55 protein-coding genes are annotated in these 55,551 nt (G+C 60.8%); 24 read left to right on the top strand and 31 right to left on the bottom strand.

The window, feature by feature from the left end; translation table 11 throughout:
- Positions 1 to 35: 35 nt before the first annotated feature.
- A complete protein-coding gene (coxB, locus tag HX812_RS18870) occupies positions 36 to 1,163 on the bottom strand; it encodes a cytochrome c oxidase subunit II (RefSeq protein ID WP_033899206.1) in 1,128 nt (375 codons plus the stop codon).
- 367 nt (positions 1,164 to 1,530) lie between these two features.
- Between coxB and HX812_RS18865 the strand changes: the two genes are divergently transcribed.
- Positions 1,531 to 2,178, top strand: coding sequence for a hypothetical protein (locus HX812_RS18865; RefSeq protein ID WP_033899204.1), 648 nt, complete (start codon positions 1,531 to 1,533; stop codon positions 2,176 to 2,178).
- A 68-nt stretch (positions 2,179 to 2,246) separates the two neighbouring features.
- Here HX812_RS18865 and HX812_RS18860 read toward each other — a convergent pair whose 3' ends face one another.
- The 6 genes from HX812_RS18860 to HX812_RS18835 form a co-directional block, all read right to left on the bottom strand.
- Positions 2,247 to 3,788, bottom strand: a complete 1,542-nt coding sequence (locus HX812_RS18860; RefSeq protein WP_038851105.1) for a SulP family inorganic anion transporter — start codon at positions 3,786 to 3,788, stop codon at positions 2,247 to 2,249.
- Positions 3,789 to 3,873: 85 nt separating this feature from the next.
- Positions 3,874 to 4,605 (bottom strand): carbonic anhydrase, encoded by a 732-nt coding sequence (locus tag HX812_RS18855; RefSeq protein ID WP_033899200.1) that lies wholly within the window; start codon positions 4,603 to 4,605, stop codon positions 3,874 to 3,876.
- Between the two features lie 227 nt (positions 4,606 to 4,832).
- Complete coding sequence (locus tag HX812_RS18850) at positions 4,833 to 5,891, bottom strand: PA0069 family radical SAM protein (protein WP_038851104.1); 1,059 nt, start codon at positions 5,889 to 5,891, stop codon at positions 4,833 to 4,835.
- Positions 5,892 to 5,972: 81 nt separating this feature from the next.
- The gene (locus HX812_RS18845) at positions 5,973 to 7,271 is read right to left on the bottom strand and encodes a cytochrome c (protein WP_038851103.1); all 1,299 of its coding nucleotides are present in this window, start codon (positions 7,269 to 7,271) and stop codon (positions 5,973 to 5,975) included.
- A gap of 12 nt (positions 7,272 to 7,283) precedes the next feature.
- Positions 7,284 to 9,068 (bottom strand): GMC family oxidoreductase, encoded by a 1,785-nt coding sequence (locus HX812_RS18840; protein WP_038851101.1) that lies wholly within the window; start codon positions 9,066 to 9,068, stop codon positions 7,284 to 7,286.
- Positions 9,069 to 9,070: 2 nt separating this feature from the next.
- Positions 9,071 to 9,823, bottom strand: a complete 753-nt coding sequence (locus tag HX812_RS18835; RefSeq protein WP_038851100.1) for a gluconate 2-dehydrogenase subunit 3 family protein — start codon at positions 9,821 to 9,823, stop codon at positions 9,071 to 9,073.
- A 231-nt stretch (positions 9,824 to 10,054) separates the two neighbouring features.
- Here HX812_RS18835 and HX812_RS18830 point away from each other — a divergent pair, with 231 nt between their 5' ends.
- Complete coding sequence (locus HX812_RS18830) at positions 10,055 to 10,702, top strand: tyrosine-protein phosphatase (RefSeq protein WP_038851156.1); 648 nt, start codon at positions 10,055 to 10,057, stop codon at positions 10,700 to 10,702.
- 2 nt (positions 10,703 to 10,704) lie between these two features.
- Here the strand turns inward: HX812_RS18830 and HX812_RS18825 are convergent, their stop codons facing one another.
- From HX812_RS18825 to prlC, 3 genes are all read right to left on the bottom strand, one after another.
- Positions 10,705 to 12,708, bottom strand: coding sequence for a M3 family metallopeptidase (locus HX812_RS18825; RefSeq protein ID WP_038851098.1), 2,004 nt, complete (start codon positions 12,706 to 12,708; stop codon positions 10,705 to 10,707).
- Positions 12,709 to 12,832: 124 nt separating this feature from the next.
- Positions 12,833 to 13,108: a YheV family putative zinc ribbon protein gene (locus tag HX812_RS18820; RefSeq protein WP_038851096.1), complete on the bottom strand. Its 276-nt coding sequence runs from the start codon at positions 13,106 to 13,108 to the stop codon at positions 12,833 to 12,835.
- Complete coding sequence (gene prlC, locus HX812_RS18815; protein WP_177075791.1) at positions 13,105 to 15,204, bottom strand: oligopeptidase A; 2,100 nt, start codon at positions 15,202 to 15,204, stop codon at positions 13,105 to 13,107. Before prlC ends, HX812_RS18820 begins: the two co-directional genes overlap by 4 nt.
- A 54-nt stretch (positions 15,205 to 15,258) precedes the next feature.
- On the opposite strand from prlC, the gene HX812_RS18810 reads away from it, so the two are divergent.
- Both HX812_RS18810 and HX812_RS18805 read left to right on the top strand, forming a co-directional pair.
- Entirely contained in the window at positions 15,259 to 15,801 is a 543-nt protein-coding gene (locus HX812_RS18810; RefSeq protein WP_038851094.1) for a gamma carbonic anhydrase family protein, read from the top strand.
- Positions 15,798 to 16,457, top strand: a complete 660-nt coding sequence (locus HX812_RS18805; RefSeq protein ID WP_033900415.1) for an HAD family hydrolase — start codon at positions 15,798 to 15,800, stop codon at positions 16,455 to 16,457. The genes HX812_RS18810 and HX812_RS18805 overlap by 4 nt, the downstream gene beginning before the upstream one ends.
- 37 nt (positions 16,458 to 16,494) lie before the next feature.
- Here HX812_RS18805 and HX812_RS18800 read toward each other — a convergent pair whose 3' ends face one another.
- A complete protein-coding gene (locus HX812_RS18800; RefSeq protein WP_038851092.1) occupies positions 16,495 to 17,538 on the bottom strand; it encodes an aminopeptidase in 1,044 nt (347 codons plus the stop codon).
- A gap of 142 nt (positions 17,539 to 17,680) precedes the next feature.
- Here HX812_RS18800 and HX812_RS18795 point away from each other — a divergent pair, with 142 nt between their 5' ends.
- Positions 17,681 to 18,103 (top strand): hypothetical protein, encoded by a 423-nt coding sequence (locus HX812_RS18795; RefSeq protein ID WP_038851088.1) that lies wholly within the window; start codon positions 17,681 to 17,683, stop codon positions 18,101 to 18,103.
- Here the strand turns inward: HX812_RS18795 and HX812_RS18790 are convergent, their stop codons facing one another.
- Both HX812_RS18790 and HX812_RS18785 read right to left on the bottom strand, forming a co-directional pair.
- A complete protein-coding gene (locus HX812_RS18790; protein WP_016969660.1) occupies positions 18,104 to 18,343 on the bottom strand; it encodes a DUF1161 domain-containing protein in 240 nt (79 codons plus the stop codon). It abuts the gene before it with no gap.
- Between the two features lie 109 nt (positions 18,344 to 18,452).
- Entirely contained in the window at positions 18,453 to 18,884 is a 432-nt protein-coding gene (locus HX812_RS18785; RefSeq protein WP_038851085.1) for an OsmC family protein, read from the bottom strand.
- A gap of 217 nt (positions 18,885 to 19,101) precedes the next feature.
- On the opposite strand from HX812_RS18785, the gene HX812_RS18780 reads away from it, so the two are divergent.
- Positions 19,102 to 20,103 (top strand): LLM class flavin-dependent oxidoreductase, encoded by a 1,002-nt coding sequence (locus tag HX812_RS18780; RefSeq protein WP_033900424.1) that lies wholly within the window; start codon positions 19,102 to 19,104, stop codon positions 20,101 to 20,103.
- 59 nt (positions 20,104 to 20,162) lie between these two features.
- Here HX812_RS18780 and HX812_RS18775 read toward each other — a convergent pair whose 3' ends face one another.
- Positions 20,163 to 20,390 (bottom strand): DUF1161 domain-containing protein, encoded by a 228-nt coding sequence (locus HX812_RS18775; RefSeq protein WP_028618619.1) that lies wholly within the window; start codon positions 20,388 to 20,390, stop codon positions 20,163 to 20,165.
- A gap of 115 nt (positions 20,391 to 20,505) precedes the next feature.
- Positions 20,506 to 20,721, bottom strand: coding sequence for a dodecin (locus HX812_RS18770; RefSeq protein WP_038851083.1), 216 nt, complete (start codon positions 20,719 to 20,721; stop codon positions 20,506 to 20,508).
- 156 nt (positions 20,722 to 20,877) lie between these two features.
- Between HX812_RS18770 and HX812_RS18765 the strand changes: the two genes are divergently transcribed.
- A complete protein-coding gene (locus HX812_RS18765) occupies positions 20,878 to 21,204 on the top strand; it encodes a YqjD family protein (RefSeq protein WP_003170746.1) in 327 nt (108 codons plus the stop codon).
- Here the strand turns inward: HX812_RS18765 and HX812_RS18760 are convergent.
- Positions 21,201 to 22,097 carry a LysR family transcriptional regulator gene (locus HX812_RS18760; protein ID WP_038851082.1) on the bottom strand — a complete coding sequence of 299 codons (897 nt, stop codon included), beginning with the start codon at positions 22,095 to 22,097 and terminating at the stop codon, positions 21,201 to 21,203. The genes HX812_RS18765 and HX812_RS18760 overlap by 4 nt on opposite strands.
- 109 nt (positions 22,098 to 22,206) lie before the next feature.
- On the opposite strand from HX812_RS18760, the gene trpB reads away from it, so the two are divergent.
- The 3 genes from trpB to HX812_RS18745 all read left to right on the top strand — a co-directional run bounded on the left by trpB (position 22,207) and on the right by HX812_RS18745 (position 24,819).
- On the top strand, positions 22,207 to 23,433 hold the full coding sequence (trpB, locus tag HX812_RS18755) for a tryptophan synthase subunit beta (RefSeq protein WP_016978751.1): 1,227 nt from the start codon (positions 22,207 to 22,209) through the stop codon (positions 23,431 to 23,433).
- Positions 23,433 to 24,242, top strand: a complete 810-nt coding sequence (gene trpA / locus HX812_RS18750) for a tryptophan synthase subunit alpha (protein ID WP_033900432.1) — start codon at positions 23,433 to 23,435, stop codon at positions 24,240 to 24,242. The genes trpB and trpA overlap by 1 nt, the downstream gene beginning before the upstream one ends.
- A gap of 136 nt (positions 24,243 to 24,378) precedes the next feature.
- Complete coding sequence (locus tag HX812_RS18745; RefSeq protein WP_038851079.1) at positions 24,379 to 24,819, top strand: anti-virulence regulator CigR family protein; 441 nt, start codon at positions 24,379 to 24,381, stop codon at positions 24,817 to 24,819.
- A 24-nt stretch (positions 24,820 to 24,843) separates the two neighbouring features.
- On the opposite strand, the gene HX812_RS18740 is transcribed toward HX812_RS18745, so the two are convergent.
- From HX812_RS18740 to HX812_RS18715, 6 genes are all read right to left on the bottom strand, one after another.
- Positions 24,844 to 26,151: an MFS transporter gene (locus tag HX812_RS18740; protein ID WP_038851078.1), complete on the bottom strand. Its 1,308-nt coding sequence runs from the start codon at positions 26,149 to 26,151 to the stop codon at positions 24,844 to 24,846.
- Between the two features lie 177 nt (positions 26,152 to 26,328).
- On the bottom strand, positions 26,329 to 27,477 hold the full coding sequence (dgoD, locus tag HX812_RS18735; RefSeq protein WP_003170741.1) for a galactonate dehydratase: 1,149 nt from the start codon (positions 27,475 to 27,477) through the stop codon (positions 26,329 to 26,331).
- A gap of 47 nt (positions 27,478 to 27,524) precedes the next feature.
- Positions 27,525 to 28,145: a 2-dehydro-3-deoxy-6-phosphogalactonate aldolase gene (locus tag HX812_RS18730; protein WP_016978746.1), complete on the bottom strand. Its 621-nt coding sequence runs from the start codon at positions 28,143 to 28,145 to the stop codon at positions 27,525 to 27,527.
- 1 nt (position 28,146) lies between these two features.
- The gene (locus tag HX812_RS18725) at positions 28,147 to 29,106 is read right to left on the bottom strand and encodes a 2-dehydro-3-deoxygalactonokinase (RefSeq protein WP_038851077.1); all 960 of its coding nucleotides are present in this window, start codon (positions 29,104 to 29,106) and stop codon (positions 28,147 to 28,149) included.
- Positions 29,107 to 29,202: 96 nt separating this feature from the next.
- A complete protein-coding gene (locus HX812_RS18720) occupies positions 29,203 to 29,532 on the bottom strand; it encodes a DOPA 4,5-dioxygenase family protein (protein WP_038851075.1) in 330 nt (109 codons plus the stop codon).
- A 31-nt stretch (positions 29,533 to 29,563) separates the two neighbouring features.
- On the bottom strand, positions 29,564 to 30,514 hold the full coding sequence (locus tag HX812_RS18715; RefSeq protein ID WP_038851072.1) for a LysR family transcriptional regulator: 951 nt from the start codon (positions 30,512 to 30,514) through the stop codon (positions 29,564 to 29,566).
- A gap of 103 nt (positions 30,515 to 30,617) precedes the next feature.
- On the opposite strand from HX812_RS18715, the gene betC reads away from it, so the two are divergent.
- The 3 genes from betC to HX812_RS18700 all read left to right on the top strand — a co-directional run bounded on the left by betC (position 30,618) and on the right by HX812_RS18700 (position 34,791).
- Positions 30,618 to 32,132, top strand: a complete 1,515-nt coding sequence (betC, locus tag HX812_RS18710; protein ID WP_038851070.1) for a choline-sulfatase — start codon at positions 30,618 to 30,620, stop codon at positions 32,130 to 32,132.
- Between the two features lie 15 nt (positions 32,133 to 32,147).
- A complete protein-coding gene (gene choX / locus HX812_RS18705) occupies positions 32,148 to 33,062 on the top strand; it encodes a choline ABC transporter substrate-binding protein (RefSeq protein WP_038851068.1) in 915 nt (304 codons plus the stop codon).
- A gap of 160 nt (positions 33,063 to 33,222) precedes the next feature.
- Entirely contained in the window at positions 33,223 to 34,791 is a 1,569-nt protein-coding gene (locus HX812_RS18700; RefSeq protein WP_038847808.1) for a SulP family inorganic anion transporter, read from the top strand.
- On the opposite strand, the gene aroE is transcribed toward HX812_RS18700, so the two are convergent.
- A complete protein-coding gene (aroE, locus tag HX812_RS18695) occupies positions 34,792 to 35,613 on the bottom strand; it encodes a shikimate dehydrogenase (protein WP_038847809.1) in 822 nt (273 codons plus the stop codon).
- Positions 35,613 to 36,545 (bottom strand): oxygen-dependent coproporphyrinogen oxidase, encoded by a 933-nt coding sequence (hemF, locus tag HX812_RS18690; RefSeq protein ID WP_038847811.1) that lies wholly within the window; start codon positions 36,543 to 36,545, stop codon positions 35,613 to 35,615. Before hemF ends, aroE begins: the two co-directional genes overlap by 1 nt.
- 159 nt (positions 36,546 to 36,704) lie before the next feature.
- Here hemF and HX812_RS18685 point away from each other — a divergent pair, with 159 nt between their 5' ends.
- On the top strand, positions 36,705 to 37,682 hold the full coding sequence (locus HX812_RS18685) for a quinone oxidoreductase (RefSeq protein WP_038847813.1): 978 nt from the start codon (positions 36,705 to 36,707) through the stop codon (positions 37,680 to 37,682).
- Positions 37,683 to 37,845: 163 nt separating this feature from the next.
- Here the strand turns inward: HX812_RS18685 and HX812_RS18680 are convergent, their stop codons facing one another.
- From HX812_RS18680 to HX812_RS18670, 3 genes are all read right to left on the bottom strand, one after another.
- Entirely contained in the window at positions 37,846 to 38,403 is a 558-nt protein-coding gene (locus HX812_RS18680) for an L-threonylcarbamoyladenylate synthase (RefSeq protein WP_003170728.1), read from the bottom strand.
- A 54-nt stretch (positions 38,404 to 38,457) separates the two neighbouring features.
- Positions 38,458 to 39,552: a DNA-processing protein DprA gene (gene dprA / locus HX812_RS18675; RefSeq protein WP_038847365.1), complete on the bottom strand. Its 1,095-nt coding sequence runs from the start codon at positions 39,550 to 39,552 to the stop codon at positions 38,458 to 38,460.
- 63 nt (positions 39,553 to 39,615) lie between these two features.
- Positions 39,616 to 40,392: a hypothetical protein gene (locus HX812_RS18670; RefSeq protein WP_038847367.1), complete on the bottom strand. Its 777-nt coding sequence runs from the start codon at positions 40,390 to 40,392 to the stop codon at positions 39,616 to 39,618.
- 135 nt (positions 40,393 to 40,527) lie between these two features.
- Here HX812_RS18670 and def point away from each other — a divergent pair, with 135 nt between their 5' ends.
- From def to HX812_RS18645, 5 genes are all read left to right on the top strand, one after another.
- On the top strand, positions 40,528 to 41,034 hold the full coding sequence (def, locus tag HX812_RS18665) for a peptide deformylase (RefSeq protein WP_016978734.1): 507 nt from the start codon (positions 40,528 to 40,530) through the stop codon (positions 41,032 to 41,034).
- A 68-nt stretch (positions 41,035 to 41,102) separates the two neighbouring features.
- The gene (gene fmt, locus HX812_RS18660; protein WP_038847368.1) at positions 41,103 to 42,053 is read left to right on the top strand and encodes a methionyl-tRNA formyltransferase; all 951 of its coding nucleotides are present in this window, start codon (positions 41,103 to 41,105) and stop codon (positions 42,051 to 42,053) included.
- A complete protein-coding gene (gene rsmB / locus HX812_RS18655) occupies positions 42,050 to 43,360 on the top strand; it encodes a 16S rRNA (cytosine(967)-C(5))-methyltransferase RsmB (RefSeq protein WP_038847369.1) in 1,311 nt (436 codons plus the stop codon). The genes fmt and rsmB overlap by 4 nt, the downstream gene beginning before the upstream one ends.
- Before the next feature lie 22 nt (positions 43,361 to 43,382).
- On the top strand, positions 43,383 to 44,756 hold the full coding sequence (gene trkA / locus HX812_RS18650; RefSeq protein ID WP_010207735.1) for a Trk system potassium transporter TrkA: 1,374 nt from the start codon (positions 43,383 to 43,385) through the stop codon (positions 44,754 to 44,756).
- Positions 44,757 to 44,775: 19 nt separating this feature from the next.
- Positions 44,776 to 45,084 carry a lipopolysaccharide assembly protein LapB gene (locus HX812_RS18645; protein WP_038847372.1) on the top strand — a complete coding sequence of 103 codons (309 nt, stop codon included), beginning with the start codon at positions 44,776 to 44,778 and terminating at the stop codon, positions 45,082 to 45,084.
- Positions 45,085 to 45,156: 72 nt separating this feature from the next.
- On the opposite strand, the gene HX812_RS18640 is transcribed toward HX812_RS18645, so the two are convergent.
- Complete coding sequence (locus tag HX812_RS18640) at positions 45,157 to 46,044, bottom strand: lysophospholipid acyltransferase (RefSeq protein ID WP_016978730.1); 888 nt, start codon at positions 46,042 to 46,044, stop codon at positions 45,157 to 45,159.
- Between the two features lie 40 nt (positions 46,045 to 46,084).
- Positions 46,085 to 46,642 carry a DNA-3-methyladenine glycosylase I gene (locus tag HX812_RS18635; RefSeq protein WP_038847374.1) on the bottom strand — a complete coding sequence of 186 codons (558 nt, stop codon included), beginning with the start codon at positions 46,640 to 46,642 and terminating at the stop codon, positions 46,085 to 46,087.
- Between the two features lie 81 nt (positions 46,643 to 46,723).
- Between HX812_RS18635 and glyQ the strand changes: the two genes are divergently transcribed.
- The 4 genes from glyQ (at position 46,724) to HX812_RS18615 (ending at position 51,120) form a co-directional block, all read left to right on the top strand.
- A complete protein-coding gene (gene glyQ / locus HX812_RS18630) occupies positions 46,724 to 47,677 on the top strand; it encodes a glycine--tRNA ligase subunit alpha (protein ID WP_003187265.1) in 954 nt (317 codons plus the stop codon).
- Complete coding sequence (gene glyS / locus HX812_RS18625) at positions 47,674 to 49,728, top strand: glycine--tRNA ligase subunit beta (RefSeq protein ID WP_038847378.1); 2,055 nt, start codon at positions 47,674 to 47,676, stop codon at positions 49,726 to 49,728. The genes glyQ and glyS overlap by 4 nt, the downstream gene beginning before the upstream one ends.
- Before the next feature lie 2 nt (positions 49,729 to 49,730).
- Positions 49,731 to 50,267: a D-glycero-beta-D-manno-heptose 1,7-bisphosphate 7-phosphatase gene (gene gmhB, locus HX812_RS18620; protein WP_161630242.1), complete on the top strand. Its 537-nt coding sequence runs from the start codon at positions 49,731 to 49,733 to the stop codon at positions 50,265 to 50,267.
- An 82-nt stretch (positions 50,268 to 50,349) separates the two neighbouring features.
- On the top strand, positions 50,350 to 51,120 hold the full coding sequence (locus HX812_RS18615) for a 1-acyl-sn-glycerol-3-phosphate acyltransferase (protein ID WP_033900474.1): 771 nt from the start codon (positions 50,350 to 50,352) through the stop codon (positions 51,118 to 51,120).
- A 182-nt stretch (positions 51,121 to 51,302) separates the two neighbouring features.
- Here the strand turns inward: HX812_RS18615 and HX812_RS18610 are convergent, their stop codons facing one another.
- Positions 51,303 to 53,582, bottom strand: a complete 2,280-nt coding sequence (locus HX812_RS18610) for a CHASE2 domain-containing protein (RefSeq protein ID WP_038847380.1) — start codon at positions 53,580 to 53,582, stop codon at positions 51,303 to 51,305.
- Between the two features lie 3 nt (positions 53,583 to 53,585).
- Entirely contained in the window at positions 53,586 to 54,503 is a 918-nt protein-coding gene (locus tag HX812_RS18605) for a FecR domain-containing protein (RefSeq protein WP_038847381.1), read from the bottom strand.
- 254 nt (positions 54,504 to 54,757) lie between these two features.
- On the opposite strand from HX812_RS18605, the gene HX812_RS18600 reads away from it, so the two are divergent.
- A complete protein-coding gene (locus HX812_RS18600; RefSeq protein WP_038847382.1) occupies positions 54,758 to 55,480 on the top strand; it encodes a response regulator transcription factor in 723 nt (240 codons plus the stop codon).
- Positions 55,481 to 55,551 lie beyond the last annotated feature (71 nt).

Here is a 55,551-nt window from a genome sequence, read left to right as displayed (position 1 = left end):
GGCGGGGCGGGTCGAGGTAAACGCCTTGAGAGAGGTCATTTGCTTTCCGCCTGCTTGATGGCCAGCACGTCTTTAGGCGTGACCATGTCGCCTTTGTTGTTGCCCCAGGCATTGCGCTCGTAGGTCACCACGGCGGCGATGTCCACTTCCGAGAGCTGCTTGCCGAAGGCCGCCATCGCGGTGCCGGGCTTGCCGTGGTAGACAATACTCAGGTGGTCAGCCGCAGGGCCGGTCGCAATCTTGGAGCCCTTGAGCGCCGGGAACATCGGCGGCAGGCCCTGGCCTTCGGCCTGGTGACAGGCCACGCAGGTGGTGTGGTAGACCTTGTCGCCACGGGCCACCAGCTCTTCGAGCGTCCACTCTTTGGAGGTCAACTCCTTGAGCTTGGCGGCCTCTTCCTTGCGCTCACCCAGCCAGGTTTCGTAGTCGGCCTTGGACTTGACCTCGACCACAATGGGCATGAAGCCGTGGTCCTTGCCGCACAGTTCGGCGCATTGGCCACGGTAGATGCCGGGTTTCTCAACGCGGGTCCAGGCCTCGTTGACGAACCCGGGAATGGCGTCGCGCTTGACCGCAAAGGCCGGCACCCACCAGGAGTGGATCACGTCAGCGGCGGTCACCAGAAAGCGCACCTTGGCGCCCACCGGCAACACCAGCGGCTGGTCGACTTCCAACAGGTAGTGTTCGCCCTTGGTGGCCTGGTTATGGATCTGTTCGGCGGGCGTGGCCAGGTTGCTGAAGAACTCCACGTCCTGGCCAAGGTATTTGTAATGCCACTTCCACTGGTAGCCGGTGACCTGGATATCGATATCCGACTCACTGCTGTCGTAGATATTGATCAGGGTCTTGGTGGCCGGAATGGCCATCGCGATCAGGATCAGCAAGGGCACGACGGTCCAGAGTATTTCCACGGTGGTGCTCTCGTGGAACTTGGCCGCGACCTGGCCCGTGGACCGGCGATGAACGATCATCGACCAGAACATCGCGCCAAACACGATGATGCCGATCACCACACAGATCCAGAAAATGGTCATGTGCAGGTCGAACACAGCGTGACTGACTTCTGTCGCCCCTGGCGCCATATTCGTTGTCCAGGCGGCATGTGCCTGGCCGAATACTGACCACAACAGAAGGCCCATCCAAACGTGTGGATGTCGCATCATTGCGGGTTCCCCTTATCGTTCTTGTTATCCCGCCGGTTTGCACCTGCGTCGAAGGGAGCGGCTTCCATACTGCTTACAACCGCCTGGCCTTGCCTGCTTATGCAGTCTGGCGTCATCAGCTAATCGCGTACAAATCCGAGTATAGACAGGCTCTGCAACCCCGCAATGTGTAGGGGCAAATGAGTAGAAATGGGCGGTCGGGGCTAATAAAACCGGGGGCGGAATCGTTTATCCGACGAACGATGGCAATTCGATATAACGCGGGCGCATAACCATGAAATAATTATGACAAATGCGTCTTAGGCGCTCGTATAAACGAGCTACCTTATCCTCTCCCTTTTCCTACGCCTGCATCACTGGAGCTTTCATGAACACCGCCGCATTGCGCGAGCAGATTTCCCGTGCCCATCAACACGAAGCCAGCACGGGCCAGCTTGCCCAGCAACTGGAAAAACAATTGCCGCACCTGCATTCGGCCATTTCCCTGGCTGACGGTGATCGCAACATTGTCATGACCCGCTTTGTCAGCGCCTACATCGACCTCGTCCCGGATTTGCTGGACGCCGCCAACGACGTGGCCCGCGAAGCCGGAATCGAAAGCCAGATCAAGCCGGTGCTGAAGATTGCCGAGCATTTCTTCCTGCAACCACCCGCGATCTTGGCCGGCCACGAAGGCCTCGACGGCCTGCTGGACGAGGCCTACCTGGCGCATCGATTGGTTGAAGAGGTGAATGATCTGTATATCAAGCACTTTGGCCAGCCGCTGATTCCGGCGGATACCACGGTGGCTAACCTGATCGCCCACCAGTTGATCGGCGAAGCGTTCGCCAACAAGTTGGATGAAGCCGTGCATTTGGCGGTGGATGAAATGCTCAACGAAGACAGCTTTGCGCTGGAGTCGGTAGAAGCCTACCGCGAGACACTCAAGAGTCCAGACACGGAAGCCGCGTGGAAGCGCTGGCCGTGCCTTTCGCGACAGTTGGGGGTTGAGTTGGCGTTGGATCAGCCGGCTTAGTTTCCTGGGTCGCAAACGATCAAATGTGGGAGCCGGGTTTGCCCGGCTCCCACAGGGTTGCTGGGTGGTTAGGCTGGCGCGGAACCTATCCCCGTCGTCATCCTGACCCGACCTTCCAGCCTTCGCTTCAACCCACGCGCCTCGATCACCAGCGTCGAGCCCTTGGCCGCATTGGCCCGCCCCCATTCCTCCAGCAGCTCCAGGCAGGAATGGTCGATGTAGCTCAAGTTGCTCAACGGCACATGCAGGGTGGTTCCCTCAGGCACCGTCGACAGCACCTGGGTGAGCGCCGGCACTTTCAAGAAGGTCGCCGCGCCTGTCAGGCGCAGTTCCATTTCACCCTCTTTAGGCAAATCGATCAGGCTCACTTTCAGGCGTGACGCCTTGAACGCCAACTTGACCAACGTCAATCCGAAACCCACCAGCACACCGGTGAGCAGATCGGTAAAGATGATCGCCAACGCCGTGGCCGCGTAGGTAAACATCGGCATACGCCCATACCGCCCCAGCGCCTTGAACGCCTTGATATCCACCAGCTTGATCCCGGTGTACACCAACACACCCGCCAGGCTTGCCACCGGAATGCTTTGCAGCACACTCGACAGCAACAGCACGAACGCCAGCAGCCACAGGCCGTGGAACATCGCCGACAGACGGGTGGTCGCACCGGCCTGCACATTGGCCGAGCTGCGCACGATCACACCGGTCATCGGCAAGGCACCGACCAGGCCACAGAGCATGTTGCCTACACCTTGGGCGGACAACTCCTTATCGAAATCAGAACGCTGACCACTGTGCATACGATCGACCGCCGCAGCGGAAAGCAGGGTTTCGGCGCTCGCAATAAACGCCACGGCAAAGGCGGCGATCAGCAATTGAGGGTCGGCGAGGTTGAGCAGGTCGCTGGGGCGCAGCCAGTCGATAGCGTCAGCGAGATTTTCCGGGACTTCCACGCGCTTGACCTGCAGCGCCAGTACCAGGCTCACCACAGTGGTCAGGCCCACACCCAACAAGGCGCCCGGCACAAAGCGCAGGCGTTGCGGGCGCAATTTGTCCCAGGCGTACATCACCAGCATGGTCGACAACCCCAGCAATCCCGCCTGCCACCCCAGGCCGCCGCCCAGAGTTGGGATCGCCTCGGCCAACGCCGCCGGGAACCCCGCCAGGTTATCCAGCCCGGAAGGCTTGGGCGCGCCGTCGAGCATCACGTGAATCTGGGACAGCACAATCAGCACGCCAATCCCCGCCAGCATGCCGTACACCACCGCCGGCGCCGTGACGCGGAACCAACAGCCCAGGCGCAAACGCCCGGCCACCAATTGCAGGAAGCCCGCCAACAACAGGATCGGCCCCAGCATCAGCATGCCGTGCTGGCGCACCAGCTCGAACACCAACACCGCCAAGCCTGCGGCCGGGCCACTGACCTGCAGCGGCGAGCCTGCCAGCCAACCCACTACCAGGCCACCAATGATCCCGGTGATCAGACCTTTTGCTGGGGGCATGCCGGAGGCAATCGCGATCCCCATGCACAGCGGCAGGGCAACCAGAAACACAACCACCGAGGCGAGTAGCTCCCGTGGCAATACAGCTTTCAATTGAGCAGCACGCATGATGACTCTCCCGAGGCATTCGCCGGGCGCGGCAAAGCCTGGCTGCGTCCATGGCAGCCACCGCTTTACCCGGCAGGGAAGTGTTTTAGAAGCGCGCTTTAGGCGTCGCGGAAGGAATCGGCCCGTCGCCGCTCAACGAGCGGAACGCTGACTGGTCCGCATCGTAGGCCCGGATTTCACTGGTCTCGATGTTGTAGATCCAGCCATGGATAAACAAATGACCATTGGCCATGCGCGAAGCCACGGAAGGGTGGGTGCGCAAATGTTGCAGCTGGGCGATGACGTTTTCTTCGGTCAGCACCTTCATGCTCTCGCCTTCGTTGGCGCAGTCACAGTTGTCTTCAACCATGGACTTGGCAACTTCGGCATGCCGCAACCAGGCCCTGACTGTTGGCATCTTCTCCAGGCTGGCGGGGTTGAGTACCGCACGCATGGCGCCGCAATCGGAATGCCCGCAGACGATGATGTGCTGCACGCCCAGGGCCAGCACCGCATATTCGATGGCCGTGGACACACCGCCGTTCATCTGGCCGTAAGGCGGCACCACGTTACCGACGTTACGCGTCACGAACAGGTCGCCAGGCGAACTCTGGGTGATCAGCTCGGGCACGATGCGCGAGTCGGCGCACGTGATGAACATCGCCCGCGGGCTCTGGGCCGTGGCGAGTTTCTTGAACAGTTCTTCCTGCTGGGGGAAGACGTCGTGATGGAAATGCAAAAAGCCGTCAACGATATGCTTAAGCGCTGCATCGGCGGTTTCCGCCACCTGAGGGGCTGAAGCCGACGCAGCCAACGGCTGTTTATCCTGGTCACTCATGATTCATCCTCTTGATTAATGCAGGGGAGCTTTCAGGTCAGTTCGACGCCGGGCCAGAAAAACAGTTGCAAACGCTTCAAAACCGGGCAGTCGACTCATCAGTCACTCGCTGAACAAGGTAACCGTCGAAACTTAACTCAAACTGAATGAACCGCTCTAGATCGCGGGTTTCAGTGATGTCAAAGTGAGACCATTCCTACAAGAAAGGCAAACCTTTCCTCTTCAGTCTACAACAAAGCCATCTGCCTGCCCGGCGGGCAAAAGGCCGTGCAGTCCAGATTGAAACCTTCCCGTCGATCGAGCCCCAGGCGCTTGATCGCCTTGCTGAAGCGCTGGGCCAGCAAGTCCGCAAACGGCCCTTCACCGCGCATGCGTACGCCGAAGCGGCTGTCATACACCTCACCGCCACGCACCTGGCGCACCAGACTCATCACATGGGCCGCCCGTTGCGGGTAATGCGCCGCCAGCCACTCCTCGAACAGCGGCGCCACTTCCAGCGGCAGGCGCAGCATCATGTACGCCGCGCTTTGCGCGCCAGCGGCATGGGCCTCGGTCAGCAGGCTCTCCAATTCGCTGTCGTTGATCATCGGGATCATCGGCGAACACAGCACGCCCACCGGGATCCCCGCCTCACGCATCACCCGAATCGCCCGCAACCGTGCCTTGGGCGCCGCCGTGCGGGGCTCCAGGATGCGCTTGAGCTCATCGTCCAGGCTGGTGAGGCTGATCATTACCGCCACCAATCGCTGGCGCGCCAACTCGGTGAGCAGGTCCAGGTCGCGCAGAATCAGCGAGCCCTTGGTGATGATGGTCACCGGATGGCGATAACGCAGCAGCACCTCGAGGGTTTGCCGGGTAATCCTGTACTCGCGCTCGATCGGCTGGTACGGGTCGGTATTGGAACCCAGGTTGATCGGCGCGCACACGTAACCTGGCTTCGAAAGCTGCTGCTCCAACACGTCCGCGGCATTGGTCTTGGCGATCAGTTTGGTTTCGAAATCCAACCCCGGCGACATGTCCCAATAGGCATGGCTGGGCCGTGCGTAGCAGTAGATACAGCCATGCTCGCAGCCACGATAAGGGTTGATGGAGCGATCAAACGGCAAGTCCGGCGAGTTGTTACGGGTGATGATGCTCTTGGCCGTCTCGATACGCACTTCGGTGCCCTGGGTCGGTGGCACTTCCTGAAACCAGCCATCGTCCTCGGCGACGCTCACCGTAGGCGCAAAGCGGTTATGCAGGTTGGTGGCCGTGCCCCGGCCACGGGGCGGCAGCGGAGTAGACATGAAAGCGCCTCGGTACTGTTTTTATATACAGTATCGAGGCGCGAGGGTTCTGACCAGTGCCGTTTGGCGGTCAGGCTAGCCTCAGTGCTTCTGCGTCACTTGCCCCAGGTCATCACCGGAGGTAGTGCGCATGTCGTTGTGGCGCAGGTCCTTCACATCGCTGGCCTTCACCGGCGCGCCCTGATTGCCCCAACTGCCACGGATGAAGCTGACCACATCCGCCACTTCCTGGTCCGACAGACGCCAGGCGAACGCCGGCATGGTGAAGGTCGACGGTGCCGCGTGGGTCGCCGGCAAGGTGCCGCCGTTCAACACAATGTTGATCAACGAGGTGGCATCCGCCGTCTGCAACACCGGGTTGCCCGCCAGCGCCGGGAACACCCGCGTGTAGCCATGGCCATCGGTACGGTGGCAGGCCGCGCAGTTGTCGATATACACCGAGGCGCCGCGCTGGCTGTCGTCGCCTTTCCACAATGCCTCGGCCACTTGCTTGTCGTACTGATGCGGCTGATCCTTGGGATCCACCGCTGGCAGGCTCTTGAGGTAACGGGCGATAGCCGTCAGGTCATTTTCCGACATGTACTGCATGCTGTGGACGACAACGTCGCTCATGCCACCAAACACCGCGCTGCGGTCACTGCGGCCGGTCTTGAGGAACTGCACCAATTGCTCCTCGCTCCAGCTGCCGAGGCCATCCTTGTGGTCACCACGCAAGCTCTTGGCGATCCAACCTTCCAGCGGCGCGCTGCCGGACAAGAAGGCGTTGCCGTCAGCGGCACTCAGGGCTTTTTCCTGCATGGTCAGCGCCCGTGGCGTGTGGCACGCACCGCAATGGCCAAGGCCTTCCACCAGGTAGGCGCCCCGGCTGATCACCGGGTCGGCCGCAACTTGGGCCTGAGGCTCCTCGACTGAAGGCGCAAACATCCAGCGCCATGCCGCCAACGGCCAGCGCATGCTCAGGGGCCACGGAATGTCGCTGGCCTTGTTCTCCTGGGCAACGGGCTCGACACCTTTCATGAAGTACGCATACAACGCCTGCATATCGCTGTCGCTGACGCGTGCGTAAGACGGGTAAGGCATCGCCGGGTAAAGCGTACTACCGCTCTTGGCGACACCGTGGCGCACGGCCTTGTCGAAGTCCTCGAAGCTGTAGTCGCCCAGGCCGGTCTTGTCCGGGGTGATGTTGGTGGAATAGATCACGCCAATCGGGGTTTCCATTGGCAGGCCGCCAGCAAAGGGTTTACCACCTTTGGCAGTGTGGCAAGCCACGCAGTCACCCGCGCGGGCCAGGTATTCACCTTGCTTGATCAAGTCCGTTTCAGCGGCGCTGACAGAGCAGCTGCTGAAAAACGCGAAGGTCGCGATAACAAGTGCTTTCATGGTCATCGCTCCTTATGCCTGAACCAGTGGGCCGGGGTTTTTCAGGTACTGCTCGCGGATGGCCCGCGCCGACCAATAGGTCAACGCCGCCACCAGCCCTGTAGGGTTGTAGCCCAAGCCTTGTGGGAAAGCGGATGCGCCTGGGACAAACACGTTGTGTACATCCCAGCACTGCAGATAGCGATTCAACGCACTGGTTTTCGGATCGGTGCCCATGATCGCGCCACCGTTCAAGTGGGTGGTCTGGTACGACGCCGTGTTGAAGTGCTCGCCGACTTTTTTGCCGAGCACGGCAATGGCCTTGGGGTTCATCGCCTCAGCGACCTTGCCCATTTTCTCGACCATGAAGCGGTTCATCTTGATGTCGTTTTCCTGCCAGTCGAATGTCATCCGCAGCAACGGCTGGCCGTAGGCATCACGGTACACCGGGTCCAGATCCAGGTAGTTACCCCGGTAGGATTGATGGGCGCCGTGGGCATCCATCGACACCTGGTGGGTGTAGTAATCGGCGGTGGCACGCTTCCACGCACTGCCCCAGGCGGGGGTGCCCGGCGGGTTGGACGTACCGGCAATCGGCCGGCTACCGGCCTGGTTGACCCACATCGGCGAACCGCCCACAAAGCCATGGGGCCCGTGGTCGAAGTTGTCGGCGTTGAAGTCATCGATGGCCACGCCATTGCCGCCCGCGCCGATGAAGTTGTTGGTGTGGGTGTCCTTGTCAAAGAACGCCTTGATCGTCGCCATGTTCTGGTAGGCGAAGTTCCTGCCCACCACGCCCTCGTTGGTGATCGGGTCGTAGGGCTTGCCGATACCGGAGAGCAGCATCAAGCGCACGTTATGGAACTGGAACGCGCCGAGAATCACCAGGTCCGCCGGTTGCTCGCATTCCCGGCCCTGGGCGTCGATGTACGTCACACCCGTGGCCTTGCTCTTGGTGCTGTCGAGGTTGACCTTGAGCACGTGGGAATTGGGCCGCAGTTCAAAATTCGGCACCTGGCGCAACGCCGGCAGGATGTTCACGTTCGGCGACGCCTTGGAGTACATGTAGCAGACGTAGCCGCTGCAAAAACCGCAGAAGTTGCACGGGCCCATCTGGGCGCCGTAGGGGTTGGTGTAAGGCCCCGAGGTATTGGCTGATGGCAGGTTGTAGGGTTTGTAACCCACATCGCTAGCCGCTTTCTGAAACAGCTGTGCGGAGACGGTGTTTTTCTGCGACTCCAGCGGGAACGGGTTGGAACGGTCGGGCGCGTACGGGTTGCCGCCTCGGCCTTCGCCAACCAGTTGGCCTTTCACGGTCCAGGCCTGCCCAGAGGTGCCGAAGACTTTTTCTGCGTAGTCGAAGAACGGCTCCAGCTCTTCGTAGCTCACGCCAAAGTCCTGGATGGTCATGTCCTTGGGAATGAAGTTTTTACCGTAGCGCTCTTCATAATGGCTGCGCATGCGCAACTCGATCGGGTCGACACGAAAATGCACGCCCGACCAATGCAGACCCGCACCGCCCACGCCATTGCCCGGCAGGAACGCACCCAACTGACGGTTGGGCAGGGCAACGTCGTTCACGCTATGGCGAATGGTCACCGTCTCCTTGGAGATATCCTGGAAGAGTTTCTTACGCACGCTGTAGGTCAATTCGTCGATGACCTGGGGATAGTTGCCGTCCGGGTAAGTGTCCTGCATCGGGCCGCGCTCCAGCGCTACCACGTTGAGGCCGGCTTCCGTCAGCTCCTTGGCCATGATCGCGCCGGTCCAACCAAAACCTACGATCACTGCATCGACTTTCTTCATGATGGTCGCCACGTTTAAGCCCTCTCGCCGCGGATGGAAACTGCCGGGAAGGGGTATTGCTCGTTGCGTTCAACCCAGTCCATGAAGTCGGCGCGAGCGCCGGGGAAGCCGATCATGGTCCAGCCGACCATGCCTTTGTTGCCACCGTGGATCGGGTCGCAGAAGAAGCCTTCCTTGGTGTTTTGCAGCAACAGGTTGAAGAACATCTTGGGCGGCACCGCCTCGAAATGCGCTGTCACCTCACCGCCGCCAGCCTCCAGACGGCGCAACATATCGTCTCGGGTAGCGCTGTCTTGCGCAGCAAAAACTTTGCCGTTGAAGGCTTTCGACCAAGCATCCGTCGCGGCAATGCCCAAACGATAGATCTCCTTGGGCACCAATTTGCTCTGCCAGCCCATCTCCGGCGGCGCATCCGCGTTGAACGGACCTTGCATGAACCACAGGGCACCGCTGGCGTATGGCGTGTTCATCTGGCGGTCAATGTATTCCGGCGCACCCGCTTCCAGGGCACCTGGGCCTTGGGCATCGGCGGGAATCAGCTGCGCGACAGCGGCGTTGATAAACGCCCATTCCTCGGCGGTGAAATACGTGGGCTCGTAGGCTTTTCCGCTGGCTGTAGGCTTAGCGGGCGCGGCCTGGGCCGGCTCAGGCGTGGCCATCAGCATCGAGCCGCCAAGGCCGGTGCTGGCAACCGTGACCACCGGGATCAAGGTCAAGGATTTGCGCAGAAAGTCACGCCGGGGGTTGTCTTGATCTTGATCAGACATGGTGGCACCTCATCATGTGGTCACGGGTTTATCAGCCGGCTTCTGGTGAGCGGCTTGGCTTTTTTCGGCAATCAATGGTTACAAATGATAGCAGGCTATGCATCGAGAGAAGCGCTTCAGCGACTAAAGACTGAGGATTCACGGTTCTTTGACGGCGTCCTCACACATCATTGACCCCCCTTGGACCAACCTGAGCGGCATTCACCTATCTCCTGCTCGGTCATGTCACCCATGCTCAAGAATCAATGGCTACCGGCCTTCGGCCTCGCGTTCATCGCGCTGTTTTCCAGTGCCTTCGTTCAAGCCGACGAGCCGATCTCCATCCGTTCCCCCGAGTGGGCACAACCAGTGGGCAGTCAATACAACCTTCACCAGATGACGCCCACGCTCTATCGCAGCGCGCTACCGGACAGCAACGCAGCGCCGCTGCTGGAAAAGCTGAAGATCGGCACCGTGATCAATTTCCTGCCGGAATCCGATGCCGACTGGCTCAAATCCCCCGATATCCGCCAGGTACAGCTGACTTATCGCACCAACCACGTGGATGATTCCGACGTACTGGCGGCACTGAGAGCCATCCAGGAAGCCGAAGCCAACGGTCCCGTACTGATGCATTGCAAGCATGGCTCTGACCGTACTGGCCTGATGGCCGCGATGTATCGGGTGGTGATTCAGGGGTGGAGCAAGGAGGACGCGTTGAACGAGATGACCTTGGGCGGCTTTGGCACCAGCAACGGCTTCAAGGACGGTGTTCGCTACATGATGAGGGCCGATGTCGCCAAATTACGCAACGCGTTACTCAATGGAGAATGCAGCACCAGTGCCTTCGCCCTGTGCTCGATGAAGAGTTGGATGAACACTGCCAACACTGGCTCCTGAATTCAAACTGCGTTGCCGGGTGTAACGTCTAAAAATAACCGAACCGATTCAACCAACGATCGAGAGTGACCGGGAGCAAGCACGAGTTCGCGAAACGCGCGACCCGTCTGCGGGTTGAACACACCCTCTTGCTCAAACCTTTTGAAGGCTGCACGTGCCAGCACTTCAGACCATTGGTAGGCATAAAATCCGCTTTCGTATCCCGACACGATGTGGCTGAAGCCATTGGCGTAACGCACAGCGTCCAGCGCCGGAAGGTGCCCGACTTCACGGTTGGCACTCGCGAATACCTGCTCAATACTGCGGCCATCGCCTTGGGTGCGGTGCACTTCGATATCAAACAACGCCATGGTCAATGACTCTGCACGCGCCCAAGAGGTCTGGGTGTTGGCATACGCCACTTGCTGCCGGGCTAACGTATCAGGCAAATTCGCGCTCGTTTCGTGATGACTGGAAAGCCAGACAAGGCATTCAGGTGAATCACACCAGCGCTCAAAGAATTGACCGCAAAATTCCGCACTGTCCATGCCCACATCATCGACGCCCATTTTGGTGCGATAGCCTAAGCCCATCATCATGTGCTGGAAGCAGTGACCGAACTCATGAAAAAGGATCTTGAGCTGCCGATGCCCGAGCAAACAAGGCTCATCAGGAGCCCCTTCAAACTGGCTAAAGAGCACGACCATCGGTTGCACTCTGCGACTTTCAGCCGTAGTCCAGCGATTTCTCAACGATAATGCGTAGGGGAAGTCTGCGGCATTTTGCCGATAGGGTACGAAATAGATCTGACCCAGCACTTCACCCTGATCCAGTAGCTGAAAGAGGCGAACCCCGGGCGCCCAGGAGTCGAAGCCATACAGTTCGATAATTTGGATGTCGAACAGACGCCCCACTAACGCAAACAACCGAGATAAGGTGGTATCGAGGGGAAAATAGACGCGCAGTTCCTCTTCGGCAATACCACTGGCTCTTTGCCGAATGATTTGCGCCAGAAAGGCGTGGTCCCAGGGCTGCAGGTCTGCCAGCCCAAGCTCTTGACCCAATGCCGTGATCGCCTGCTTGTCATGGGCGAAGACTGTGCGTGATACCGAAATCTGGTCACGAATAAAAGCCAGCACTTGATCATCGGTATCCAAAATTTGGAATTCGAGTGCCAATTGAACAAAGTTGGTGTAACCCAATAGCTTGGCTTTTTGATTACGGCTGACCATCAGCCTCTGCAACAACGGACCATTGTCGAACTGCCCGGCGTGCGGACCCAGGTCAGAAGCACGCGTGTTGTAGGCGGTGAAAATCTCCTCTCGCAATATTCGATTCTGCGCGTAAGCCATGCAGTCGCGGTAACTCTCCTCATTCAATGTCATCAGCCAACCTTGCAGGTTAACCGCACGGGCATTGCGTGCCATACGCGCTTTGAGCGCCGAAGAAAGTCCCTTCAGCACTGATTCATCGGTGATGTGCTTGCGCCACGCGCTGTTGGCCTGTTCCAACCGAGTCAGGAACGATTGCTGGAGACCGGCAATTTCACGGTCGAGCGTCGTCAGTCTTTTTTGCGCAGCGGGCTCCAACTCGATACCCGCTAGCCGAAACCTACTCAGGGTGCGCCTCAGCAAACTCTGACGGGACGCATCGAACAGAGCTGCTGGTGAGCTCTCAACCAACATTTTGTAGCAGTCGAACAGCCCGCGATGACTCGTCAGTTCTCTCACGAACTCTACGGCCCGAAAAGTGGCTTGCGCGCTGGCTTCCATCCACTGCTGATCGGTGTTTACGCTGTCGAGGAGGGAGATCACAACTAACACCTCGTCGATACGAGAGGTAACGGCTTCCATCGCCAGCACCAGATCATCCCAGTTTGGATAGTGCCGCTGGCTGGCGGTGATGCGGGCGACTTCGTTGCGACTGTGCAGCACGATCGCATCGACAGCTGGCACGAGGTGTTCGGCACGAATAGCCGAGAAAGGCGGCAGGTGATAATCCTGCAACAAGGGATTGGGGGCGGGCATGGTGCTTCCTTGAAGACAACAACAGGGAGTTGTCATCCTGGAACACGCCACAGCAGAGAAGGGTGTAAATGCTTAACGCTCTTCGCCCTGAATTTTTTGTTTCAGGGCGAAGACATCACTGTTGTCAGTCTTTTTTCAGCTTCGGATTAGGAAAGAACTGCACCGCCTGCACCTTGGGGTCCGCCGGCGCTTTCAACGCAGACGTATTCACCCGCGTGCCCAATTCCTTGGGCACCGACAACCCCTGGTCATTCAGCGTGTCGGTATAACCGCAGGCCACACACTCGCGATGGGGCACGTTGTCTTCGGTCCACATCTTCAACTTGTCCGGCTCGCTGCACGCCGGGCAGACCGCCCCGGCGATAAATTGCTTTTTGGTAATCACAGGCCTTTCACTCATGCTGCCGCGTCCTCACTCAGGCCGCTGTGGCGCAAGAGTGCGTCAATCGACGGCGCACGTCCGCGGAAGTCGACGAACAGCACCATCGGTTCCTGGGAACCGCCCCGCGCCAGGATCGCTTCGCGGAAGGCGCGGCCGGTTTCGGCATTGAGCACGCCCTCTTCTTCAAACTTGGAGAAGGCGTCCGCCGACAACACTTCAGCCCACTTGTAGCTGTAGTAACCCGCCGCATAACCGCCAGCGAAGATGTGCGCGAAGCTGTTGGGGAAGCGGTTGTACGCCGGCGGACGCATCACCGACACCTCATCGCGCACGCCTTCAAGTACCTGGGCCACGCTGCGGCCATCACCGTGGGTGGCATGCAGTTCGAAGTCGAACAGCGAGAACTCCAGCTGACGCACCATCATCAAGCCGGACTGGAAGTTTTTGGCGGCGAGCATTTTTTCCAGCAAGTCCTGGGGCAGTGGTTCGCCGCTCTCGTAGTGACCGGAGATCAACGCCAGGCCTTCCGGCTCCCAGCACCAGTTCTCCATGAACTGGCTCGGCAACTCCACCGCATCCCACGCCACGCCGTTGATACCGGACACGCCAGCATGTTCAACGCGGGTCAGCAGGTGATGCAGGCCGTGGCCGAATTCGTGGAACAGGGTGGTGACTTCATCGTGGGTCAGCAGGGCAGGCTTGCCGCTGTCGGCCGGGGTGAAGTTGCACACCAGGTTGGCCACCGGGCTTTGCAGTACGCCGTCGATTTTGCGGCGACGGTCGCGCGCGCCATCCATCCAGGCGCCGCCACGCTTGTTGGCGCGGGCGTACAAGTCGAAGAAGAAGCGGCCGACGTGCTGGCCGTTTTCCTTGATTTCAAACAGGCGGACATCCGGGTGCCAGGTGTCGAAGCCTTTTTGCTCTGCGATTTCGATGCCATACAGGCGTTGCACGATGGCAAACAGGCCGCTCAACACTTTGTCGATCGGGAAGTAGGCGCGCAGGGCTTCCTGGGACACGCTGTAGCGTTGCTCGCGAAGTTTTTCGCCGTAGAAACCGCTGTCCCAGCTTTGCAGGTCGGCGCAGCCTTGTTCGGCGGCGTAGGCCTTGAGCTGCTGCAGGTCCTGGGCGGCAAACGGCTTGCTGCGCTTGGCCAGGTCGCGCAGGAAGCTCAGCACTTGGTCGCTGGACTCAGCCATTTTGGTGGCCAGGCTCAGTTCGGAGAAGGAGGCGTAGCCCAACAGCTTGGCCAGCTCCTGACGCAGGTCGAGGATCTGTTCCATTACCGGGCCGTTATCGTTCTGACCGGCATTCGGGCCTTGGTCCGACGCACGGGTGCAGTAGGCCGCGTAGACTTCTTCACGCAGGGCGCGGTCCTGGGCGTAGGTCATCACCGCGTAGTAGCTTGGGAATTCCAGGGTGATCAACCAACCGTCGAGGCTTTTGGCCTGGGCGGCGGCGGCCATTTGCGCCTTGGCCGAATCAGTCAGACCGGCGAGGGTGGCTTCGTCGGTGACGTGTTTGGTCCAGGCCTGGGTGGCGTCCAGCAACTGGTTGGAAAATTTGCTGCCCAGCTCGGATAGCTTGCTCTGCACTTCGGCGTAGCGTTTTTGCTGCTCCGGCGGCAGATCGATACCCGACAAGCGGAAGTCACGCAGGGAGTGTTCCAGAATGGTTTTTTGCGCCACGTCGAAACCGGCGGCTTCCGGGCTGTTGGCCAGGGCTTCGAAGGCCTGGAACAGTGCACGGTTCTGGCCCATCTCGGTGGAGTAGGCGCTCAACGCCGGCAGGCAGCCTTCATAGGCTTCGCGCAGTTCGGCGCTGTTGCACACGGCGTTGAGGTGGCTGACCGGGCTCCAGGCGGCGCCCAGGCGGTCATTCAGTTCGTCCATGGCCAGAACCAGACCGGCCCACGTCGGATTTTTCCCCTGGCTTTGCAGGATGCCTTCGATGGCGACACGGTTGTCGGCGAGGATCTGTTCGATGGCCGGCTGGACGTGCTCGGCACGGATCGCCGAGAACGGCGGCAGGTCGTAGGACTGCAGAAGCGGGTTGTTCGCGCTCACGGTTGGCACCTTGGCTGAAGAAACATGTAAGAACAAAGATGGGGCCATCTTAATTACAATCAACACCCACCGCAGCTATCAGCAGAAGAGAGAGAGGCTATCGTGACCCTTCGCACCTATCAGAACCACACGCCGGCCCTGGGCGCCGGGGCTTTTGTCGATATTTCGGCGGTGGTGATCGGCGACGTCGAAATCGGCGCCGACAGCTCAGTCTGGCCGCTGACCGTGATCCGCGGCGACATGCACCGCATCCGCATCGGTGCGCGCACCAGCGTGCAGGATGGCTGCGTGCTGCACATCACCCACGCAGGGCCCTTCAATCCAGATGGCTTCCCGTTGCTGATCGGCGACGACGTGACCATCGCCCACAAAGTCATGCTGCATGGCTGCACCGTGGGCAATCGCATCCTGATCGGCATGGGCAGCATCGTCATGGACGGTGCGGTGGTGGAAGACGACGTGATCATCGGCGCCGGCAGCCTGGTGCCGCCAGGCAAGAAACTCGAAAGCGGATTCCTGTACGTGGGCAGCCCGGTTAAACAAGTCCGCCCGCTGACTGACAAGGAACGCGCCTTTTTCACCTACAGCGCCGCGAACTACGTGAAGCTCAAAGACCTGCACCTGGCTGAAGGATTCGACCGATGACCCTGCACTACCAAACCGTGCTGTTCGACCTGGACGGCACCCTCACTGACCCGCGCGAAGGCATTACCCGCTCGATCCAATATGCCCTCGGCAAACTGGGGATCGACGAGCCGGACCTGACCAAGCTGGAGCACTTCATCGGCCCGCCGTTGCTGCAAGCGTTCATGCAGTTCTACGGTTTTGATGAAGCCAAGGCCTGGGAAGCAGTGAATTTCTACCGCGAGCGCTTCAAGGTGACTGGCCTGTATGAGAACCGCGTGTTCGACGGCGTAATGCCATTGCTGGAGGACTTGAGCGGCCAGGGGCGCCAACTCTACGTCGCCACCTCCAAGCCTTGGGTATTCGCCCGCGAGATCGCGCGGCACTTCGATTTCGCCAAGCACTTCAAGGTGATCTACGGCAGCGAACTGGACGGTACGCGCACCAACAAGGTCGAACTGATCGCCCACTTGATGAGCGAGGAAGGCCTGGACCCGGCCACCACCCTGATGATTGGTGACCGCAAGCATGACCTGATCGGCGCGCGCAGCAACGGGTTGGATTCGGCAGCGGTGGGGTATGGGTTTGGCAGTTTTGAAGAGCTGAATGCCGAGGCGCCGACTTGGCATTTTGAAACATTGGGTGAGATGCATCAGGCGTTCCTACAGCGGCCTTGAGACCGCCTTCGCGAGCAAGCCCGCTCGCGAATGGGCCCTAAAGGCCATCACCTTGCAACTGCCTCAACGCTGCTTTGCGCTGGTCAATCGGCATCCCACCGATCTTCTCCACCGCCTTATAAAACCTCACCCAATCCCCACCTTCCCGCGCAAACAGCGCCGCAAACGCCGGCACCCACTGGTCATACAGCCCGAACGGCAACAACCGCGCGTTGTTCATCGGCTGGTTGATCCACGCGTCATAACGTTTATCCCCGCCCCACTGGCTGTCGCGCAGTTGCCGGTATTCGCTGCGCAAACGCTCGAACTCAGCCGCCTTGGCCTGGCGCATCGCATCAGCAGCCAACGGTTGGGCATAGAGTTTTTCCAAGCGTTGCCGGGTGTCGAGGACCAGTTGGATAAACTGGTCACGCTGCTTCGACGTCAACAGGTTCTGCGGCGGCAACCCCCGCGCAGCACGCCATTGCCGCGTGCCTTCCTGCTCGACGAAATTGGCAAACGACTCGTTGAACTCGGTATCGTCCTTCACATAGAAACGTTGGTGCGCCAGCTCATGGAAAATCAACGTGGCCAGACGCTCATCACCCCAGTTCATCATCGAATTCATGATCGGGTCATTGAACCAACCCAAGGTGGAATAGGCCTCGACGCCACCGATTGACACGTCCATGCCGCGCAGCTTCAACAACGCCGCCTCGCCGCGCGCCGCGCCTTGGTTGTAGTAGCCGCGATAGGCCACACAACCGGCAATGGGGAAGCAATGGGTTTCGGGGGACAGAGAGAATTCCTGCGTGGCAAACACATTCCAGACCACATAGGGCCGGCCGATATCGGCATACAACCTGTAGCTCTGGTTGTCAGGCAGGTGCAAATGCTCACTGGCGAACGTGCGTGCTTTTTGTGATTGCACCAGGTGTTCGCGTAACAGCGGCGGGCGGGAAGAATCGGCAATGACCTGCGCCACCGGCTCTCGGGCCCGCAGCAATTGCCATTGGCCGCTGGCCAACTGGCTGTAATAACTCACGCTGGAGCAGCCGCTGAGCAGCAAGACCATCAACCCTGGAAGAAAACGCCTGACCATGCCCCGACCGCTCCTGGGTAATTTGCTCGCCAGACTATCGCGCCTGTGCGGAATTTTTCCATGGCATGACGTGTTTATACTCATAGGGAGTCTGCTGCCATCGGCGCCAGGCTCACCACTTCCTTCCCATTGAGTGCCTGCCATGCGCCAGCTCTTGCTTCCCGTTGCCGCCCTGTTCCTCGGTGCCTGCACCACCACGCCCGTGCCACCGGCGGATCCGCAACAAGCGTGGGTCGACTTCACCACGCCGACGCCGGGGTCAAAGCTAGTAATGGCGCAGCGTTTAGACGGCAAGAACCTGGAGGACGGGCGTTACTTCCAATTCCCGCCCGGCCATCACGAACTGATGGTGCGCTTCGACTTTGAAGTCCCGGCCGGCGGCGGTTTGGGTGGGCTCAGCCAGATGATGTATCGCACCTGCTTCATGACCCTGGAATATGACCACTTCCAGGCTGGCCAGCGTTACGTGCTGGAAGGGCGCTCGTTGGCCTTCACGCCGAATATCCGGCTGTATGACTCGGCGCGTCAGTTGCTCGCTGAGGAACGCAGCGTCAACTGCATCTGATCAGTCGTTGTTTTTCTGGTAGATGATGCGCTTGGTGCCGTTTTCGCACGAACCGACAATCATCGCACTGTCGTGATTCTTGGCTTCTTCGGCGGTGATGATTTCCAGGGTGTACGAAGGAATCGCCTTGGCCTGGATCTTCACTTCAATCTCTTTCCTGAGCTCTTCACAATCTTTTGGCGCGGCCACGGCCGAAGTGGCCAATACACCGCAGATGATTGCCAAGGCAAAACGTTTCATGTGTGAAGCTCCCTGAATGCACTGCGCACGGATGTGCGCTTAGGCTGCAGGCTATTCGATCATATTTGGGGCTCCAGGAGCGAGCCTGCTCGCTCCTGGAGTAGAGGGCTTAGCCGACCAGCGTGGCATCCAGGCTGATTTTCGCATTCAGCACCTTGGACACCGGGCACCCTTCCTTGGCTTTTTTGCTCAGTTCATCGAACTGCGCCTGGCTTGCACCGGGAATCTTGGCCTTGAGGATCAGGTGCACGGCGGTGATCGCAAAACCACCGTCCACCTGGTCCAGGGTCACTTCGGCCTGGGTGTCGATGCTGTCGGCCTTGAGCCCGGCATCGCCGAGAATCATGGAAAAGGCCATGGAGAAACAGCCAGCGTGGGCCGCTCCGATCAGTTCTTCGGGGTTGGTGCCCTTGCCGCCCTCGAAACGCGCCTTGAAGCCGTAGGGCGCTTCACGTAGCACGCCGGTTTCCGTGGAAATGGAACCCAGGCCCGTCTTCAGGTCACCTTCCCAATGCGCGGATGCTTTTTTCACGATACTCATAGCGGTCTCCTCGAACGGTGGTTTTGCGTCAGTAAGGGTTCTGAGGATAGTCGGACTGGCAAAGTTCATCTTGTGAGAGAAACCTAGCAATCAAGTAGGAAATTTCCTGAGTCGCTATTGAATCTCGGGTATATGCCCTCATTGCATAGACATGCACATGAAGCGGCAGGTTTTGGTTCGTCTAAGAAGCCTGCGCCCCCATTGGAGAAGCAGGCTTATGAAATCGCTGTCCGACGTAAAATTTTCCACCCTCGACCTGGTGCCCGTGCGCGCCAATGGAAGCATCGCGCAGTCGCTGCGCAATTCGCTGGACCTGGCCCAGCACGTGGAAAAATTCGGCTACAACCGTTTCTGGGTGGCCGAGCACCACAATATGGACGGTATCGCCAGTTCGGCCACTTCGGTGCTGCTGGGCTACCTGGCCGGCGGCACGTCGACCATTCGCGTCGGTTCCGGCGGTGTAATGCTGCCCAACCACGCGCCGCTGGTGATTGCCGAACAGTTCGGCACCCTGGAGAGCCTCTACCCCGGCCGTATCGACCTGGGCCTGGGCCGCGCCCCTGGCTCCGACCAGATGACCGCACGCGCCCTGCGCCGTGAGCGCTCCGGCAGCGCGGATGAATTCCCGGAAGACGTTGCTGAGCTGATGGCTTACCTGGGCCCTCGCACTCCCGACCAACGGATCATCGCCGTGCCTGGCACCGGCACCAACGTACCGGTGTGGCTGCTCGGCTCCAGCTTGTTCAGCGCACAGCTGGCAGGCGAACGCGGTTTGCCCTACGCCTTCGCCTCGCATTTCGCACCCCGCCTGATGCATGAGGCGATTCGCGTGTACCGCAATCACTTCAAACCTTCAGCCGTGCTGGATAAACCCTACGTGATGCTCGGCATTCCCCTGGTCGCGGCAGATACCGACGAGCAAGCGGACTACCTGGCTACCTCCGTCTACCAACGCATCCTTGCGCTGATGCGCGGGCAAAGCCTGGTGCAGCGCCCACCCGTAAAAACCATGGACGGCCTGTGGTTGCCCCATGAAAAAGACGCGGTCGGCAGCTTCCTGGGCCTGGCAATGGTCGGCGGCCCGGCGAAGATCCGCGCCAAGCTGGAGGTGTTGATCGAGCAGACCGGCGCCGATGAGCTGATTTTCACCAGCGACCTGTACGAGCATGCCGACCGGATTCATTCCTACGAACTGCTGGCGCAGGTGATGAAGGGCTAAAACCTTCAGACGAAAAAAACCGACGCAGCGCGTCGGTTTTTTATGTCTGCAACACGGGATTAACCGCGCTTGTAGGCAATTTCCTTGGTGCCACCCTCGCAGGTGCCGACCACTGTGTGATCGCTCGGCGCAGCGCCTTTATCCACCACTTCCAGCGAATAACCCGAAGCGCCCTTGGCGTCGATTTTCGCTGCAATTTCGCTTTTGAGCTCTTCACAAGGCTTGCCCGCCGCCAGGGCCGTGCCTGCAATGCTCAACAAACCTACCGCTAACAGGAACTTCTTCATCCGTTACTTTCCTTGCGCTGATCGAATAGAGCGTGCCGACGCTTGTGGCATCGGCACCCATTGGTTGTAGCGCAGGTTATGGCAATCGGCCAGTCAGCAAGTTCAACCGATGCGATCAACTACTGGCAATTCGGAACCCCACCTTGAGGGTGACTTGATAGTGCGCGACCTTGCCATTCTCGATATGGCCACGAGTTTCAGTCACTTCAAACCACTCAAGGTGCTTGATGCTCTTGTTGGCTTCGGCGATGGCATTGTTGATGGCGTCTTCGATGCTAGAGGTGGACGAGCCCACCAGTTCGACTTTCTTGTAGGTGTGATGATCACTCATGGCAGTTCTCCTAAGGGTCGTTAAGCAAGCGTAGCAGTCAATGTTCGTACTGCTTCTGGCGACTGTTCGCACCCGAAAGTTCAGATTTACTGCACTTTCTGAAACGGCCGCAGTCGGTATCTACACACGCCACTCAATCACTTCAGGAGAGTCCACATGGCCAACACTTCTTTACGCAAAGCGTCGCTGGAAAGCATGGAAGCCGAGATTTCGAGCCTGCTCAAGTCTTTGGAAAGCCTCAAGGACGATGCATCCGACGAGTCGCGCAAAACCTTGAAGGCCCTGAAAAGCAATGCCGAGAATGCCCTCAAGCACTCCCGCCACCTGATCAGCGATGCCTACGAAGAAAGCAAAGTCAAAATTCGCGAAACCGGTGTTGCAACCCGGGACTACGCACAAGAGCATCCATGGACCACAGCCGGCGTTGCCGTCGGTGCACTGGGCCTGCTCGCAGCTTATCTGCTGTGCAAACGCGGCGATTAAACCGGCTCGCGCCGTAGCTCAGCCTTGAGCCACTGCGCCAGTTGCTCGGCGCGCCCATCGGCGGCGCGCTTGGGCAGCCACAGCGCCAGGTGCGCCGGGGTTTCGCTGAACCCCCACGGCGCCACTAGGCGACCCGCACGCAAGTCCTCGGCCACCAGCGGCTGCGGGGCGATGGCTACACCCAATCCTGCCACTGCCGCCTCCAGTAGATAATACAAATGCTCAAACCCCTGGCCGTGTTTCAACGCGCCGGGTTCGATGCCGTGCTGCGCCGCCCAACTGGGCCAGGCTTGTGGGCGTGACGTGGTGTGCAACAGCTTTTCACCACACAAGGCCTCGGCGGGTGCCTCGCGCAAACGTTCATAGCCGACAAAGCGCGGGCTCATCACCGGACCGATGCGTTCACTGGCCAGCTCATAAACCTGCATATCCGCCGGCCATGGCGGCTCAGCGAACACCAGCAGTGCGTCCAGGCCTGGGCGGCGCGGGTCCAGATCCCCATCACCCGCCGACAGGTGCAGGCGCAGGTCCGGCAAGTCCGCATTCAAGCGGCCCAGGCGCGGGATCAACCAGCGCGCCAGCAGGCTGCCCGAACAACCGAGTACAAATGGCGCGTCGGCGCTGGCCTGGGTCAGCTCGGCACACACATCCCTCAATCGCTCGAAGGCCTCGGCGCTGGCATCCCGCAGCCGAACGCCTGCATCTGTGAGTTTAAGGCCGCGACCTTCCTTGACGAACAGGCTGATACCCAAGTGCTCCTCCAGCACCTTCAACTGGCGGCTGACGGCACCGTGGGTCACATGCAATTGCTCGGCGGCCTGACTGACGCTGTTCAAGCGCGCAGTCGCTTCAAAGGCACGCAGGGCGTTGAGGGGCGGAAGGTCTCGGCTCATCTGTGAGTTTTCCTGACAGGTTGCGGCGATCTTATCGGTTTTCAGCGTAGAACGTCAGGGGTAGAGTGGCCCTCATTGCTTCCCACCCCCCTTTTTCCTGGAGCGTCCCATGACTCAGTCCCAGACCGATCTACGCAACGGCCCAGACGCCAACGGCCTGTTTGGCGCGTTCGGCGGCCGCTACGTCGCTGAAACCCTGATGCCGTTGATCCTCGACCTGGCCCGCGAATACGAAGCGGCCAAGGAAGATCCTGCATTCAAAGAGGAATTGGCCTACTTCCAGCGTGACTACGTCGGTCGTCCAAGCCCGCTGTACTTCGCCGAACGCCTGACCGAATTCTGCGGCGGCGCCAAGATCTACCTCAAGCGCGAAGAGCTGAACCACACCGGCGCGCACAAGATCAACAACTGCATCGGCCAGATCCTGCTGGCACGGCGCATGGGCAAGAAACGCATCATCGCCGAGACCGGCGCCGGCATGCACGGCGTGGCCACCGCCACCGTGGCCGCGCGATTCGGCCTGCAATGCGTGATCTACATGGGCACCACTGACATCGAGCGCCAGCAAGCCAACGTGTTCCGCATGAAGCTGCTGGGCGCCGAAGTGATCCCAGTGGTGGCCGGCACCGGCACTCTGAAAGACGCGATGAACGAAGCCCTGCGTGACTGGGTGACCAACGTCGACAGCACCTTCTACCTGATCGGCACCGTGGCCGGCCCGCACCCGTACCCGGCGATGGTGCGCGACTTCCAGGCCGTGATCGGCAAGGAAACCCGCGACCAGCTGCAAGCCCAGGAAGGCCGCCTGCCGGACAGCCTGGTGGCGTGCATCGGCGGCGGTTCCAATGCCATGGGCCTGTTCCACCCGTTCCTGGACGACACCAGCGTCGAGATCATCGGCGTTGAAGCGGCCGGCCACGGCATCGAAACCGGCAAACACGCCGCCAGCCTCAACGGTGGCGTACCGGGCGTGCTGCACGGCAACCGCACCTTCCTGCTGCAGGACGACGACGGCCAGATCATCGACGCCCACTCGATCTCCGCTGGCCTGGATTACCCCGGCATCGGCCCGGAACACGCGTGGTTGCACGACATCGGTCGCGTCCAGTACACCTCGGTGACCGACGACGAAGCCCTCGACGCCTTCCACAAATGCTGCCGCCTGGAAGGGATCATTCCAGCCCTGGAAAGCGCCCACGCCCTGGCCGAAGTGTTCAAACGCGCGCCGACCCTGCCGAAGGATCACCTGATGGTGGTCAACCTGTCCGGCCGTGGCGACAAAGACATGCAGACCGTGATGCACCACATGGAAACTTCTCAGCAGGAGAAACACTGATGAGCCGCCTGCAAACCCGCTTCGCCCAGCTCAAAGAACAGAATCGCGCCGCCCTGGTGACCTTCGTCACGGCCGGCGACCCTGGCTACGACACCTCGCTGGCGATCCTCAAAGGCTTGCCGGCCGCCGGCGCCGACGTGATCGAGTTGGGCATGCCCTTCACCGACCCGATGGCCGACGGCCCGGCCATTCAACTGGCTAACATCCGCGCGTTGAACGCCAAGCAGAACCTGGTGAAAACCCTGCAGATGGTCCGCGAGTTCCGCCAGGACAACAACGACACGCCGCTGGTGTTGATGGGCTACTTCAACCCGATCCACAAATACGGCGTGCCGCAGTTCATCGCCGACGCCAAGGCAGCCGGCGTGGACGGCCTGATCGTGGTCGATATGCCGCCCGAGCATAACGGCGAGCTGTGCGACCCGGCCCAGGCCGCAGGCATCGACTTTATCCGCCTGACCACGCCAACCACCGATGATGTGCGCCTGCCGACGGTTCTGAATGGCAGCTCCGGCTTTGTGTACTACGTGTCGGTGGCCGGTGTGACCGGTGCCGGCGCCGCGACCCTGGAGCACGTCGAAGAAGCCGTGACCCGCCTGCGTCGCCATACGGACCTGCCGATCAGCATTGGTTTTGGTATCCGCACGCCGGAACAAGCGGCCGCCATCGCCCGCTTGGCTGACGGTGTGGTCGTAGGTTCGGCGCTGATCGACCATATCGCCAATGCAAAGAACGACCAGCAAGCCATCGACGGCGTGTTGAGCCTGTGTGCGGCATTGTCGGAAGGCGTGCGTAACGCTCGTAAGTAAGGGCCCCGTAAGCAGTAGGTAAAGTTCCTGATACAGAGGAATCAACCCGGCCGGGCACGGCCTAAACAGCAAGACCAAGGGATTTCGAACCTCGTTCGAAATCCCTTTTTTGCTTGCGTGCCCTGAGGAATACCCGATGAAAATGCCCAAAACCGTGATTGCCGGCCTTGGCGTGCTGGTGCTTGGCGCCAGCGCCCTGGTGCAGGCTGCGCCTTATGACCAGGGCGGCCCTGACCGTGGCGGCCCGCAGGGCCAGCACGAACAACGCGGCGACGACCATCGCGGCCCGCAGGACAACCGTCGCGGCGGCCCGCCCCAGGACTTCGGCCCGGTCCGCCAGATCATCCACGACAACCACGGCCAGTTCGCCCGTGGCGCACCGCCACCGCCGAATGTGCGCCTGGTGCGTGGCAAGCCGCTGCCCCGCGGCTACTACGGCGAACGCCTCGATAACCGCGCCCTGGCACGCCTGCCGGTGTATCCCGGTTATGAATGGCGCCGTTCGGGGCCGGATGTGGTGTTGATCGCCGTGGGTACGGGCATCGTCTATGAGATCCTCGACGGCGTCCTCAACTGAAACCCGGCTCCTACAGGGCAGTGGTTATTTGAGTTCGATGCGTTCGACTTTGCCTACGAGCAACACGTAGGACAGCGCCCCGAGCAACGCCAGCACCGCGATATAGGTAATCGCCGGCGCAAACGAATCGCCACTGGCCAGAAAGCCAATCACGATCGGCGTGGCAATCGCCGACAGGTTGCCGATGAAGTTGAACACCCCACCGGTCAGCCCCAACAGGCGGGCCGGTGCCAGGGTCGAGACCAGCGACCAGGTAATCGACGCCAACCCATTGCCAAAGAACGCCACCGCCAGGAACGCAATCACCCACGCCGTCGAGTCCACATAGTTGGCGCCGATGATCGCTGTGGAGATCAGCAGCCCGCCGATGATCGGCAACTTGCGCGCGAACCCCACCGACGCGCCGCGACGAATCAGCCAGTCGGAAAAGATCCCCGAACACAGCACGCCGACAAACGCCGCGAGGAATGGCAATGACGCCAGCAGGCCGGACTTGATGAAGTCCATGCCGCGATATTTCACCAGGTAGGTCGGGAACCACGTCAGGAAGAACCACAGCGTGGAGTTGAGGCAGAACTGCCCCAGGTAGATCCCCCAGAGTTTGCGCTTGCTCAACACAATGCCCAGATCGACCCAACTGAACGGCGCCTTGGCGGCTTTTTCCTGCATATCCACCAAGCCGCCACCTTCACGGATCAGGTCGATTTCGGCGGCATTCGCGCCTTTGAAATCCTTCGGCTCGCGGTACACCGCGTACCAGATCACCGCCCATACAATGCCCACGCCACCGGTCGCGACAAACACCATGTGCCAGCCAAAAGCATGCTGCAGCCAGGCCAATACCGGCGTGAGGAATGCCAGCCCGACAAACTGCCCGGAGGTATAAACGCCAATCGCCGTGGCGCGCTCACGCTCGGGGAACCAGGTGGTGACCACGCGGCTGTTGATCGGATAGGCCGGGGCCTCTAAAGCCCCTACCGCCATGCGCAAAACAAACAGCGCGATAAAGCTGGCGGCGAAGCCGAGCATGACGGTGGCGATGGACCACAACAGCAGGGCCGCCGTGTAGAGGATTCGCGGCGGCACGCGGTCCACCAGCCAGCCGCCGGGGATCTGCATGGCCGCGTAGGTCCAGCCGAACGCGGAGAAAATCAGCCCGACGTGCACCGGGTCGATCCCCAGTTCGCTGGTCAGGGCCGGGGCGGCGATGGACAGGTTGCTGCGGTCGAGGTAGTTGATGACCACGGTGATAAACAGCAGCACCATGATGAAGAAGCGCTTTCGGGTAGGCGTGACTAAAGAAGCCTGCCCGGTGAAGGATTCAGGGTGCATGGGGGTTGCCTCTTCTTATGTTTGTTGAGGACAAGTCTTCACTGTCAGAACACGGTCAGTGTGGGAGCTGGCTTGCCTGCGAAGACGGTGTATCAGTGCCAGAGATGCAAGCTGACCCAACGCCTTCGCAGGCAAGCCAGCTCCCACATTTTTTGATCGCGTTCCTTCAGAGGAATATCACCACTCGGCGAAGCTGCCGTCGGCGTGGCGCCATATAGGGTTGCGCCAGCGGTGGCCGATGGCCGCGCGTTCGATCACGTATTCCTCGTTGATCTCGATGCCCAGGCCCGGCCCGTTGGGGATCTTCACAAAGCCCTGGTCATAGTCGAACACGCCCGGATCGCGCACATAGTCGAGCAGGTCATTGCTCTCGTTGTAGTGAATGCCCAGGCTTTGCTCCTGGATAAACGCGTTGTAGCAAACCGCGTCCAATTGCAGGCACGCCGCCAGGGCAATCGGGCCCAACGGGCAGTGCAGGGCCAGGGCCACGTCGTAGGCTTCGGCCATGTTGGCGATCTTGCGGGTTTCGGTGATGCCACCGGCGTGGGAGGCATCCGGCTGGATGATGTCGACGTAGCCTTCGCTGAGCACACGCTTGAAATCCCAACGCGAGAACAGGCGCTCGCCCAGGGCAATCGGCGTGCTGGTCAGCGGCGCCAGCTCTTTGAGCGCTTCGTAGTTCTCGCTGAGCACCGGCTCTTCGATGAACATCAGTTTGTACGGGTCGAGTTCCTTCATCAGCACCTTGGCCATGGGCTTGTGCACCCGGCCATGGAAGTCGACGCCGATGCCGACGTTGGGACCCACCGCGTCACGCACGGCGGCGACGTTGGCCAGGGCCAGGTCGACTTTTTCGAAGCTGTCGACGAACTGCAGTTCTTCGGTGCCGTTCATCTTCACCGCCGTGAAACCACGGGCCACCGCCTCTTTGGCAGCGCGGGCGGTGTCGGCCGGGCGGTCGCCGCCGATCCAGGAATACACGCGGATCTTGTCACGCACCTGGCCGCCGAGGAGATCGCTGACCGACACACCAAGGGCCTTGCCCTTGATGTCCCACAGCGCCTGGTCGATACCGGCGAGGGCGCTCATGTGCACCGCGCCGCCGCGGTAGAAGCCGCCGCGATAGAGCACGGTCCAGATGTCTTCGATATTGCGTGGGTCTTTGCCGATCAGGTAGTCGGACAGTTCTTCAACGGCAGCTGCCACGGTGTGAGCGCGACCCTCGACCACGGGCTCACCCCAGCCGGTCACGCCCTGGTCGGTCTCGACCTTGAGGAAGCACCAGCGCGGCGGGACGATAAAGGTCGTCAATTTGGTGATTTTCATCTGTTATCTCTCTTATAGATGCGGCGCCGGTAGGCGCGAAACTTGATTCAGCTGAGGGCTTTCCAGGCGGCGACATAAGCCTGGGCGCGGCTCGCGACCTGATCCACAGTCATACCCGGTTTGAACAACCCGGAACCCAGTCCGAAACCTTTGGCTCCGGCGTCGGTAAACACCTGCATGTTGTCCGGGGTAATGCCACCCACCGGCAGCAGCAAGGTGCCGGCCGGCAATACCGCCAGCCACGCCTTGATCACCGAAGGGCCCATTTGCTCGGCGGGGAACAGCTTCAACACGTCAGCACCTTCGGCCAGTGCGGCGAAGGCTTCGGTGGGCGTGGCCACGCCCGGGGACAGAAACAGGCCCGCGGCTTTGGCGGCACGCAACACCTTGGCATCGCTGTGGGGCATGACGATCACCTGGCCACCGGCCGCCTTTACCTGCTCGACCTGCTCCGGCGTCAACACCGTGCCGGCACCGATCAGGCAATCGGCGGGTAAGCTGTCGCGCAGGGTGCGGATACTGGTGTAAGGGTCGGGCGAATTCAGCGGGACTTCGATCACCCGAAACCCCGCCTGGTACAGCACCTGGCCGACAGCCTGGGCTTCGTCCGGGCGAATGCCGCGCAGGATGGCGATCAAACCGTTTTGCGCGAGTGCTTGCTTGAGCATGTCAGGCCTCCAATACAGGTTGAGTGAGCCCGGCCGCCACGGCCAGTTGCCACAGGCCGCGCTCGGTGGCTTCCTGCGCCAGGCTGACGTGGGCAAAGCCGCAAAGGGCGAGGGCGCGCTGATAACGGGCGCAAAGGGGCGCGGCGCCGACCAGGATGATCGGCTTGTGTTTGGCGCTGTCAGGCAGGCCGGCGAGTTCATGGCCGATAAGCAAGCCGGAGAGGTAATCGGGCTGTTGGTCAGGCGCGAGTTCGCCGGTGAGCCCGAGGGTGCGGGCACTGAACAAGGTGGACAGCACGCCGCGCTGACCGTCTTCGGAAAGCGCCACGTGCACGCCTCGGTCGAAGGCTTCAGCCTGGAATTGTTCGCTGGGTTGCTGGGTACGCCCGAGGATGCTGTGTTTGCTCAACACCGCAAACAACTCGCCGGTCATGAAGGTATCGAAGTGCGTGATACAGCCGTCGACCACCTCCACCCACTTGGAATGGCTGCCCGGCAGGCCGATCAACCCGTCGGTGCCCAGCCCTTGCAGCACGCCCAGCACCTGGGTTTCTTCGCCGCGCATTACGTTGGGCAAGCCGACCTGCTCGATCACGCCCGGCACGATGTGCACGTCCACGCCGCGCAGGCTGTGCACCTGATGCAGCGCCTGGCCGAGGCTGGCGACGTCGACCGGGGTATTGCGGTAGGCCGCTTCGCTCCAGCCTTGGGCGCTGCCGACCATGCCACAGGCAATCACCGGCAAACCCGGTTCGGCATCGAGCCAATCCCCGCACGCCGCATCGAACGCCAACTCGAAGCCGTTGCTGCAACGCACACCGGCAATGTCCCGGGGTTCGTTGGGCAAATGCATGATGCCCCACGCCAGCGAGCGCTGTTCCAGCACTGTGCCTGCGGGGCCGAGTTTGTAAGCACGAAGGGAGCTGGTCCCCCAATCGAGCGCGATCAATTGCGCCTGCATCGCTTCACCTGAATTCTGAGCGGATGCAGCGAATATAAACCTACGCGGGCGAAAGTCTCAATATATAAATATCAATCCCATATTTAGGGATTTTATTCAGGAAAAGGCTGACAAGTTCAGTTCCCGCATCCCCCCCATCCACACCGCATAGTCGGTGTGGTCCTTCAAGTCATCGCCGGTCTCGGGGTGCAGGAACACCACCAGCCCGTTGCGATGGATCACCAACCATGGCAGCACCACGCCGATGTATTCGGGATCGAACGCCAGTTGGCAGCTCCAATCCGGATGCGGGCCCACCGGTCGTTCGTGCACACGACCCATGCGCAGAGGGAAGAGTTTGGCGGCGTCTTCGCACAGGGTGCGCGCCTGTTCGATCGTGCTGGCGTCGAAGTAGATATGGGCGTGGTAGCCCTTGATACGTTGCATGGCGGACTCCGGATCCAATATGCGCCAGATGCTAGACCGCAATGGACGGCAGGGCCAGCCCGGTCAGCGACTGAGCGCTGCTGGCTTGTTCTGCCACCAGCCAGTCGACGAAGCGCTCGACCAACTGCCCCCTGCGTTTGCGCTGGGGCTGCACCACGTAATAGCCAAAGCGCGAGATGACGGTGTCGCTCACCGGTCGGCACAACCAGCCCTGCTCCAGCAGGTTATCCACAAGGTGCCGCCAGCCGATAGCCACGCCCTGGCCGGCAATCGCCGCCTGGATCAACAGGGTGTAATTGTCGAAACGCAATTGGCCGGGCGTCGGTGCGCTGGCGATGCCCAGTTCGCGAAACACACCGCTCCAGTCGAACCACTGGCTGTTGTTTTCCTGGCGCAGGTGCAGCAAGGGGACATCGTGCAAATTTTGCACAGTCAGCGGCGTCGCCTGTTCCTTGAGCCACTGCGGGCTGCACACCGGGAACACTTCCTCGTTGAACAGCCACAGGCTGTCGCCCTGCTTGAAACGGCCGTCGCCAAACAACACCGCCACGTCGATATCGCTGCGCAAAGTGGCGTGATTGCGCTCGCTGGTCACCAGGCTCACATCGACCTGAGGGTTGGCCTGGTGAAAGCGGTGCAGGCGCGGCATCAACCAATAGGCGGCGAAGGCGAAGTCGGTGGCGACTTGCAGCACTTCATGCTGGTCCTGTTGGGTGATCAGGCTCAAGCCCTGGTTGATGCCCTGCAAACCGCCTTGCACATGCTCGAACAACAGGGCACCAGCGTCAGTCAGTTCGATACCCCGGTAGATGCGATCAAACAGGCGGATCGCCAACTGTTCTTCCAGGCGCTTGATCTGCTGGCTGATGGCCGGTTGGGTGGTGCCCAGTTCCATCGCCGCGGCGGTAAAGCTGCGATGGCGTGCGGCGGCTTCGAAGGCACGCAGCAAATCGAGGGACAGGTCACCGAGGGCTTCATACATAAGCTGTGCTTATCCTAGACATTGCTTTTCATGGGCTTTACCCCACTTTTCATGGGCTGCATGCTCATTCGCATAAACACCGCCTATGGAATGCCGATAGATCATGAAGCGCAAGAACATTCTTTTCATCATGGCCGATCAAATGGCCGCCCCGTTGCTTCCGTTCTACGGTTCTTCGCCTATCAAGTTGCCCAACCTGAGTCGCCTCGCCGAGCAGGGTGTGGTGTTCGATGCCGCCTATTGCAACAGCCCGTTGTGCGCGCCGTCGCGTTTCACCCTGGTGAGCGGCCAGTTGCCGAGCAAGATTGGCGCCTACGACAACGCCGCCGATTTCCCCGCCGATGTGCCGACCTACGCCCACTACCTGCGTCGCCTCGGCTACCGCACCGCGCTGTCGGGCAAGATGCACTTCTGCGGTCCCGACCAACTGCACGGTTATGAAGAACGCCTGACTAGCGACATCTACCCGGCCGACTACGGCTGGGCGGTGAACTGGGACGAGCCGGACGTGCGCCCCACCTGGTATCACAACATGTCGTCGGTGCTGCAGGCCGGGCCGTGTGTTCGCACCAACCAGCTGGATTTCGACGAAGAGGTGGTGTTCAAGGCCCAGCAATACCTGTTCGACCATATCCGCGAGGACGGCGACCAGCCGTTCTGCCTGACAGTGTCAATGACTCACCCCCACGACCCGTACACCATTCCCAAGCCGTTCTGGGACCTGTACGACGACGCTGATATCCCGTTGCCTACAACACCCGCGCAAGCCGATCTCGACCCGCATTCCCAACGCCTGCTCAAGGTCTACGACCTGTGGGACAAGCCGCTGCCTGTGGATAAGATCCGTGATGCGCGGCGTGCCTACTTCGGCGCGTGCAGCTATATCGACAGCAACGTCGGCAAGCTGCTGCAAACCCTGGAAGACACCGGCCTGGCCGACGACACCATCATCGTGTTCTCCGGCGACCACGGCGACATGCTCGGCGAGCGGGGCCTCTGGTACAAAATGCACTGGTTTGAAATGGCCGCCCGCGTGCCGCTGCTGGTCAGTGCGCCGGGACAGTTCGCGGCAGGCCGCGTGAGCAAAGCCGTGTCCACCGCCGACCTGCTGCCGACCCTGGTGGAACTGGCCGGCGGCGAGCTGGACCCGCGCCTGCCGCTGGACGGCCGCTCGCTGGTCCCGCACTTGCAAGGGCAGGGCGGGCACGACGAAGTGTTTGGCGAGTACATGGCCGAAGGCACCATCAGCCCGCTGATGATGATTCGACGGGGCGCCTACAAATTCATCTACAGCGAAGACGACCCTTGTCTACTGTTCGATGTACACAACGACCCACGGGAGCAGGAAGACCTCAGCCAGTCGCCGCAACACCGGGCACTGTTTGCAGCCTTCCTGGACGAGGCGCGGGCCAAATGGGACATCCCGGCGATCCACCAACAGGTGCTCGCCAGCCAACGCCGCCGCCGTCTGGTGTTTGAAGCACTGACCCAGGGCAAGCTGAAGAGCTGGGATCACCAGCCACTGGTGGACGCCAGTCAGCAATACATGCGCAACCATATCGACCTCGACGACCTGGAGCGCAAGGCACGTTATCCACAACCCTGCCAAAACCAATAACACTGAGGGAAGGCCATGCAAAAGTTAACTGTGATGCTGGGGCTCCTGGCGCTGGGAAGCGCCAATGTTTACGCAGACGCCAGTTGTGAAACGGTAAAAATGGCCGATCCGGGCTGGAGCGATATTGCGGCCACCAATGCCATCACCGGGTTTCTGCTGACGGGCATGGGCTACAAACCCAAGGTCGACACCCTGGCGGTGCCGATCACCTTTGGCGGCCTCAAGGATGGCCAGGTGGACGTGTTCCTGGGCAACTGGATGCCGGCGCAGCAGGGCTTCTATGACAAGTTCGTGGCCAATGGCGACGTGGTGCAACTGGCGAAGAACCTCGACGGCACCGAGTTCACCCTCGCCGTGCCCGACTATGTGTGGGACGCCGGGGTGCATGACTTTGCCGACCTGAACAAATTTGCCGACAAGTTCGACAAGAAGATCTACGGCATCGGCTCCGGCGCGCCAGCGAATATTTCGTTGCAGGAAATCATCAAGAAGAACGACTTCGCGCTCGGCCAGTGGAAGCTGGTGGAGTCCAGCGAACAGGCGATGCTCGCCGAAGTGTCGCGGGCGGTTAAGAAGCAGAAATTCGTGACCTTCCTCGGCTGGACCCCGCACCCGATGAACGTGCAGTTGAAAATGCACTACCTCAAGGGCGGCGAGAAATACTTTGGTGACACTGGCAGCGTGTATACCTTGACCCGCAAGGGCTACGCACAGGCCTGCCCGAACGTCGGAAAACTGCTGACCAACCTGAGTTTTACCCAGGACATGGAAAACAGCATCATGGCCGAGGTGGCCAACAACAAGGTCAGCAATGCCGATGCGGCGAAGGCGTGGATCAAGGCCAACCCGGCGGTATTGGATAAGTGGCTGGAGGGCGTCAAGACCGTGGATGGCAAGGATGCGCTGGGCGCTGTAAAAGCCAAGCTCTAAAGGCCTGATGCAATCCAAATGTGGGAGCGGGCTTGCTCGCGAAGGCGTCGGATCAGTTGAGTAAATGTTAACTGACACTCCGCTTTCGCGAGCAAGCCCGCTCCCACAGGGACCAATATGTGCTGATACTCTGCGCTAAACCTTTCTACCCGAGTCCGCGATGCCCCGGCCCAACCGCCACACACTCTTCCCCTTCCTCGCCTGGCTCCCGCGTCAGACCCGCGCCAGCGTCGGCCGGGATGCGATGGTGGGCCTCAGTGGCGCGGTTCTCGCCTTGCCACAGTCAATTGCCTACGCGCTGATCGCCGGTCTCCCACCCGAATACGGCCTGTACGCCGCAATCATCCCGGTGTTGATCGCCTGCCTCTGGGGTTCCTCCTGGCATCTGATCTGCGGTCCCACGGCGGCGATTTCCATTGTGCTCTACGCCAGTGTCAGCCCGTTGGCCGTGCCGGGGTCGCAGGACTACATCACCCTGATCCTGTTGCTGACCTTCCTCGCCGGGGTTTTCCAGTGGCTGCTGGGCATGCTGCGCTTTGGCGCGCTGGTGAATTTTGTCTCTCATTCGGTGGTGCTCGGTTTCACCCTGGGCGCCGCCGTGGTGATTGCGCTCGGGCAACTGCCCAATCTGCTGGGGCTGGATTTACCGAGCCAGGCCACGGCGATCAATAGCCTGATGGCACTGATCCACCATAGCGGCGAATGGGATCATGCTTCACTCATACTCGGGCTCGGCACCTTGCTGGTGGGGGCACTGCTCAAATACCTCGTACCGCGCTGGCCAACCCTGTTGATCGCCCTGGCGCTGGGCAGCCTGGTGGCGTGGCTGTGGCCGGCGATGTTCGGGCATGTGGCGCTGGTCAGTTCGTTTATCGGCAAACTGCCGCCGTTCAGCCCGTTGCCCATGGACCTGGATGTGATCCTGCGCCTGCTGCCAAGCGCCGTGGCGGTGGGGATGCTGGGGCTGGTGACCAGCTTGTCGATTGCCCGCTCGCTGTCGGCGCGTTCGCAGCAATTGCTCGATGCCAACCAGGAAGTGCGGGCGCAGGGTTTATCCAACATCGTTGGCGGATTTTTCTCCGGGTATTTGTCAGCCGGTTCGTTCACACGCTCCGGCCTCAGCTACGAGGCGGGCGCCTGTTCGCCGTTGGCGGGCGTGTTTTCCGCGTTGTGGGTGGCACTGTTTGCGCTGTTTGGCGCGGCATTGATCGCCCATATTCCGATCCCGAGCATGGCCGCGAGCATCTTGCTGATCAGTTGGGGTTTGGTGGACCGTCGCGGCATTCGCGCGTTATTCCGCGTCAGTCGCGCCGAGTTCGTGGTGATGAGCCTGACCTGCGTCGCCACCTTGCTGCTGGAGTTGCAAACAGCGATTTACGCCGGGGTGCTGGCGTCGCTGTTTTTCTACCTCAAGCGCACTTCGCAGCCACGGGTACAGCAATGGCGCGATGGCGATGAAGATGTGCTGCGGGTGGGCGGCTCGATCTTTTTCGGCGCCAGCCACTACCTGCAAGTACGCCTGCAAAGCCTGCAGGGCGAACGGGTGGTGATCGAGGCGCAGCAGATCAACTTTATCGACTATTCCGGGGTGGAAATGCTGCATCAGGAAGCGCGGCGCTTGAAGGGCTTGGGGCGCAGCCTGACATTGCGCCGGGCCAGGCCGCAGGTAGTAGAAGAATTGAAAAAGCTGGAAGGGGCCGACAGCTGCCCCATCCAGTTCCAGGAGTGATTACAGCGCCAACTGGCGGCGTAGTTCAGCCAGTACGGGCGCCGAGTCCGGGCGCACGCCGCGCCACAGGAAGAAGGCTTCCGCCGCCTGTTCCACCAGCATGCCCAGGCCATCCATCGCCACGGCTGCGCCTTGTTCGGTGGCCCAGCGGCAAAACGCGGTCGGTTCCTTGGCGTACATCATGTCGTAGCAAAAGGTCTTGCCCGGTTCGATCAGGCTGCCCGCAATCGGCGGTACATCGCCTGACAGGCTGGCGGAGGTGGCGTTGATGATCACATCCACCGGCTCACGCAACCAGTCGAAACCACTGGCGGACACCGGGCCCAGGTCGTCGAACAACTCAGCGAGCATTTCGGCCTTTTCCACGGTGCGGTTGGCGATGATCAGCGAAGCAGGCTGTTCGGCCAGCAACGGCTCCAGCGCGCCGCGTACCGCGCCACCAGCGCCCAGCAACAAGATGCGTTTGCCTTGCAGGCTCAACCCGGCGTTAACCGTCAGGTCACGCACCAGGCCGGCACCGTCGGTGTTGTCGCCCAACAGGCTGCCGTCGGCCAGTTTGCTCAGTGTGTTCACCGCACCCGCGCGTTGGGCGCGGTCGGTCAAGGTGTTGGCCAAGCGGTAGGCATCCTCCTTGAACGGTACGGTGACGTTGGCACCCCGCCCCTGCTGAAAAAACTCACGGGCACAGCCGGTGAAATCCTCCAGCGGCGCCAGCAAGGTGCTGTAGTCCAGTTGCTCGCCGGTCTGCTCGGCGAACATGCGATGGATCAGCGGCGACTTGCTGTGGCCGATGGGGTTGCCGAACACGACATAGCGGTCCATCAGACAGCCGCCTTGGGCGCGACAACGCCCAGCCAGTCGCGGTCTTGCAGGAAGTAGTCGGTGAGGCGCGCTTCTTCGCTGCCGGCATCGGCCTTCCAGTCGTAGCTCCAGCGCACCTGCGGCGGCAGCGACATCAGGATCGACTCGGTGCGTCCGCCCGATTGCAGGCCAAACAGGGTGCCACGGTCGTAGACCAGGTTGAATTCAACGTAGCGGCCACGACGGAACTCCTGGAATTCGCGCTGTTGCTCGGTGTAGGCGGTGGCCTTGCGGCGCTGCACGATCGGCAGGTAGGCGTCGATGTAGGCGTCGCCGATGGCGCGGATGAAGGCGAAGCAGGTGTCGAAGTCCCACTCGTTCAGGTCATCGAAGAACAGGCCGCCGATGCCGCGCGGTTCGTTGCGGTGCTTGATGTGGAAGTAGGTGTCGCACCAGGCTTTGTAGCGCGAGTACACGTCTGGACCGAACGGTGCACAGGCCTGCTCGGCCACGCGGTGCCAGTGGATGCAGTCTTCTTCATTGCCGTAGTAAGGCGTGAGGTCGAAACCGCCACCGAACCACCACACCGGCTCTTCGCCTTCTTTTTCAGCGATGAAAAAGCGCACATTGGCGTGGGAAGTCGGTACGTGTGGGTTGTGCGGATGAATCACCAGCGACACACCCAAGGCTTCAAAGCCACGACCGGCCAATTCAGGGCGATGCGCGCTGGCAGATGGTGGGAGACCGCTGCCAAACACGTGGGAAAAGTTGACGCCGCCTTTTTCGATCACCGAACCGTTTTCGATCACACGGGTGCGTCCGCCGCCGCCGGCAGGCCGGGTCCAGGCGTCTTCGATAAAGCGAGTGTCCGTCTCGAAGGTTTCCAGGGCGCTGCAAATGCGGTCTTGCAGGTCAAGCAGGTAGGCCTTTACAGCCTCGGTGCGGGTAGTCATGGCATCACCTTGAATCGGGCAAAGCTACGCGAGGCCATTGGGCGTCGGCGGCAAATGGGCGCACAGGATACCACTGCACCCGGTTGCGCCGCAGTTGACGAAGATCAAGCTTAGGAGTCCGATAGGGGGCTACGCGATTCGAACCCAGGAGAAGTGCAGATGGCCAAACGTATCCAGTTCAGCGCCCATGGCGGCCCCGAAGTACTTGAGTTTGTGGACTACACGCCGGCAGAGCCCGGCCCGCAGCAGGTTCGCGTGCGTAACGAGGCGATTGGCCTGAACTTCATCGACACCTATTTCCGCAGTGGCCTGTACGCACCGCCCGCATTGCCATCGGGGTTGGGCGCAGAAGGCGCCGGTGTGGTCGACGCGGTCGGCAGCGAAGTCACCCAGTTCAAGGTCGGTGACCGCGTGGCCTACGGCAGCGGCCCGCTGGGCGCCTACAGCCAACTGCATGTGCTGCCCGCCGCCAACCTGGTGCACCTGCCGGATGACATCAGCTTCGAACAAGCCGCCGGCGCCATGCTCAAAGGCCTGACCGTGCAGTACCTGCTGCGCCAGACCTATGAACTGAAGGGCGGCGAAACCATCCTGTTCCACGCCGCTGCCGGTGGCGTCGGCTCCCTGGCCTGCCAATGGGCCAAGGCTCTGGGTGTAAAGCTGATCGGTACTGTGAGTTCGCCGGAAAAAGCCGCCCTGGCCAAATCCCTCGGTGCCTGGGAAACCATCGACTACAGCAAGGAAGACGTCGCACAACGCGTGCTGGAATTGACCGACGGCAAAAAAGTACCGGTGGTGTACGACGGCGTCGGCAAGGACACCTGGCTGACCTCGCTGGACAGCGTCGCGCCACGGGGGCTGGTGGTGAGTTTCGGCAATGCGTCCGGCGCGGTGGATGGGGTGAACTTGGGGATCCTGTCGGCCAAAGGTTCGCTGTACGTCACCCGGCCGACCCTGGCGACCTATGCCAACAACCCGCAAAACCTGCAGGCGATGGCGGATGACCTGTTTTCGATGATCCAGAGCGGCAAGGTGCGCATTGATATCAACCAGCGGTATGCGCTGGCGGAGGCGGCGAAGGCGCAGACGGAGTTGTCGGGGCGGCGGACGACTGGCTCAACCATTTTGCTGCCTTGACCGACCTTTGTGGCGAGCGGGCTTGTTGTGGCGAGGGAGCTTGCTCCCGTTGGCCTGCGAAGCAGGCCCAAAGCAGAGAATGCGGTGCCTGTTCTGGGGCTGCTTCGCAGCCCAACGCGGGGCAAGCCCGCTCGCCACAAGAAACCCGCTCGCCACAAAAGCGTTACGAAGGCCGCACGACCTCCCCGGTCACCAGGTCGCGAATCAAGCTCGGGTTCTTGCGTCCACCCAAGGCGCCACCCAACACCAGGTCCACCTGGCCACGAAAGTATTGCTCCACGCGAATCCGCGTGCGCGCCGCCGGGCGTCCTTGCGGGTTGGCTGATGTGGAAATCAACGGCCCTACCAGCGAGCACAAATCCCGCACCAGCGGATGATCAGTCACCCGCAGGGCAACGGTGTCGTGCACACCCGTCACCCACTCCGGCAACAAGTCCTGATGGGGCACCAGCCAGGTGTTCGGCCCTGGCCAGGTGCTGGCCATGCGGTCGATCCAGTCCTGCGGGAAGTCTTCGAACAGAAAGTCGAACTGACGGATGTTGTCCGCCACCAGGATCAGGCCCTTGTCCACCGAACGGTTCTTGATGGCGAGCAAACGGTCCACTGCTTCTTCGTTCCACGGGTCGCAGCCCAAGCCCCAAACCGCTTCGGTTGGATAGGCAATCACCGCGCCTGCGCGAATTTCTCGTGCGGTTTCCAGCACACGCCACCGGTTGACCATTGTTCACTCTCCAGACTAAAGCTCTGCGCAGTTTACCGATCTTCTTTACAAAACCTAGCAGCGCGCAAGCCAGCGCCCGCTTTCGCAGATGACCTGACCTTCGAGCTCAAGCTCCGTAAGGCTCGCCAGTACCTGGGACAACGGCCGTCCACTGGCAATCGCCAGGGCTTCGCTGGTGTGAGGCGCCGCGTGCAGCAACGCCAGCAACGGATGCACAACCGGCATCGGCGCTGGGCGGGACAATGCCTGCCAGCCACGTAAACCTTCCAGGATGTGTTCGATAGTCTCCACCAGCACCGCACCATCACGGATCAACTGATGACAGCCCTTGGCGCCGGGATGATGGATGGAGCCCGGAATCGCATACACCTCGCGCCCTTGCTCGGCCGCCAGTTTCGCCGTGATCAGCGAACCGCTGGCCATGCTGGCTTCCACCACCAGCACGCCCAGGGACAAGCCACTGATGATCCGATTGCGTCGGGGAAAATTACCCGCCTGGGGCGGCGCATCCAGGGGGAACTCGGAAACCACCGCGCTGCCTTGGTCAATCATCGCCGCTGCCAGCCGGCGGTGGCGCTGTGGATAAAAATTTTCAAGCCCGGTGCCGAGCACGCCAATTGTCTGGCCGCCCACATCCAATGCCGCCTGATGCGCTGCACCGTCAATGCCTAACGCAAGGCCACTGGTGATGACAAAACCGGCGCTCGCCAAGGTGCGCGAAAACGCCGCCGCCGTGTCCATGCCGGGACGCGATGCACGGCGGCTGCCGACTATCGCCAGTTGCGGTTTTTCCAGGATTGCAGGGTCACCGGCGACGAATAACAGCGGCGGCGCATCGCCAATCTGGGCAAGCAGTGCAGGGTAGTCCGGCTGGTCCCACATCAGTAAATGCTGGGCCGGGCAGGCCATCCAGGCCAAAGCCTCGCTGGCAGCATCGCGAATTTCATGACTGCGCCGGGCATCGGCGCTGATGGCCGGCAGCCCGAGTGAACGCCAGGCGCTGGCAGGCGCACTGATGGCTTTTGAGGCAGAGCCGAACGCTTCGATCAACAAGCGAAAACGTTTCTGACCCAGTTCCGGCAGCCTGTGCAAGCGTAGACGCGCTTCCAGTTCTGAGGGGGAAATTTCGTGGCTATTTGTCGGATACATCTGATCATCCTTGACCGGAACAAGTTGTGGATAACTCTGTTGGTAACTTATTTAGCAGGCTATTTATTGTGTTTGATGAGCAGTCTCGAAACGGTCCATCACCGCCAACGGTCGTGAGGCATTGAGCACCAGGCCGTAACTGAGCTTTTCGTAGGTGCGAAACACCAGCAGGGTGCCGGCGCGCTCGTCGGGCAGTTTCGTCGGCGCGCCGGTCAGGCGGTCGCGCACCGTGGCGCCCGTCTTGATCACGCTGAGGAGTTGGCCTTCGACCAGGCCGTCACGACGGCCTTTGTTCAGGGTTACGGCATCCAGCACGCCGATCTGGGTCACGCCCTTGGGAATATCGATGATCTGCCCTTCGATAAAGGGCGTGGTTGGCGAGACCGCAAAGGCTGCCGGATCGGCCGGAGGTTGTGCACGCAACAGACGGTCACCGGGTCGCACCTCCTGGGTAATACGTTGGACGGCCAGGGTGGTGAGGTCGCCAGCCGTTACAAAACGGGCGGTGCCGATGTCGTCGGCATTGATCCCCAACAGCTCTCGGGTCTGTGGGTCGGTGTAGGCCTTGCCGCGTCGGAATATGCCGTAATTGGGCTGGGAAGGGTCCAGGTTGCCCCTGGCATACACGCGCTCGCCATCGGCGCCGAGCACGCGGCCAGCTTCGGCAGCGATGATGTACGGTGCGTTGTCCAGGTCCTGGGGTGTATCAAGGATGCGGTTATGCAGCAGGAAGCGCTGGATAGCCTGTTGCGTCGGTTGTTCCAGGCGCTGGACGGGCGGGGGCAGCAGGGCCATGGAAAACGGGGCCCACAGCAGCAAGACGAGTAGCGATTTCCTCATGGGGTGAATCTCCTTTATTATGTGCGTTCGCGTGAAATGCCTTGGCCTTCGCGGCTTTTAAGGGTTTCACACCGGTCGTGTGGGTCCATCCCAACGCCGATTTGCCTCTACCTCACATGTGCAGCAATTACGCTTATGGCTATTTTGAACATCCTCGAATTCCCCGACTCGCGCCTGCGCACGATCGCCAAACCGGTGGCCGTAGTGGACGACAAGGTTCGTCAGTTGGTCGATGACATGTTTGAAACAATGTATGAAGCCCCGGGTATCGGCCTCGCCGCGACCCAGGTCAACGTGCATCAGCGCGTCGTGGTCATGGACCTGTCGGAAGATCGCAGCGAACCGATGGTTTACATCAACCCCGAGTTCGAACCGCTGACCGACGAAATGGGCGAATACCAGGAAGGCTGCCTCTCCGTGCCGGAGTTCTACGAGAACGTCGAACGCCCGCTGCGCGTAAAGATCAAGGCCCTGGACCGCGACGGCAAGCCGTTCGAGCTGATTGCCGAAGGCCTGCTGGCGGTGTGCATCCAGCACGAATGCGACCACCTCAACGGCAAGCTGTTTGTCGATTACCTGTCCACGCTCAAGCGCGACCGGATCAAGAAGAAGCTGGAAAAAAAGCATCGCCAGCAAGCTTGATGCCCCCTTCCAAAGGCTTGCTGCGGCAAGCCTTTTTCTTTTGTGACTGCTTTTAACCGAGACCTCCCATGACCGAGCCACTGCGCATTGTTTTTGCCGGCACGCCTGAATTTGCCGCCGAACACCTCAAGGCCCTGCTTGCCAGCCCTTATGACATCGTCGCGGTGTACACCCAGCCGGATCGCCCGGCCGGTCGTGGGCAAAAACTGATGCCGAGCCCAGTCAAGCAGCTGGCGCTGGCGCACAACATTCCCGTGCTGCAACCGCCGACCCTGCGTAATGCCGAGGCCCAGGCCGAACTGGCGGCGCTGAAGCCGGACCTGTTGGTGGTGGTGGCCTACGGCCTGATCCTGCCGCAAGTGGTGCTGGATATCCCACGCCTGGGCTGCATCAACAGCCATGCCTCGCTGTTGCCTCGCTGGCGCGGTGCGGCACCGATCCAGCGTGCGGTGGAAGCCGGTGACAGCGAAAGCGGCGTGACCGTGATGCGCATGGAAGCAGGGCTGGACACCGGCCCGATGCTGCTCAAGGTCACTACGCCGATCACTGGCGAAGACACAGGCGGCAGCCTGCACGACCGCCTTGCCGAACTGGGCCCGCCCGCTGTGATACAGGCCATCGCTGGCCTGGCTGCGAGCACCCTGGAAGGTGAAGTGCAGGACGACAGCCTGGCCACTTACGCCCACAAACTGAATAAAGACGAAGCGCGCATCGACTGGAGCCGCCCGGCCGTGGAGCTGGAGCGCCTGGTGCGCGCCTTCAACCCGTGGCCGATCTGCCACAGCACCCTCAACGGCGAAGCCTTGAAAGTCTTGGCCGCCACCTTGACCGAGGGCAAAGGCGCTCCCGGTGAGATCATCGGCGCCAGCAAGGACGGCCTGTTGGTCGCCTGCGGTGAACAAGCGTTGTGCCTGACCCGTCTGCAATTACCCGGTGGCAAGGCGCTCAATTTCAGCGATTTGTTCAACAGCCGTCGTGAGAAATTTGCCGTGGGTACTCTCCTCGGGGCCGCCCAATGAACCCACGTCTGGCTGCCGCCAAGGCTCTCGCTGCCGTCCTCCAAGGCAAGGCTTCGCTGAACAGTTCGTTGCCGACCCAACTGGACAAGGTCGAAGACCGCGATCGCGGTTTCACCCAGGACCTGGCCTTTGGCACGGCCCGCTGGCAGCCACGCTTGTCGGCGTTGGCAACCAAGTTGCTGCAAAAACCGTTCAAGACGGCCGATGCGGATGTCGAGGCGCTGCTGCTGGTCGGCCTCTATCAGTTGCTCTACACCCGCGTGCCCGCCCACGCCGCCATCGGTGAAACCGTCGGTTGCGCCGACAAGCTGAAAAAACCTTGGGCCAAGGCCCTGCTCAACGCCGTGCTGCGCCGAGCCCAGCGAGAAAGCGAAGCGCTGCTGGCCGAGCTGGAACATGACCCGGTGGTGCGCACCGCCCACCCGCGCTGGCTGCAAAAGTCCCTGAAAGCCTTCTGGCCGGAGCAATGGGAAGCTATTTGCGCGGCGAACAATGCGCATCCGCCGATGATCCTGCGGGTCAATCGTCGTCATCACAGCCGTGACGCCTACCTGCAATTGCTCACCGAGGCCGGTATCAACGCCACGCCGTGCGTGTACAGCGTCGACGGCATCGTGCTCGAAGCCGCCGCCGATGTACGCAGCCTGCCGGGCTTTGCCGAAGGCTGGATCAGCGTGCAGGATGAAGCCGCGCAACTGGCTGCCGACCTGCTCGACCTGGCACCCGGTCAACGCGTGCTCGACGCGTGCTGCGCGCCAGGCGGTAAGACCTGTCACATCCTGGAAGTCGAAAAGGACCTGGCCGGTGTCATCGCTGTCGACCTGGAAGCCAAGCGCCTGGTGCGCGTGCGCGAGAACCTCGCTCGTCTGGGCCTCAGCGCCGAGCTGATCGCCGCCGACGGCCGTGACACCGCCACCTGGTGGGACGGCAAGCCGTTCCAGCGCATCCTGCTCGATGCACCCTGTTCCGCCACCGGCGTGATCCGCCGCCACCCGGACATCAAGCTCACCCGCCAACCCGACGACATCGCCGCCCTGGCCGTGCTGCAAGGCGAACTGCTCGACGCAATGTGGCCGACCCTGGACGTTGGCGGCATCCTGCTCTACGCCACCTGTTCCACCTTGCCGACGGAAAACACCGAGGTGATCGAAGCCTTCCTCGCCCGCACCAGCGGCGCCCGGGAGCTGGACCTCGCCACCACGGCTGGCATCAAGCAGCCCCACGGCCGCCAGTTGCTCGCGCAAGAAGGCGGACACGATGGCTTCTACTACGCCAAACTGATCAAGATCGCCGCCGCGCGCGGCTGAATGGTTTTAAGGGAGTGACCGGATGAAAATCATCATCCTTGGGGCAGGGCAAGTCGGTGGCACGCTGGCCGAACATTTGGCCAGCGAAGCCAACGACATCACGGTGGTCGACACCGACAGCGAGCGCCTGCGCAACCTGGGCGACCGCCTCGATATCCGCACCGTACAAGGCCGTGCATCGTTCCCGACGGTGCTGCGCCAGGCCGGTGCCGACGATGCCGACATGCTGGTGGCCGTGACCAACAGCGACGAAACCAACATGGTCGCCTGCCAGGTCGCCCATACCCTGTTCCACACCCCGACCAAAATCGCCCGCGTACGCGAAGCGGCCTACCTGACCCGCGCCGGGCTGTTCGACAACGATGCGATTCCGGTCGACGTGCTGATCAGCCCGGAACAAGTGGTGACCCACTACATCAAGCGCCTGATCGAGATTCCGGGCGCCTTGCAGGTGATCGACTTCGCCGGCGGCAAGGCGCAACTGGTCGCGGTGAAGGCCTATTACGGCGGCCCGCTGGTAGGCCAGCAACTGCGCCAGTTGCGCGAGCACATGCCGAATGTGGAAACCCGCGTCGCGGCGATTTTCCGGCGTGACCGCCCGATCCTGCCCCAAGGCGACACGGTGATCGAGGCCGACGACGAAGTGTTTTTCATCGCCGCCAAGGCGAATATTCGTGCCGTCATGAGCGAAATGCGCCGCCTCGACGAGACCTACAAACGCATCGTCATCGCCGGCGGCGGGCAAATCGGCGAGCGTTTGGCCGAAGCCATCGAAAGCCGCTATCAGGTGAAGATCATCGAGATGAGTCCGGCACGTTGCCGGCATTTGTCCGACACCCTCGACAGCACCGTCGTACTGCAAGGCAGCGCTTCTGACCGCGACCTGCTGATGGAAGAGAACATCGCCGACGCGGATATCTTCCTGGCCCTGACCAACGACGACGAAGCCAACATCATGTCATCGCTGCTGGCCAAGCGCCTGGGCGCGAAGAAGGTGATGACCATCATCAACAACCCGGCTTATGTGGACCTGATCCAGGGCGGCGATATCGACATCGCCATCAGCCCGCAGTTGGCGACCATCGGCACGTTGCTGGCCCACGTGCGTCGTGGCGATATCGTCAGCGTGCACTCCCTGCGCCGGGGTGCGGCGGAAGCCATCGAGGCGATTGCTCACGGTGATTCCAAGTCGAGCAAGGTGATCGGCAAGGCCATCCGCGATATCGGCTTGCCGCCGGGCACCACCATTGGCGCGATCATTCGCGACGAAGAGGTGATCATTGCCCACGACGACACAGTGATCGAAACCGGGGACCATGTGATCTTGTTCCTGGTGGACAAGAAACATATCCGCGATGTGGAGAAACTGTTCCACGTGGGCCTGAGCTTTTTCTGACACAACGGAGTACGCCTGCATGCTCGAATCCCTGGAAAAAATGCTCGCCAAGGGTGTGGATAATTCCCTGCTGCGTTTTGGTTTGGGCAAGGGTTATCTGGATTTGAAAGACAACGCCAAGGCGGCGGAGCATCTGCAGAAATGTGTGGAGTTCGACCCCAAGTATTCGGCGGCGTGGAAGTTGTTGGGTAAGGCGCAGTTGGGGTTGGAAGATCGTGCGGCGGCGCGGCTGGCGTGGGAGAAGGGCATCGAAGCGGCCCAGGCCCATGGCGACAAACAGGCCGAAAAAGAAATGGCGGTGTTCCTGAAGAAACTCGACCGCGTGTAAACGCGTGCTTTTGTAGTGAGCGGGCTTGCCCCGCGCGAGGCAAGCTCGCTCACTACAAGTGTCAAGCCGGCATCAATACCAGCGCGCTTCGCCCGGCGGGCGTTTCTTGAAGCGCTTCATGCTCCACATGTACTGGCTCGGATAAGCGCCGACATACCGCTCCACCACCTTGCTCATCGCCGCACAGGACGTAGCAGTGTCGGTGCTGTACATGTCTTCCGGCGCCGCTTCCAGAATCACTTTGTAACCCGAACCGTCCGGCAGCCGCAGCGCGTGCAGGAACACGCCGACAGCCTTGTGACCGGCAAGCATGTTCGGCACGAACTTGCTGGTCAGCGCCTGGGTGGCAAAGAACGGCACGAAGATCCCTGCGGATTCCGCCGGCTCAGGATCCGCCGGAATGCCCACCTGGCCGCCTTTGCGAACTTCCTTGATCACGCTGAGGATGCCTTCCTTGGTCGACGCCGCCACGCGGTTGCCCAGTTGCACGCGCTGCTTGCGCAGCAACTCATCCACCGCCTTGAGCTTGGGCGGGCGGTAGAAAATGATCGGTTTGCACTGGCTGCAATAGAAATGGTTCAGCACTTCCCAATTGCCCAAGTGGCTGGTGATGCCGACCACGCCTTTGCCCGAAGCCAGGGCTTCGTGCAGCACCTCCAGGCCTTCGACTTCACGCACCAGGTCGATGGAACGCTGGGCCGGCCAGATCCAGGCGCAGGCGCTTTCGGTCAGGGACTTGCCGATGTCCATCAGGCTGCGGCCGACTAAAGCTTCACGCTCGACGGGGTCCATGTCCGGGAAGCATTTGGACAGGTTGATCCGCACCGTGTCGCGAGAGCGGTTGGGGGTTTTCCACATGATCCAGCCAATCGCCGTGCCGACGGCCTGGACAGCGCGCCAGGGCAGCAGGGCAAACAACCGGAGAGCGCCTACCAGCAAGGCGCCTTTCAACTTTTCCACAGGTCACTCCTGATCGTGTGTGGTGCGCAAAGCCGGCATTCTAACCGGCGTTGGCCAAGTCCGCGTAACGGTCGCAGTCCTGAGTGTGATCCATGACCATGCCTGAGGCCTGCATGAACGCGTAGCAAATGGTCGGCCCGACGAAGGTGAAACCGGCTTTTTTCAGGGCTTTGCTCATGGCTTCAGCCTCGGGTGTAATCGCCGGCACTTCGCTGCGGTCCTTGAAGTGATTGACCTTGGGATGGCCACCAACAAAGGACCAGAGCAACCCCACCGGGTCCTCCAGCGCCAGCCAGGCTGCGGCATTGCGGCGGGTGGCGTAGAGCTTCAGGCGATTGCGCACAATGCCCGGATCCTGCATCAGCGCTTCGATCTCAGCATCGGTCAACCGCGCCAACCGCTGCGCATCAAAACCAAACAAGACCTTTCGATAATGCTCGCGTTTGCGTAAAACGGTGATCCAGGAAAGGCCCGCCTGGAACCCTTCGAGTAAAAGCAACTCGAACAAACCCTGCGCATCGCGCAGCGGCGTTCCCCACTCCTGATCGTGATAAGCCATGTACAGCGGATCTTCAGAACACCAAAAGCAGCGTGGCATAAGGCTCCAGGGGATGGTGGCGCGGCCGAATCGGGTATACTCCCGCTCTTTAAATCGCAGCCCAAGTAACAGGTGAATTTCGTGAGCCAGCCTACGCCAGCCGTGCGTACCTTCCAAGACTTGATCCTCGCCCTCCAGCAATACTGGGCCGAGCAAGGTTGTGTGGTACTTCAGCCCTACGATATGGAAGTAGGCGCCGGCACTTTCCACACCGCTACATTCCTGCGGGCCATCGGCCCGGAAACCTGGAACGCCGCTTATGTGCAGCCCAGTCGTCGCCCGACTGACGGCCGCTACGGCGAAAACCCGAACCGCCTGCAGCACTACTACCAGTTCCAGGTGGTACTGAAGCCGAACCCGGACAACTTCCAGGAACTGTACCTGGGCTCGCTCAAGCATGTGGGCCTGGACCCGCTGGTCCACGATATCCGTTTTGTCGAAGACAACTGGGAATCGCCGACCCTGGGCGCCTGGGGCCTGGGCTGGGAAGTCTGGCTCAACGGCATGGAAGTGACGCAGTTCACTTACTTCCAGCAAGCCGGTGGCATCGAGTGCTACCCGGTGACCGGCGAAATCACCTACGGCCTCGAGCGCCTGGCCATGTACCTGCAAGGCGTGGACTCGGTCTACGACCTGGTGTGGGCTGACGGCCCGTTCGGCAAAGTGACCTACGGCGACGTGTTCCACCAGAACGAGGTGGAGCAATCCACTTACAACTTCGAACACGCCAACGTCGACAAACTGTTCGAACTGTTCGACTTCTATGAAAGCGAAGCCAAGCGCCTGATCGAGCTCGACCAGCCGCTGCCATTGCCAAGCTATGAAATGGTGTTGAAGGCCTCCCATACCTTCAACCTGCTGGATGCCCGCCGTGCCATCTCGGTCACCGCGCGCCAGCAATACATCCTGCGTGTACGCACCCTGGCGCGTTCCGTCGCCCAAGCCTACCTGCTGGCTCGCGCCAAGCTGGGCTTCCCGATGGCAACCCCGGACCTGCGTGATGAAGTGTTGGCTAAGCTGGAGGCTGCACAATGAGTGCTCAAGATTTCCTGGTTGAACTGGGCACCGAAGAGCTGCCACCCAAGGCACTGAACACCCTGGCCGACGCGTTCCTGGCCGGTATCGAAAAAGGCCTGCAGACCGCGGGTCTTAAATTCGCCGCGAAGAAAGTCTACGCCGCGCCACGTCGCCTGGCCGTGTTGCTGACCGCGCTGGAAACCCAGCAGCCGGACCGCAACATCAACCTCGACGGCCCACCACGCCAGGCCGCTTTCGATGCCGAAGGCAACCCGACTCAAGCCGCCCTTGGTTTTGCCAAGAAGTGTGGCGTCGAGCTGAGCGAGATCGACCAGAGCGGCCCGAAACTGCGTTTCAGCCAGGTCATCACCGGCAAGCCGACCGCCAGCCTGTTGCCGACCATCGTTGAAGACTCGTTGAACGACCTGCCGATCCCGAAGCGCATGCGCTGGGGCGCTCGCAAGGAAGAGTTCGTACGTCCGACCCAGTGGCTGGTGATGCTGCTCGGTGACCAGGTCATCGATTGCACCCTCCTTGCCCAGAAAGCCGGTCGTGATTCCCGTGGTCACCGCTTCCATCACCCTGAAGCTGTACGCATCACCTCGCCGGCCAACTACGCTGCCGACCTGCGTGCCGCCTACGTGCTGGCCGACGCCAACGAGCGTCGCGAGCTGATCAGCAAGCGTACCGAAGAGCTGGCCCGCCTGCAGGAAGGCACCGCCATCGTGCCGCCAAGCCTGCTCGACGAAGTGACCGCGCTGGTTGAATGGCCGGTGCCGCTGGTGTGTTCGTTCGAAGAGCGTTTCCTCGACGTGCCGCAAGAAGCGCTGATCACCACCATGCAGGACAACCAGAAGTATTTCTGCCTGCTTGACGTGGACGGCAAGTTGCTGCCGCGCTTCATCACCGTGGCCAATATCGAAAGCAAGGACCCGCAGCAGATTATCGCCGGTAACGAAAAAGTCGTTCGCCCGCGCCTGACTGACGCCGAGTTCTTCTTCAAGCAAGACAAGAAGCAGAAGCTGGAAGACTTCAACCTGCGCCTGCAGAACGTGGTGTTCCAGGAAAAACTCGGCAGCGTCTACGACAAGGCCGTGCGCGTTTCCAAGCTGGCCGCCTACATTGCGCCACGCATTGGTGGCGATTCCGCCTGGGCTGCGCGTGCAGGCCTGCTGTCCAAGTGCGACCTGGCCACCGAGATGGTCGGCGAGTTCCCGGAGATGCAAGGCGTTGCCGGCTACTACTACGCCCTCAACGACGGCGAGCCGGACGATGTAGCCCTGGCGCTGAACGAGCAGTACATGCCGCGCGGTGCCGGTGCTGAACTGCCAAGCACCTTGACCGGCGCTGCGGTGGCCATCGCCGACAAGCTGGATACCCTTGTGGGTATCTTCGGTATCGGCATGCTGCCAACCGGCAGCAAAGACCCGTATGCCCTGCGCCGTGCGGCCCTGGGCGTGCTGCGTATCCTGATCGACAAGAAGCTGGACCTCGACCTGACCCAGGCCGTGGTGTTTGCCGTCGGCCAGTTCGGTGCCAAGGTCAAGCAAGCCGGCCTGGCCGAGCAAGTGCTGGAGTTCGTGTTCGACCGCCTGCGTGCGCGTTACGAAGACGAAGGCGTGGACGTGTCGGTGTACCTGGCGGTACGTGCCCTGCAACCGGGTTCGGCGCTGGACTTCGACCAGCGCGTACAAGCTGTGCAGGCCTTCCGCAAACTGCCGGAAGCCGACGCCCTGGCCGCTGTGAACAAACGTGTGTCGAACCTGCTGAGCAAGGCCGAAGGCCTGGGCAATGCTGACGTCGACCCAGGCCTGTTTGCCGACGCCAAGGAGTTCTCGCTGAACTCGGCCATCGCCAAAGCGGAGACGGCAGTGAAACCGCTGATCGCCGAGCGTAACTACGCCGAAGCGCTCGCGCGCCTGGCCACCTTGCGTGACCCGGTGGATGCGTTCTTCGAAGCCGTGATGATCAATGCCGACGATGCCGGCGTGCGCAAAAACCGCTACGCCATGCTGGCGCGCCTGCGTGGTCTGTTCGTCAACATTGCTGACATTTCGACGCTGAGCTGACCATGTTGAAACTGCTGATTCTTGATCGGGACGGGGTGATCAATGTCGACTCCGACGCTTACATCAAGTCGGTGGCGGAATGGATTCCACTGCCCGGCTCGATCGAGGCCATCGCGCAGTTGAGCAAAGCCGGCTGGACGGTGGCCATCGCCACCAACCAGTCCGGCATCGCCCGTGGTTACTACGACATCGCCACCCTGGACGCCATGCACGCGCGCTTGCGCACGTTAGTGGCCGAGCAGGGCGGTGAGGTGGGGTTGGTGGTGTACTGCCCCCACGGGCCGGATGAGGGCTGCGATTGCCGCAAACCCAAGCCTGGCATGTTGAAAACCATTGCAGAACATTACAAGGTGCCGTTAGCTGGGATATGGTTCGTCGGGGACAGCCTCGGTGACCTGGAGGCGGCCAAAGCCGTCGACTCTCAGCCAGTTTTGGTTAAGACCGGAAAAGGCGAAAAGACCCAGGCGAAAAACCTGCCGGTAGGCACCTTGATTTTTGACGATCTGGCGGCCGTTGCCGCAGAACTTATCAACAACTAGCCACCCTCGACTTCCTGAACAAGGATTGCTCGGGAGTGCGCTTTTAGCAGGCGGGCCGCGTCCCGCAACGGTAAATGCCGCCATGTCGATTTTGCAGGCCATCAGAACCTTTTTCTTTTACCTGCTGCTGGGCACCAGTTCGTTCCTCTGGTGCACCCTGAGCTTTTTTATTGCGCCCTTTTTGCCATTCAAGGCGCGCTATCGCTTTATCAACGTCTATTGGTGCCGCTGCGCGTTGTGGCTGTCCAAGGTGTTCCTGAACATCCGCTTCGAGGTCAAGGGCGCGGAAAACGTCCCGGACCAGCCCTGCGTGATTCTGTCGAACCACCAGAGCACCTGGGAGACGTTCTTCCTGTCGGCGTACTTCTCGCCGCTGAGCCAGGTACTCAAGCGCGAGCTGTTGTACGTACCGTTCTTTGGCTGGGCCATGGCGATGCTGCGCCCGATCGCCATCGACCGTGACAACCCCAAGGCCGCACTCAAGCACGTGGCCAAGAAAGGCGATGAACTGCTCAAGGACGGTGTTTGGGTGCTGATCTTCCCCGAAGGCACGCGTGTGCCCTACGGCACGGTAGGCAAGTTCTCACGCGGTGGTACGGCTTTGGCGGTCAATGCGCATCTGCCGGTACTGCCGATTGCGCATAACGCCGGTAAGTTCTGGCCAAAGACCGGCTGGGCGAAACGCGCAGGCACCATCACCGTGGTGATCGGCGAACCGATGTACGCCGAAGGTGAAGGACCCCGTGCCATCGCCGCGCTGAATGACCGCGCCCAGGCGTGGAACGAAGCCCAGCAACGGGCCATGGGGTCGTTGCCGCCGGAGCCGGTTGTAGTCGACACGCCGGTCATCTGAGCATCTGTGGATAACCTGTGTACGGTTTGTTGGCGAATCGCCTTTTTTGTCTTATAAGAGGCTGATTTACTTATATATTTCTCAAGGTCATAAAATCAGGGAAAAGGTGCATAAGTTTTTTCCGCATAAAAAAACCGGTCCTTGTGACCGGTTTTTTATGCACAGCAGAAAAGTACGTTTTTTCAGTCGTCCAGCAGCGGCAGTTGAAGGCTGAATGTGGTGCCTTTGCCCACCACGCTTTCGCAACTGATGCGCCCGCCATGACGTTCTACCACGGCCTTGACCATCGTCAATCCCAACCCCAGGCCTTCGCTGCCTTGGGACGAATCGAAGCGGCGGTATTGGCTGAACAGCTCCGGCAAGTCCTGTGCGGCAATCCCTGGACCCTGGTCGCTGATACGGCATTCCAACCAGCCTTCTGCGCTGCTGTGCCTCAACCTCACGGTCGTTCCGGAAGGCGAATACTTGATGGCGTTCTCCAGCACGTTGAACAACGCGCGGGTTAGCAGTGATTGGTCAGCTGACACCATGCCTTCATCGGCCTCGTCCAAGTCGTGAACCAGATGAATCCCCTTGAGCTGGGCGATCAGCGCCACTTGGTCAAAGGCATCCATGACCAACATGGCGAACAGCGTCGGTTGGAACTGGTAACCATCAGCCTCGGCTTTCGCCAGTTGCACGAAGGACTCGGTGAGGCCCAAGGCACGGCGAACTTGTTGTTCGATCTGGGCAAACACCGGGGACTCGCCGTTATGCACATCCAGCAGTGCAAGGATCGCTGAATGGGGTGCGCGCAGGTCGTGAGAGAGGAACCGCAACATGGTCTCGCGGTGTTGCTGGGCTTCGCGCTCCTTGCTCAAATCCGTCAGGCTCAGCAGCCAACCAAGGGCGACATCGCCTTCAGCTGGCAGCAAGGGCGCAAGCTCCATGCGCAGGCTGCGTTGGTGGATGTCCCGGAACTCCACAAGCTCCAGCGCCGACAGGGCAGGGCGCACGCCATTGTGCAGCGGTGGGTAGCCCAAGTCCGCCATCTGCTCCAACAGGTTTTCGTTGACCAGATCATTGCCGAACACTTGCCGGGAGATGCGGTTGGCCAGCAGGATATTGCCCTTGGGATCGGTAATCAGGGTTGCCACCGGCAGGCACTCCAGGCCATCGGCCATAAAGCGCCGTGTGTCACGTGTGCGGCTTACGGCTTGTTCCAGGGCAAAGATACGCGCCTGCAACACATCGCCTTTGCTGGCGGGTGCACGACGGCGTTCGGGCAGGACTTTGGGTTCGTTGTCCAGGCGTGCCAGTTCCCAACCGAAATAGGCGAGGATCACACTGAGGCGGCGCCAGTTCCAGATCAGGTAACTGAGCAGCAAACCAATCAGACAGGCCGCAGGCGACCACCAATGCCCCAGACGCAACAGGGCCAGGGAACCGAGTAACGCGGCGCCCATGCAGCCCAGGGTCATCCACAGCGCATAGCGCGGGCGATAGAGCAGCAGGCCCAATAACAACGCCACCAATGAGGTCGCCATCAAGGCAGCAAGCCAGCCTGGCAGATCAACGATGCTGCGGCCTTGAAGCAAGCCATTGAGCACGTTGGCCTGGATCTCCACGCCTGCCGTGGTGCCCACCGTCGAAGACAGAGGTGTGACGAAACGATCACCCATCCCGGAGGCGGTCGACCCCACCAGGATCAAGCGACCACGCAGTTGCTCGGGAGCCACTTCACCGCGCAATACGCTGGCGTAGGACACGCTAGGAAAATGCGTATGAGGGGCGATAAACGGGATGCGAATAGCGTGCTCCCGATGCCAGTGCTGAGTGAGCGATTGCAGAGGCTCGCCCGGCATTTCAGACAACTCGCCACTCATCTCGTAGGCCAGCCACGCCAATTGCGGTGCCGTGGTATCGGGCGGGCCTTCACGCAGATAGAGGCTGCGGACCACGCCATCGCTGTCTGCTTCAACATTGATGTGGCCCAGACCTTTGGCGCATTTGAGCAAGGGCATCATCTGCGTGTCCGGTTGGCTGTAGCTCGCAGCACCTTCACGCAGCAGGGGTAGCAAGACATTGCCGGCGTTGCAGACCGACTCGGCCAGGCGTTTGTCATTGGCGGGGTCGCCGCGCTCACTGAAGATCACATCGAACAGAATGCCCGCCGGTTGCGCGGCACTCAGGCGGTCGATCAGGTCGGCGTGCAGGCTGCGTGGCCAAGGCCATCGTCCGAGCTTCTTAAGGCTGGAATCATCGATCGTCACCAGCAGGATCCGTGGATCGACGGGTAGGGGTGTGAGGCGACGCAGGCTGTCGTATAACGGATTGTTCAAGGCCAGGCCCGGGCTCAGCGACAGGTAGGCGGTGATGGGCAACAACAGTAAACCTATCCACAACCACTCGCGCACCAGGCCGTGGAACAGGCGCTGGGCATGGGTGGGTTGACGTTTTTCGGCCTTGCCCCAGAGCATCATTGGTCAATGTACCTGAGCAGTGGGCGGGTAGTAGAAAATGTCATAGACCCCGGTTTCTCCCTCCAGGCCGTTTTCGTCGTAAGCCGACAAGCGCACGTGATAGAACGAAGCTTTGAGCCCAGTGAAGCTCATTTTCGGCGTGCTGGAAAAGTTTTCCTGCTTGATGTTCATAAAGGTTTTGTCAGTGGCGACCTGGGCACGGTAGCCCTGGGCGCCGGGCAATGGCCGAAGGTATAAGCTCCAGACCGGCGCGTCGCCTTTCTGGCCGTCCTGCCCGATGAGCTTCGGTGCGGCCAGCAGTTCTACGGGATTGAGGTCGCCCTGTTTCTTGAAGAGCAGGCCTTGGCGTGCAGCCACTTTGATCTCGCCTGTCCGATCCCGGTTGGCGGCGACCTGACCGTCCAACACTTCCAACAGCGATCGCTCAGCGTCATTGCGCACCCGAAAGTGCGTGCCTCGCACACCCAGCACACCGACCGGCGTTACGATCTGGAAGCGATCATGATCGCTGGCACGCTTGATCACATACGCCTCGGCCTGGCCTTGTTCGAGTACCACTTGGGGAATCGACAGATTCTTCTCCAAGCGCAGCCGCACCTGAGAATCAGAGGGCAACACCACGCGGGATCCATCACCCAGCAACAGGCTGACGAACGCCGACGCCGAGGTCTTCACACCTTCCTGTTCATCAATAGACATGCCTTCGAGCAAGGGAATCGTCTTGCCCTGAGTATCGAGTTTCCAGGCTTCACCGGTGAGATGCTGGACTACGGCAGGCAGAGGTTGGACCCGGCATAAAAAGTCATCGTCGATGTATGGTGTACGAATCTTTGTAGCAGCGCCCGCCGAGCCCACCATCATGATCAACAAAGAGGGAAGGGCGCAGCGCAGGCAATTAGGAGAAAGAAACATGGCGCTCATACAAGTCAGGGTTCCAGAGGGCAACAGACATCAGCGCACAGGAGTTTACGGCAGCGCATGCGTCGGCTGATCCTTTTCCTTAGGGTCAGGAGCCGGTATCTTTCCCACATTGGTATCGAGGACTTTCAATGGGTTAACCGCTCATTGATCCCAGCGTATAGAGAGATCCGAGGGGTCGATGAATCTGCGCACAATTCTTCAGATTCAAAAACCGGCCGACGGCTGTCGCACTCTTCAAATGAAAGGACCCACCCATGCGTGTCGCAATACTGGATGACGAACCCGCCGAACTGCGCCGGGTGGAACAGACACTGCGACAAATCCCCAGCACCGCCGAACAGCCTTGGTCCCTGCATTGCTTCGAACGCGGTGAAGACCTGTTACGCCAACTGCGCCGGGAAACCTTCGACCTGCTGATACTCGACTGGCAATTGCCGGACATCACCGGCATCGCGTTGCTGCGCTGGACCCGCGAACACATGGAGTCGCCACCTGCCGTCATCATGCTCACCAGCCGTGATGCCGAGAGCGACATCGTCACCGCGCTCAACAGCGGCGCGGACGATTACGTCAGCAAACCTTTTCGCCCCAATGAATTGAAAGCACGGGTCACTGCCGTTCTGCGTCGGCATGGCCTGCAGAAGTCTGCCACCCATGAAGTGCAGAGCTTCAATGACCTGACCTTTGATGACGCCGAATTGACAGTGACCCGAGCGGGAAAACCGATCAACCTCACGGAACGGGAGTATCGTCTGGCCAGCTGTCTGTTCGCTAACTTGGCCCGACCACTGTCTCGCGAGTACCTCTACGAGCGGTTCTGGACCCATGAAGAAATGGTGTCGTCACGGCCGCTGGATACGCATATCTACCGGCTACGAAACAAGCTGGGGCTGACGGCGGATCGGGGTTGGCAGTTGCTGACGATCTATGGGTATGGGTATCGGTTGGAGAGTGTGGCGGCAGCTTCTCAAGGCTGATTACGCTGATGTTCCACGTGGAGCATTTTCAAATTCGCTGATTTTCACCCAATAAAAAATGTCCGCTGTCA

The organism is Pseudomonas sp. IPO3749, from assembly GCF_013386605.1.
In the GTDB taxonomy this organism is placed as follows: Bacteria; Pseudomonadota; Gammaproteobacteria; order Pseudomonadales; family Pseudomonadaceae; genus Aquipseudomonas; species Aquipseudomonas azotoformans_A.
Note: the sequence above shows the minus strand (reverse complement) of the source record. Positions and strands in the feature narration are given on the sequence as shown.

Excerpts from the sequence above, each read along its gene's own strand:
- HX812_RS18765 (WP_003170746.1), top strand. The coding sequence starts at position 20,878 with ATGGCCAACACTTCTTTACGCAAAGCGTCGCTGGAAAGCATGGAAGCC.
- coxB (WP_033899206.1), bottom strand. The coding sequence starts at position 1,163 with ATGATGCGACATCCACACGTTTGGATGGGCCTTCTGTTGTGGTCAGTA.
- trpB (WP_016978751.1), top strand. The coding sequence starts at position 22,207 with ATGACTCAGTCCCAGACCGATCTACGCAACGGCCCAGACGCCAACGGC.
- aroE (WP_038847809.1), bottom strand. The coding sequence starts at position 35,613 with ATGGACCGCTATGTCGTGTTCGGCAACCCCATCGGCCACAGCAAGTCG.
- HX812_RS18775 (WP_028618619.1), bottom strand. The coding sequence starts at position 20,390 with ATGAAGAAGTTCCTGTTAGCGGTAGGTTTGTTGAGCATTGCAGGCACG.
- HX812_RS18685 (WP_038847813.1), top strand. The coding sequence starts at position 36,705 with ATGGCCAAACGTATCCAGTTCAGCGCCCATGGCGGCCCCGAAGTACTT.
- HX812_RS18865 (WP_033899204.1), top strand. The coding sequence starts at position 1,531 with ATGAACACCGCCGCATTGCGCGAGCAGATTTCCCGTGCCCATCAACAC.
- trpA (WP_033900432.1), top strand. The coding sequence starts at position 23,433 with ATGAGCCGCCTGCAAACCCGCTTCGCCCAGCTCAAAGAACAGAATCGC.
- HX812_RS18600 (WP_038847382.1), top strand. The coding sequence starts at position 54,758 with ATGCGTGTCGCAATACTGGATGACGAACCCGCCGAACTGCGCCGGGTG.
- HX812_RS18800 (WP_038851092.1), bottom strand. The coding sequence starts at position 17,538 with ATGGTCAGGCGTTTTCTTCCAGGGTTGATGGTCTTGCTGCTCAGCGGC.
- trkA (WP_010207735.1), top strand. The coding sequence starts at position 43,383 with ATGAAAATCATCATCCTTGGGGCAGGGCAAGTCGGTGGCACGCTGGCC.
- HX812_RS18780 (WP_033900424.1), top strand. The coding sequence starts at position 19,102 with ATGAAATCGCTGTCCGACGTAAAATTTTCCACCCTCGACCTGGTGCCC.
- HX812_RS18845 (WP_038851103.1), bottom strand. The coding sequence starts at position 7,271 with ATGAAAGCACTTGTTATCGCGACCTTCGCGTTTTTCAGCAGCTGCTCT.
- HX812_RS18610 (WP_038847380.1), bottom strand. The coding sequence starts at position 53,582 with ATGATGCTCTGGGGCAAGGCCGAAAAACGTCAACCCACCCATGCCCAG.
- HX812_RS18795 (WP_038851088.1), top strand. The coding sequence starts at position 17,681 with ATGCGCCAGCTCTTGCTTCCCGTTGCCGCCCTGTTCCTCGGTGCCTGC.
- HX812_RS18805 (WP_033900415.1), top strand. The coding sequence starts at position 15,798 with ATGACCCTGCACTACCAAACCGTGCTGTTCGACCTGGACGGCACCCTC.
- dprA (WP_038847365.1), bottom strand. The coding sequence starts at position 39,552 with ATGTATCCGACAAATAGCCACGAAATTTCCCCCTCAGAACTGGAAGCG.
- hemF (WP_038847811.1), bottom strand. The coding sequence starts at position 36,545 with ATGACTACCCGCACCGAGGCTGTAAAGGCCTACCTGCTTGACCTGCAA.
- rsmB (WP_038847369.1), top strand. The coding sequence starts at position 42,050 with ATGAACCCACGTCTGGCTGCCGCCAAGGCTCTCGCTGCCGTCCTCCAA.
- HX812_RS18715 (WP_038851072.1), bottom strand. The coding sequence starts at position 30,514 with ATGTATGAAGCCCTCGGTGACCTGTCCCTCGATTTGCTGCGTGCCTTC.
- HX812_RS18850 (WP_038851104.1), bottom strand. The coding sequence starts at position 5,891 with ATGTCTACTCCGCTGCCGCCCCGTGGCCGGGGCACGGCCACCAACCTG.
- HX812_RS18635 (WP_038847374.1), bottom strand. The coding sequence starts at position 46,642 with ATGCCACGCTGCTTTTGGTGTTCTGAAGATCCGCTGTACATGGCTTAT.
- HX812_RS18760 (WP_038851082.1), bottom strand. The coding sequence starts at position 22,097 with ATGAGCCGAGACCTTCCGCCCCTCAACGCCCTGCGTGCCTTTGAAGCG.
- HX812_RS18855 (WP_033899200.1), bottom strand. The coding sequence starts at position 4,605 with ATGAGTGACCAGGATAAACAGCCGTTGGCTGCGTCGGCTTCAGCCCCT.
- dgoD (WP_003170741.1), bottom strand. The coding sequence starts at position 27,477 with ATGAAAATCACCAAATTGACGACCTTTATCGTCCCGCCGCGCTGGTGC.
- betC (WP_038851070.1), top strand. The coding sequence starts at position 30,618 with ATGAAGCGCAAGAACATTCTTTTCATCATGGCCGATCAAATGGCCGCC.
- glyS (WP_038847378.1), top strand. The coding sequence starts at position 47,674 with ATGAGTGCTCAAGATTTCCTGGTTGAACTGGGCACCGAAGAGCTGCCA.
- HX812_RS18790 (WP_016969660.1), bottom strand. The coding sequence starts at position 18,343 with ATGAAACGTTTTGCCTTGGCAATCATCTGCGGTGTATTGGCCACTTCG.
- def (WP_016978734.1), top strand. The coding sequence starts at position 40,528 with ATGGCTATTTTGAACATCCTCGAATTCCCCGACTCGCGCCTGCGCACG.
- HX812_RS18645 (WP_038847372.1), top strand. The coding sequence starts at position 44,776 with ATGCTCGAATCCCTGGAAAAAATGCTCGCCAAGGGTGTGGATAATTCC.
- HX812_RS18720 (WP_038851075.1), bottom strand. The coding sequence starts at position 29,532 with ATGCAACGTATCAAGGGCTACCACGCCCATATCTACTTCGACGCCAGC.
- HX812_RS18745 (WP_038851079.1), top strand. The coding sequence starts at position 24,379 with ATGAAAATGCCCAAAACCGTGATTGCCGGCCTTGGCGTGCTGGTGCTT.
- gmhB (WP_161630242.1), top strand. The coding sequence starts at position 49,731 with ATGTTGAAACTGCTGATTCTTGATCGGGACGGGGTGATCAATGTCGAC.
- HX812_RS18825 (WP_038851098.1), bottom strand. The coding sequence starts at position 12,708 with ATGCCCGCCCCCAATCCCTTGTTGCAGGATTATCACCTGCCGCCTTTC.
- HX812_RS18700 (WP_038847808.1), top strand. The coding sequence starts at position 33,223 with ATGCCCCGGCCCAACCGCCACACACTCTTCCCCTTCCTCGCCTGGCTC.
- HX812_RS18770 (WP_038851083.1), bottom strand. The coding sequence starts at position 20,721 with ATGAGTGATCATCACACCTACAAGAAAGTCGAACTGGTGGGCTCGTCC.
- HX812_RS18835 (WP_038851100.1), bottom strand. The coding sequence starts at position 9,823 with ATGTCTGATCAAGATCAAGACAACCCCCGGCGTGACTTTCTGCGCAAA.
- HX812_RS18830 (WP_038851156.1), top strand. The coding sequence starts at position 10,055 with ATGCTCAAGAATCAATGGCTACCGGCCTTCGGCCTCGCGTTCATCGCG.
- HX812_RS18605 (WP_038847381.1), bottom strand. The coding sequence starts at position 54,503 with ATGAGCGCCATGTTTCTTTCTCCTAATTGCCTGCGCTGCGCCCTTCCC.
- HX812_RS18740 (WP_038851078.1), bottom strand. The coding sequence starts at position 26,151 with ATGCACCCTGAATCCTTCACCGGGCAGGCTTCTTTAGTCACGCCTACC.
- HX812_RS18670 (WP_038847367.1), bottom strand. The coding sequence starts at position 40,392 with ATGAGGAAATCGCTACTCGTCTTGCTGCTGTGGGCCCCGTTTTCCATG.
- HX812_RS18785 (WP_038851085.1), bottom strand. The coding sequence starts at position 18,884 with ATGAGTATCGTGAAAAAAGCATCCGCGCATTGGGAAGGTGACCTGAAG.
- HX812_RS18615 (WP_033900474.1), top strand. The coding sequence starts at position 50,350 with ATGTCGATTTTGCAGGCCATCAGAACCTTTTTCTTTTACCTGCTGCTG.
- HX812_RS18860 (WP_038851105.1), bottom strand. The coding sequence starts at position 3,788 with ATGCGTGCTGCTCAATTGAAAGCTGTATTGCCACGGGAGCTACTCGCC.
- choX (WP_038851068.1), top strand. The coding sequence starts at position 32,148 with ATGCAAAAGTTAACTGTGATGCTGGGGCTCCTGGCGCTGGGAAGCGCC.
- HX812_RS18680 (WP_003170728.1), bottom strand. The coding sequence starts at position 38,403 with ATGGTCAACCGGTGGCGTGTGCTGGAAACCGCACGAGAAATTCGCGCA.
- HX812_RS18725 (WP_038851077.1), bottom strand. The coding sequence starts at position 29,106 with ATGCAGGCGCAATTGATCGCGCTCGATTGGGGGACCAGCTCCCTTCGT.
- fmt (WP_038847368.1), top strand. The coding sequence starts at position 41,103 with ATGACCGAGCCACTGCGCATTGTTTTTGCCGGCACGCCTGAATTTGCC.
- prlC (WP_177075791.1), bottom strand. The coding sequence starts at position 15,204 with ATGGCCCCATCTTTGTTCTTACATGTTTCTTCAGCCAAGGTGCCAACC.
- HX812_RS18730 (WP_016978746.1), bottom strand. The coding sequence starts at position 28,145 with ATGCTCAAGCAAGCACTCGCGCAAAACGGTTTGATCGCCATCCTGCGC.
- HX812_RS18820 (WP_038851096.1), bottom strand. The coding sequence starts at position 13,108 with ATGAGTGAAAGGCCTGTGATTACCAAAAAGCAATTTATCGCCGGGGCG.